Source organism: Acidobacterium sp. FHG110202_01, assembly GCF_059115305.1.
This window is the reverse complement of record NZ_JBZYWJ010000001.1, coordinates 1-57671: the sequence shown is the minus strand read 5'-3', so window position 1 is coordinate 57671 and position 57671 is coordinate 1. Positions and strand designations below refer to the sequence as shown.

The window sequence follows — 57671 nt, the reverse complement described above, 5'->3', positions numbered from 1 at the left end:
CAGGGGTATATCCACGATCCTCTTTTGATCGACGACCTGGGAAACCGACTGGTCTTCCGTCTGCACCATCGAGGCTCCCGCCTGTACCTGGATGGTCTGTGTGACGCCACCCGGTTGCAGAGTCATATCGATGCGCAGATTATTGCCAACCTGGATGACGATGCCTGACTGGCGATAGAGGCTGAAACCATCTCTACTTACGGACAGTTGATAAGGCCCGACCGGCAGACTCGGGAGGTTGTATCCACCTTGCGCATCACTGGTAACTACACGCCGGAAACCCGATTCTGTCTGAATCGCTTCGATCTTTGCGTCCGGCACAGCCAGACCAGTCGTGTCTGTGACAGTTCCCTGAATCTGTCCGCTGCCTATAGCCTGTGCATGCGCCAGAGACACAGTCAGATTGAAGAAAAGAGAAAGCGCCGCCATTCCAACTGCTGCTACAGATTTTGCGAGCCCGTTCCTGTTGCAGTCCCACAATGAAGACATTGTGAACCTCCAAATAATTCGGCGCGCGAATTATATAGGCACGGCGACAACGATTGTCAAACTGGAAGCCCAAAGCGGTCAATGTTGGAACGCAATTATTCGAAGACAATTTTCCGACGGCTATTCTCGCCGAAAAAAGCTCGCTGGTGTGTTTCGCCGGCAAGGAAGAAACTGAATAAAATTCGCGCTTCGAATCAATAAGACTGCCAGCGTGCGCTCAAACAGCGAGAAATTCGAGATGTGCGTTGCTCAACAGTGCAGTATGCGGAATGGATGCGCCGTGTTGAACGGTCCCGTTCAACTTTATCTGATTATAGAAATCTCCCGGCCTTTTTCTTGCAGTATCAATGCGAATGGTCCGCCCTTCAGGGAAACGAATCTCTACCGAATTGAAAAGAGGCGCTCCCAGTGTCCAGTCAGGCTTGCCGGGGCAGAGAGCAAATAAACCTAACGAGCTTAAGATGTACCACGCGCTTGTCGCTCCTGTGTCTTCATCACCTGCAAAGTTGTCGGGAGAATAAAGCTCATTGAGAACACGATGAACCCAATACTGTGTTCTGTCTCTCCGGCCTGCCGCAGTAAACATGTACAGCACATTGTGGACTGGCTGATTCGAATGGGCATATTGGCCAAAGTCGGCTGCTGCCATTTCTGACATTTCATGGATTTCAAAACCATAGGTGCCGACATGAAATACCGGAGCCTGCGTCAGCATCTCCTCGAGGTATTTCACAAAAGCATCCCGGCCACCCAAGGCTTCCATCAAGCCTTCGGGATCATGCAGCACGTTGAAGCGATATTGCCACGCGCCCCCTTCAACGTATGCTCCTCCCCAGGTATGCTGTTCGAACGGTTCCAGCCACGATCCATCCGCAAGTTTGCCGCGAATGAATTTTGTGCCGGGATCAAAGATATTTTTCCAATTCTGGGATCGTTTCTCAAACATCGCTGCATCTTCGTGCATTCCTACTGCGCGCGCTACCTGCGCGATGCAGAAATCACCGTAGGCGAAGTCGAGAGTCTGCGCTGCTCCACCACCTACCAGATCGCTCGGAACATAGCCCAGCTTCAGATAATGTTCGATGCCAACCCGGCCATAACCTTTTTCCGGGTTTCCCTTTTGTGTCGCATGCTTTTTCAAGCCCAGGTAAGCAGCGTGAACATCGAAGCCAGTAAGGCTCTTGGCTACGGCGTCGCCAAAGAGGGAGTCGATCAAACTGCCGGTCATAGCGCCGCGATAGCCGGGGCAAGGAAACTGCGGAAACCAACCGCCCTCTTTCAATGCGTTCACCCAGCCCTGAAGAATCTGGCTCAGCCGCTCCGGATAAAGCAGCAGCATCATGGGATACCAGGCATGGTAGTCATCCCAGTAACCATGGTCTGCAAATAAAAATCCGGGCTCCACATTTCCGTTGTAAGGGCTGCGATGCACGATGTTTCCAGAGTTATCCTTCTCATGCCACATGCGCGGAAACAACAGCGTCCGATACAGACATGAATAGAAGGTACGCAGCTGCGTATCGGTAGCGCCTTGAATCCGCACGCGGCCTAACGAGTCTTCCCATACCTTCGCCACTTCCTGTTCAAGCGCCTCAAAGGATTTCTGTCCTACTTCCTGTTCGAGATTGAACAGAGCCTGATCGGAAGAAATAAACGAAGTGCCAATGCGCAGGTTCACCGGCTTTGCCTGCGTCGATGCAAAATGCGCTACGGCAACACGCCGGCCTTTGACCTCTTTTATTTCAAATTTTGCAATTGGCGTGTCTGACTTAAAGACATAGTAAGCAGCAAAACCAGGCTGCACGCCGCCTGCGTTCTGGCGAGTCAGAGCTTTTACAATGCTGCCGGAAGCATCGTACTGCACTTCGGCATCGTCTCCCGGCAGATCGATAAAGACGCCGTGAGAGCCATCGTCTTCAAAAGTAAACCGCATGAGCGCGCCGTGCTCTGTTGGAGTCAGCTCCAGCCAGCAGCGGTATCGCATAAGGCGCACCTTGAGGTAATGAGGCGAGATTTGCAGCTCCCTGGAACGATAGGATGACGCTCGTCCGGAAGGCTCCGGCGATGCATCTCCGCTGAACGGAAGTACAGTTGCAAAACCATAATCTGAAAGCCAGGGGCTGAGCTGATGAGTACAGCGAATGCCCTGCAAGCGCTCGTTGTGAGGCTCAAAAAACCAGCTGCCCTGATCGCTGGATTGTAATGCCCAGTGCGCCATGCCAAACGGCATGGCAACGATGGGCAATGTGTTCCCACGGGAAAAGAGCGGAGTCGAATCCGTTCCTTGCAGCGGATTGACGAAATCAACCAGGCGAGCCGGCGTCTTATGAGCAGCAGAGTTTCCCGGATGCGTCTGCTTCGGGTTATCCGATTCCTGACCTTTTGCATTCCCTATGCAAGAGGCCGCAGCGGCCGAGCTTCCTAATTTCAAAAAAGTGCGCCTGTCGAAGGCAAGCTTATCCACGGTTCCGCTTCTCCTCAAAAAAGGGAATATCTCTATGTATTTTTTAACAGGTGAGGCTAAGAAATTGGGACAAGCTCAAAATGATGAGGGACAGGATGCGCAACCTCACGCATTTTATCTGCGATCGCTTCGTCGAGAGTATCCAGAGAATCCATTGCCGGCTTTGCCTGTGTGACATGATATTCGTCGAGAGGAACCTGAATATTTCTCCACCGATCGAAATGAATCTCTTCGTGAGAAACCGCCAGCTGATACACCTTCATCGCTTGATCCGTGGCCGGTGTTTTTAGAAGCGCAAGGTTAATCCCTGAACTCAGCTGGTCATTATTAAATGCGCCGATGGAAGTCCCATCTATTTTCAAGGAATATGTTCCCCGCTTGAGACCGTTCACCTTCAGGGTCTGCTGGTTCAGGGCCTTTGTGGTCTCCGAGCTTCGTATGGATAAGCCAACTGGAGCTCCTCCGCCCCACATGTCCTGCCATTGCTGGAAAGGCAACGGCAGCGATTCGTCAAGCTGGGTCCATGCGATACCGGCATTGCCTGAAAGCTCGGTTACTTTTGCAAATTTTGCGCTTTCCACTCGTGGAGTAGATTTTGCGTCAAGCACAACAGCGGAAACCACCGGACGCACCTGCCAGGCCTTGAGAATTTCGGAGGCCATCACAAGATGTCCGCCAAAAGAAGGATGAACATGATCAGAAATGATTTGTTTGGCGGTTTCCGGATCAAGATGGTTTGCTTCGGCAAGCATTTTCACCATTGGAGTATTCAGATCAATGGTCTCTATTCCTGACTGGCCGGCATAATTCACAATCCATTTTCCGAAACTGCGCAGCACCTCGTTGTAATCGATATTGCCTGCTACAGGAAATGCAGGCGGCCTGGTTACCATGTCATATGGACTAGGCTCTAACGCTACAATCCGGCTTTGCGGCACCTGCTTCTTGATCGCGTCGACAATATAGCTGTATCCGGAAAAAAATTTCTTATCATTTTCCTCCGTTTCAGCGCGATAACTGCCATCGTTCATGCCGAGCATGATCGTGACAACGGTGGGTTGATAAGGAAACACATCCCGGGTCAAGCGGGTATCAATGGGTCCACCGCCTCCTCCATGCACCGAATCTCCTCCCCATCCGGAATTGACGAAGGTTACATGGAGATCCGGATAACGGGTCGCTACAAATGTTTCGATGAGGCTCGTATAAAGGCGCTGTTCAGTAATGCTGTCTCCATAGAACAGGACCTTGTCGCCATTTCGAAGATAGAACTGAGGGTTCTCTGCTGCCCATGCACATGTCGATACAGCCAACATCGCACACAACGCGGTCTTGAATAACTTCATTCATTGCTCCCATGCAGTAATGGAGTATCAGCGCGAACAGAGTGTTCTCCGTGCGCGGCCGGTCAGGTTAGTGTTGCAGGTTGTTTGCTTCAGCCATCATTATTTTTTCTGAAATGTGATCTTCACCAGTTGAAGCGCCTGCTGAAGAAATCCCGTGGTTTGCACATAGGTGACATATTCCGTCAGTCCGCCGTCCTCTTCGAATTCCGGATGCGCAAGCGCCGCGTAGTCGATTGTCCCGCTCTCGCCCTGATCGCCGACAAACAGAAGAGTTTCGTCTGACCACGGTCCCCAGGGATGATTCGCTGCGCGATAGTAAACGTTATTGCTGTAAATGCCGCTATAGATGGCTATGTATTGATGGAGAGCCTTATCGTAAAAAATTGAGTTTCCCGCAGCACCGCCCTGAAAGACAGTCACAGCCGCATTTGGATCTGAACTCCAGGTATTCCCGCCCGCATAGTAGCGCCATGATTGCTTGAAGAGCACCTCCAGGATGGGCACGCGGGCGACACGGCAGTTCTCGACGAGAAACCCTCCCTGACACCCAACAGCATAGAGAAATCCATTTTCTACCAGCCATCCACCTGCATACCCCACTTCGTCTCCCTGCCACATCAAGGTAGGCTCGGGCGTTCCAGGCGCCTCCACCGGACGAGTGAATTTACCTCCTACTTCCATCGCTATGCCTGTACCTATAACCTGGAACCCCTGAATATCTCCACCGCGGAATACTTTGCTGTAGAACTGGTACGCCGCTGATGTTCCCGGTATTGGAACGAGAGGGCCAGGCCATATGGCGTAATCTTCGCCGCAGGTGCTTGCAGGAGTTGCCGTGCAGTGATTGGGATCATGGGTGTAGTTGAACTGCTCCTCTACCGATGTGAATGGCATGTACTCGATCGGAACTCCGGTCTTATCCAGATAATCGTGGTTTAGATAAATCCCATTCGATGCGTTCAGAGAGTCAGTCCAAGCCAGAGTGTTGCTGATGAAGTTGTGGCCATCCACGTTATAGGCCCGCATCGACGTATCGTTGAATGCCCAGTAAGACTTTCCGTCAATGACCGCGCTATATGTTCCGTCGCGTCCATAAATCAGCGGATTCTGCCTCACGACTCCCATGGGGACAACCGCCTGTATGCTCGGGACCGTTGGAGCCGAAGAGCTTTGTCCAAACAGCAGCGATGCGAAACCAAAACAGGTTAAGAAGCAGGCTGCAAAGGATGGAACGCGGGAGATACTGCGTGCAGGAAGTTTCATCGGGGGATCTCCTCTCACATCGGATGTGGTACCGGTACCATTCAGCGGCACTACTGTATGGGGAATCCTCAGCTGCTGTCAACTTGCCCTATACCTTCGCTAATTTCCAGCTCTCGCTTCATTCGTGCAAATTATTTCTTGCTTGACAGCGATGCAATCCATGTATTCATATGAGTGCGCTTATGGTATCGATTCCATAAAAATGCTGTCAATTCATTTTTCGAGGAGGCAAGGCATGTTGAAGCAGAAGAACTTATATCCCCGGGAGACTCTCGACCTCGGCATGCAATCCAGAAACCGTTTGCTTCTGAAGGGTTGCTATTCTCTGTTGAGCTGTATTTTGCTCCTGGCTTGTTTCTGGACGCCGATGAAGGTCAGTGCGCAGCTGGATACCAGTACGATTCGTGGAATTGTTACCGATCGCAGTGGCGCTGTGGTTCCAGGAACCACGGTCGTGATCACCGACATGAATACCAACCGGTCATTCACGACCACTACGAACTCCACCGGCGAATATTCCGCGCCTTCCCTCTCGGTCAGCAGCTATCAGCTGAAGTTCACGAGAAACGGCTTCAAGACCACCACCATCGACAACGTGGTTCTGCATGCCAATCAGACGATTGCAGAAAACGTGCTGCTCGATGTGGGCACAGAAGAGCAGGTGGTCGAAGTACGGGCCAATGGCGTTGCCGTCGACACCAATACGAGCGCTCTGGGCACCACCATTACGGCTGACCAGGTAGCGAAGCTGCCGCTCAACGGACGCGATTTTACGGCATTGCTTGCTTTGACCCCAGGCGCTATTCAAAATACCGGCGACAGCGTCAATCGGGACTCGTTAGGCGGCTTTCCCAGCGGCCAAATGGGCGCGAACATGCTGGTAGACGGCACGGATGCGACGCGCGTTGATGGCAATACGACCTTCAGTACGTTTGGCCGTGGAAATGCCCGCATAACGCGGTCGAGCGTCGACAACATAGAAGAGATCAAGGTTCTCTCGTCTGATTATTCTGCCGAATATGGCCGTGCCATCGGCGACATTGTGAATGTCATTACCAAGTCCGGCACCAATGAGCTTCATGGCGAAGTATTCGAATTTTTCCGCAACGATGCTCTGGACGCAAAGAACTACTTTTTCAACGGCACACCGACGCCGCTGCGGCTCAATCAATTTGGCGGAAATCTAGGCGGCCCTGTGCGCCGGGATAAGCTTTTCTTCTTCGTGAATTATGAGGGCGTACGACAGCACGTCACAACGCCGGTCACTGGCAGCAGCCTGGTTCTGAATGCACGCATGCGTGCCATGGCGGATCCCTCCATGGCGCCTGTTCTCGCAAAGATTCCGTTAGGAAACGGCGGGCCTGCGCCAACACAAAACCACATCATCTACAGCTACTGGTTTGATGTGCTGAATGGAGCGACGTCGAGTGACATTCGAGAAGATACTGCAGCGATCAAGCTGGATTATGTTCTCTCGAAGAAGAACAACTTTGCGGTCCGCTATAACTACAATCTCAGCGACACATATGGCGTGTATGGTCTGGCCATCGGTCAAACAGCAGATGCACCGCAACTGGCGCAGCTCGGCAAAGCAACCTGGAACTACACAGGTTCGCAGACATTTCTAAATGAAGCAGGATTCGCGATCAACAGTCCCCATTCGCATCAGGACGCGGGAGAGCCAGGCTTTCCGATTTTCTCCTGTTACATCTGCAATGTGGGCTTCGGGACTGCTCCAAGCCCCCAGCTGTTTGCTTCGAAAGAGCCCTCCATCTCCTATCAAGCCATAGACACAGCGACGAAGATCAAGGGGCGCAGTCAGTTTCGGTTTGGCACCGATATACGCTGGAACAATGTAGGGCGCGAGCTGGATACTCAGGATACGCTCCTCTACAATGGCGGTCCCACTGTAGAAGCGGCGACCGACCTGCCTTGCAATGGCCAGCCGCAAGGAACAGGTGGATGTGTAGACCCATCCGGCGGACCAGAGGGATTCCTCGCGAATGACGGCGTTGGATGGACCCGGCTGGGATATCCGCTTACGCATATGAAGAATGTCATGATGAGCTTTTTCTTCAATGATGAGTGGAAGATTCGTCACAATCTGTCACTGAATCTCGGCATCCGCTGGGAGCACAACACGGTTCTGCATGATGCGGAAGGCGCAGTTCAGAACTTCGACATACCCACGCTCTCCCTGCTTCCGCCGAAGACGGCCTTCTACAAACCTTCCTATATAGACTGGGCGCCGCGTTTTGGATTCAATTGGGATCCCACCGGCAAAGGGCTGACATCCTTCAAAGGAGGCTTCGGCCTCTTCTTTCTCCCCATCGCCGCAGGAAGCCCGTTGAATCTTGCAGCGAATACAGAAGAGAATGTGTCCATCAACTTACTCCAGATTGCTTCTCAAAACCTGACCTGCAACCCGCCGCTTACGGTGATTCAGTATCCATTGCCGGCCCAGGCGCCCGATTGCAATCCGAAAGCTCCGGTGAGCGTCACTTCCTTCGATCCCCATCAGCGGGACTCCTATTCCGAGCAGTGGAGCCTTGCAGTCGAGCAGCAGTTCGCCAAGAATTCTGTTCTCAGCATCGCCTATCGAGGGAATCGCGGCCTGCGCCTTAGCGCCGGCGCCAATCTTAATCTGGAAAACCCTTTAACGGGCCACAACTATCTGAGTGATAATTTCGGCAGCATTAATCTGGCTGGTCAGTTTGCCACGTCGAAATATAACGCGCTGAACCTGAGCGTGCGGACAAACACGCATGGTCTCAGCCTGCAGGCGAATTACAACTGGACTCACGAGTTCGATAACTTTATGGGGCTGTTCGAGGCATATCAGAATCCATCCGATATCAATGCGGATTTCTCGCCAGGCGACATCGACGTTCGCAATTCCTTCTCGATCGGCATGGTTTACAGTGTTCCGGCTGCCACTCAATCCTTTAAAGCATTGACCTCAGGCTGGCAGGTTACTGCGATCGTGCAGGGCAGAGCTGGTTCGCCTGTTAACGTGGGCTGGTCTGAAAACAATCCATTCACTGGAAGCCTCAGGCCGGATTGCAACTTCACGATTTCAACTCGCGCATTGAACTATGACCTGCCCGGACCGCAATATAACACTGCTGCGTTCTCACAGCCGGCCGGCAATTTTGGAACCTGCCCACGTAACTTCGTGCGTGGTCCCGGATTTATCCAGCCGGACATTGGTTTAGTAAAGAACACAAAGCTGGGCGATCATCTTACCTGGGAGTTCAGGGGTGAATTTTTCAACATCGTCAATCATCCGAACTTCGCCAACCCCGGCAGCACGGTCAATGGCTTCGACTTCGGCACCAGTACTGCAACGGTGGGCAATCTTGTTGGATTGGGTACTTCACGTCAGGTGCAGTTATCGACCAAACTAGTCTTCTGATGCGAAGCTATTCATCATTTGACCTGTGTCATGCGGGCATTCCCGGTTATCGTCACAAGCCGCAAGTGATCCGGTGGCAACGCCTCGTTGTGTGCGTATTGTTTCTTCTACTTGGGCTCGCTTCTGCCAGAGCCAGCGAGCCGTCGTCTCCGGTGAAGGTCATCTATGTGATTCCGAGTTCGCATTGGGATCTCGGATTTATCCGTCCGCCGCAAGAGCAACTGGACGCGTTAAAGCCTCATCTGGATGCTGTCATTCGAGCTTGTGATGCCGATCCACAATTCCGCTGGACCATCGAGAGCGTGTGGCAATTGCAGGCGTGGCTTGACCGCACAAAGGACGATGCCCTGGTCGATCGACTGGCGAAGCTGCTGCGCAGCGGGCAGATCGAGCTGTCTGCTGCGGATGGAAGCATGCATACCGAATTTATGGGTTCGGAAGAACTGAACCGGCTTGTGTATGCGGCTAAGACCGCAGAACAGCGGTTTGGTATCCATGCAACCGTCGCGATGATGAACGACGTGCCCGGATTCTCTATGCGCCTGCCGCAGGTTCTGGCCCGGTCCGGAGTCCGTTACCTGATCACTGGCTCGAATACCGCATTCGGTGGAGGAACGAGCCTTGCGCCAGGAAAGATGCCCATCTATTGGCGCTCTCCCGATGGCAGCAAAGTGCTGATGTGGCAGACGCAGGGAAAAAACGGCGGCTACACAGAAGCGCTGGCCGACTATTACATCGATCCCGATGCAGGCGATCCATATCTGCATACCAGGTTCTATCCAAAAGAATGGAACGGCCTTTCGAACCTCGAAATCATGCATCGCGGCATGCGAAAGCTGCTGGACGAATATGCGGCTGCGGGATATCAGCATTCCATCGCCGCGCTGTTGTACATGCATGATGCCATCGGCCCTGAATATGAGCTGAAGGGGCTCATTCCGAATGTTCGCGCGTGGAATGCGGCGGGTAACTCGCCGCGGATCGTTATCGCTACTCCGTCCGAGTTCTTCGCTGCATTGGAGCGAGAGAGCAATTTCCCAACTTACACGGGCGATTGGAGCGGTCTATGGTCCGCGGTGAAATTGAATTCGCCCGCCATGAGTGCGGATGCGCGGTGGTTACAAGAGCAATTGCCGCGGGCGGAAACTCTCTGGTCCCTGGTGAATCACCTTGTTCCGGATTCGCCCTATCCAGCAGCGGCCATTTCCGACGACTACAGAAAACTTTTCTTGTACGACGAACATAATGGCTCCGGACAGGGAGGCTGGCCCAAGCTCTTGTCACGCGCAGAAGTGCTGGAACAAAACCAGCAGTATGCAGGCTTCCTGCAATCCGCACGAGCCTCAGTCACTGATCTATTGGCGAAAGGCACAGCACAGCTGGTGACGGGACCTCGCACTTCCTCTGGACAGCGCCTGGTGCTGGTCTATAACCCAACGAGCTGGGCGTTCTCCGGCCTTGCGCGCCTTCGGGAAGCAGGCGCTTATGCGATCCGCGACACGAGCAGTGGACAAGAGGTGAAGACTCAGCATGATGAGTCGGGCGAGACATACTTCGAAGTTCATGACGTGCCACCGCTGGGATATCGTACCTACGTTCTGCAGCCAATTCGGGCTGCGACAGAGCCACGGGCGAGTGCGGCGCCTGTTTTACAAAGCCCTTTTTTCGAAGTTCAGTTCGACCCCAAAAGCGGCGAGATAACGCAAGTCACAGACCGGCGCACGAATCGGATCATTCTTGATGCGCGTCGTAATGATTACGCTGGGCGATTGACGATTGGCCACGGCAATCAGCCCGAGTTGTTCACTGCAGCAACAGTGGAACTCCACCATGAACGTGGGCTGCTTTTCGATCGTCTGCGGATTGACAGGCCCGGATCGTACTGGCCTGAAACCATCATCAGCCTGGCTCTCGATCAGCCACGCATCGATATCAAAGAAACCCTCGATAGAAATCGAATGCCTTTTGTCGCCTACAATTCGCAGAGCGCCCGGTATTCTTTCGGATTTCATTTCTCCGGGGCCGACGGCTCGCAAAGATTTGTGAGCAACGGAGAAGGATTGTATCGCTTCCCCGAGGACCTGCTGCCGGGAGCAAAAAGCGACGCTGTTGTGCCAAGACACACTCTCGTGTGGAGTTTCGCGAAAGACAAACAGTCTTATCAGCTCATGCTGGCGCAGCAACAATCCTACTTTGATGAGCTGCCTTTAAAGGGATGCCAGGCTGACTCGACAACTTGTCCGGCAAGCCTTCGTGCTGTTGCCATGCTGAAGTCTGATCAGGCAGAGACACGCGATCAGGGCATCGTTCGCTTTGACTCCTACGAACCGGGATATCCGGCTACATATACATATGTCTTCAGCCTCACGGGCATGTCTGGAGATCCGGATCCCGTTGCTGCGCAACGATTCGATGCAGAGGATGCACTCGACTCAGCAGTGCTGCCTTCAAATCTTCAGCCCAGACAATGGGTGCAATCGTTGCTGTCTCTTAGTTCTCCCAATGTTGTGGTCGAGGTGCTCAAACCAAGTCGCGATGGTAAGCCTGGAGATCTGACGCTGCGTCTCCATGAGATATCAGGGAAAAACACGGTGGTCAGCTTGAAATGTGCCTTTCCTATAACCAGCATTGTAGAAACAACTATGACCGAGGACCGCGAGATTGCAAGAGGGATATCACAGCAGGCGATTCAACTGACCGCCTATCAGACTCTCACATTGCGACTCACAACTGGCTCTGCCGGGAATAGACGGGCGAAGAGCCGGGAGTGATTCATATGCACTGCCACATGAAAATTGTTTATCGAGCCAGGAGATTTTGAAACGTATGGGGCAAGTTCAACACCGGGTCATTCCATTTTTGATGTTTGTAGTTGCTTTGATCGTACCTAGAAGCGCTCTGGCACAGCAGCCGGACTGGGCGGAGCTGGCGTCTTTTCACTACAGCATAGCTGCAGATGTGACTTACGGATATGCAAACAATACTGCCCTGCATTTGGACGTTTGGCAGAATCAGGCGGCTAAAGGTCCTGTGCCAACGCTTATGTATATTCATGGCGGCGGATGGATGATTGGCAACAAAGAAGGCGCAGTACACTTCTTTCTTCCCTACCTTGAGCGCGGCTGGAATGTTGTGAATGTGGAGTATCGTCTCGGCGGGAACTCGCTGGCGCCGGCTGCGGTCGAAGACAGCCGTTGCGCCCTGCGATGGATCTATAACAACGCGGAACACTATCATTTCGATCTGAATCGCATCGTCGTTTCGGGCCATTCTTCGGGCGGTCATCTCGCTCTTATGGTTGGTATGCTGCCGGACGGAACAGCGCTCGACAGCGAATGCCCTGCAGATGCCGACGCTCCTCCTCTGAAGGTTGCGGCAATCGTAAACTGGTACGGCATTACTGACGTCAACGATCTGCTGGAAGGGCCGAACCGGAAGACGTATGCAGTCGCATGGATCGGCGCCAATCCAAACAAGCAGCAATTGGCGAATGAGGTTTCTCCGATCACTTATGTTCGTTCCGGACTTCCACCCATCATCACGATCCACGGCAATAGCGATCCGACAGTGCCCTATTCACAGGCTGTTCGTCTACAGCAGGCGCTCACCACAACGCGGGTAGCCAATGAATTAGTGACGATTCCAGGCGGAGTACACGGAAGCTATCCAGATGCTGAAACGCAGCGCGCATTCCAGGAAGTCTGGAAATTCCTCAGCGCCCACAACATTGAGTCACACTCCGACACAACTTCTGCTGGAAAAAACTAGGCTGTAGAGTTGGCTTGATAGAAGGAACAGCAACTACGCTCCATACGAACATGAACGAGAATCCGACATCTTCGCCGCGAAAAAAGAAGCGCCGTCCAACATTGCGCGATGTGGCTCGCATGGCTGGCGTTGGCACGACAACCGTTTCCCGGGTTATCAATGGCGGTCATTATGTCGACGCAGCAACCATGTCCAAAGTACAAAGCGTTATGGACCGGTTGGGCTATCAGCCAAGCCAGGCGGCGCGCGCGCTGAAAGGAGAAAAGACTCACAGCGTCGGGCTGATCGTTCCAACGCTTCGTGATCCATTTTTTGCGAATCTGGCGAGTGCAGTACAGCAGGTCACCAGACAAAAGAACTATGTACTGATCGTGCTCGCGTCAGAGGATGATCCTCAGCAGGAGACTGCCGAACTGGACAGGTTTCGCAGCTATCGCGTCGACGGAATGCTGGTGGTTCCGCCTCGAGTCCAGACACAGAAATTTCTCAATGCTGTCAAATCGCTCGCGATCCCTACGATCGCTCTTGACCGCCCTCTCGAAACGCGCTGCTCCTCGGTCATTTGCGATAATTTCGACGCTTCAAAGAATGCTGTTCAGCATCTCCTGGCGCATGGCCGTAAGCGGATCTTATGTCTAGGCGGCGATCCAGATCTCTACACTATTAAGGAGAGGATTCGCGGTTACAAAGAAGCAATGGCGACTGCCGGACTGAAACCGCATATTCTTTCGGGATTCGATGCCCAACAACTGTCAAGCGCGCTGAAAGAACGCTTCGTACATCCCCAGGAGCGCCCGGATGCTGTTTTTGCCGCGTATGGCGATGCGTCGGTGCTCGTCTATGAATTTCTTATCGACTATTCTTACAGAGTTCCTCAGGAGGTAGCGCTGATTGGGTTCGATGAGTTCCCTCTTGCCGGCACACTTCGTCCGACACTGTCGGTAATCCGGCAGCCAATCAATGAGATTGGCGTTACGGCGGCTCGCGTATTGTTCGAACAGATCGAAGGCGACCCGGGAACGCCACGGCAGATCACCATCGCCACAGAGCTGATCCCGCGTATGTCTTGCGGCTGTGTGTCCGTAGCCAATGCCTCGCATAACCTGATGTAGAGCCGTCGCTGCATCGCCTCATACCCAGAGCAACGGCTGGCGAATGGGATAATTGCGGATAATCTCTTTATCTGTGGGATCAGGATTCAGCTTCTTCCAGAGCGCGATGTACTCGGCGCGATGACATGCCAGGCCGGCAAAAAGCAATCCGGGAGACCTTACCGGCAACGCATCGAAATGCTCCACGTCCCGTCGGTATGGCCATTTATTTCTGTCGAGAAGATATGGATAAATAAATGCCGCAGACTTACAGAGACCACGGCCATCCGGCAGAGAGAAAGTTGTGAGGTCTACTCCGGAGCCTTTCAGAGATTGCGCCAGCCCGGCCATCACATCAAAGTTGAATATTGAGTAACTGTAAGGCTTTGTGCGCGTAAGTTCCTTTGGGAAAGAACCATTTACTGCCAACTGGTCTGACAGCAATGTATCTGTGAACCACTTTCGGATCTCATCACGTGTTTCTTCGTCACGGATCAACCGCGCGTATTCCGACGCTTGTAAGGCCCAGCATGTCGCATGATTATTGAGGGCTGCACGCTCCTGCCTTCCCTTCTGGCTGGTCTTCATCCAGTCCAGATACTCTCGAAACCAACTCTTCACTCCTTGCATATCGTTTATGGAAAACGCAGAGGAATCGAGGAGGCTGGCGCCCCGGGCTACTTCGACAAGGTGAAGAGTATCGATAATGCCGTAACTGCGCCCGGTAGAAACACCGCGGACTCCCTGCGCGAACTCCAGATTCGGATTCATTCGCGTGGATGGAGTTACGAACCAGGCGCGAAGATAATCGCTGGCACGTTTCGCATATCGAGAATCGTGCGTTAGTGCCCAGGCGGCCGTAAGTGCAGGCATCCTGATAGAGAGCTCCACCATTACCCTGCGGTGCTCGTTGAAATTCTGCGGATTGCTCTGGCCATCGCGGTTGATGTAAGGACCATTGGGGTTCTTCGGATCGGGCCAGAAGTAGTCGGCCTGAGAGTAGAAATCGTGGATATCTCCGGGACTATCGTGAGTCGGAAAGGTGGTAATTGTTTTGATTTCCAAGGGAAGATATTCACCTGCAGCCCGTAAAATCCTCGCCCGGTCTGTTTGCGCCACCATCCTGTAAGCTGCAGATCTCTCAACTGCTCCCGCTGCGTCTATCGCCTCTGCTATTACCGCAGCACCAATTCCGGCGCAGAACTCTCTTCGAGAAAGCCTCATCAACGACCCATGGTTACTTTCATATTTCTTCCCGCTTATCCTCATTTAACGGAAACATCAAGAATATAGATAAATATATAAGGTGCTGCCATCTTAGATGAGTTCCGGCTTGGGTGGCGTGATTGTGAAGTTGAGCTGTTGTGTGCCAAGTCGTGGATGTGTAGCACGGAGCATTACGGAGCCGGACTGCTCCAGAGCGCGGATCCAGACAGCGCCTGTGCCTCCAACCAGAGAGAAAGGGTTATCGCCAATGAGCTGAGCGGGGCCGGAAAGATGGAAGACGATGGCATCATTTGCAATGGGGCGAATGACGCCAAACTCATCTGTAACGCGCAGGACAACGCGGGTAGTATCGGCGCCATCAGCGCACAGTTCGAGATCATCAGCAGCGGCATGAAACTGGCGATTGACGCCGCGGCCTGAAAAAGTTTTAGAGATTACCTGCTTTCCCTGGATAAAGCCGTCTATGCGCAAGTTCCCCCAGTTGCGTATGGCTTGCTTCTCAAACAGGACAGAGAAAGGTGGATATGGCAGGTTCGGAAATTGCTGACGATCGGGGTCGGCCTCGGCGAACTGCTGAAAACCAGAACCGGCGTCTAGAAAAAACTTGAGGTGGTCACAGTTAGAACAGACCAGAGCGATGGTGAAACCGGTATTTTCGTCGTTGCGCGCCCAATGAAAGGCCGGTTCGAGAACAATCTCTTCCTTTGGATCGCACTGTGATTTGTAAAAGCCGGCAGCGAGTTTCGGCAGGCGAAAGATATCGGAAACTCCGTGATAGCAGATACGGTCTCCGCTACCGAAATTAGAGTGCGTGTTGTAGTCGAAGGCACACCAGCCAATACCACCGGAAAAGCCGGGAGCGGAAGCTATCTGATCATGAATGCGGGCATGCCGCAGCGTGTGCTCGCGCTGCCGTTCAGAGTTGTCCGTAGAGCGCGTAGGAAAGGTGTGGCCAACAAACTCTGTGTTCAGATATAGCGGCGCGACCGGAGCATGCAGCGGAAAGCCGAAATCATTATTGGTGTAAACGTCTTCGAGCAATTCCGAATTAAGGTTAGAGCGAATGCCGCCGGTCTGCCTCGTTCTGTCCAATTCGTGTGCGAGAGCATTGGTGCGGGTGTAGAAATCATGATCATCCCTGGACTCATTGATGCGAACACCCCAGAGAATGATCGAAGGATGATTCCAGTCCCGGCGAATCATACGGCTGACGTTATCGACCGCCAGGTCTTTCCATGCTGCATCCCCGATGTGTTGCCATCCGGTAATTTCTTCAAGCACCATAAGGCCCATTTCATCGCACGCATCAAGAAAGTGGCGCGATTGCGGATAGTGCGAGGTGCGGACAATGTTGCACCTCAGTTCATGGCGGAGGATGTATGCATCACGGCGTTGTACCCGCGCCGGCATGGCCTGGCCTACGAATGGGAAAGTCTGATGCCGGTCCAGGCCGCGCAGCTTCACAATACGGCCATTGAGCGAAAAGCCGGAGGGAGTGAAGCGGGCCTCACGAAATCCAACGCGTCGGCTATCCCGATCTTCAATGTGTCCGCTGCGATGAAGCATTACATGAACGGTATAGAGTTTAGGGTGCTGAATATCCCAGGTCTCGATGCCCGAAATATGGTCCAGGGTAAGAACCTGCGAAGCCCCTCCCGTTGAAACCGGCTTCAGTGCCAGCGCAGCAGACCGCGTAGCCAGGACTGAATTGCCATCGCGCAGTTCAACCTTCAGCTCCATACCTTCCTGCGCTTGTACAGCTGTCTCAAAGAAGCATTCAACTTCAAGCGATGGAGTGGACGAGAGCGGATCGATAGCACGAGCGGCAATATTTTCAATAAACAGCAACGGCACGATGCGAAGGTTGACCTCGCGATAGATACCTCCAAAGGTCATGTAGTCGACCTCGTAACCAAAAGGAGGAATATCTTTGCGTTCGGTTGAATCAAGATGGACGGCGATGACGTTATCGCCATCCCAATTCACGAACTGCGTAAGTTCGAAGGAGAACGGCGTGTAACCGCCTTTGTATTCGCCAAGCTGGTGCCCGTTCATCCAGACCGTGGAAGCGGTCATGGCACCTTCAAAGTCCACAAAGACGCGCTTTCCCCGAGCAGCGCGAGGAAGACGGAAATGACGACGGTATGTGGAAATGAATTCATACTCCGCGTCGTCAAAATTGTGCCACGGAAGCAGCTTGTTGGTATGAGGCAAAACAACACGAGTGAAGTTCTTATCGTCAAAGCCTGGCTCTGTGTCTCCTGCCGTAACACTGGGATGAAACAGCCAGCCGCGATTCATGGGGAGAATACGCGGGAAGCTTTTCTGCGGTGCAGCTGATTGGCCAGCCATCTCCTGTACCGCTGCGGGTATCAGAGAAGCACCTGCAACAAGACTGGTGGATTTAAGAAAAGATCTGCGGTTCAATGCTTCTCCTGGGTAAATGCAGGACGCTCTGCGCTGAATTCAAGCTCGTTCGACCAGTGGGTCTTCCAGTCGTCGTGAAACGTGAAGGAGTTTGTAGTAGAAACGCTGCGGCCAGTGGCTAGCTCGTGAGCAGGGCCTTTGTTGTCGCTTACGCGGCAGGTAAATTTTATGGACTCACCCCGCTGGATGCGGGCATGCACCTCGGGCATTTCGCTCCAGGGAATCGCGGCTTCCACAATTCTGGTTCCGCTTTCATAGCGAGTGATCAGTTTGCCATCAACGGGTCCGCCATCAACAGGAGAGTGCATCTGACGCGGGAAAAAGTGCTTACGCGGTATCCCTGGCGATTGAAGCCGCCATATCTCTGTACCTCCTCCAAAGGCAGAAGAAACAGTGTTCAATGCAAATTCGTAATCGGTGTCCCAATACGTGATGAAGTGCGGCATCACTCCAGGCGGATGCGGCAACAGGGGTTTGGCCGGCAAAACATTGAAGGCAATCTGCACGTTGTCATGCTCGCCGCTGCCAGAAGGCACATCGAAATGACGGCGGTAAGAGTAATGACGCACACCTGTGGGCCAGATCAGCTTTGTTCCATCCGGAGCCTGCACATCTGAGGGATAGAAATAAGAATCATCATCGCGCTTCGCGAATCGAACCATGCCCGCGTCTGGAGTGGTGTCAGCAATTTTTGCGGCAAAGTAGAAGAAGCGGTCATCGTAGGCAAGATAGGCGGTAGCGAGATTGCTTCCGGCTCCGAGAGTGAAGTCCTTGTAAGGGAGCCATGCCTCTTCGGTGAGATTAGCGCCTATTCCAGTGCCGGGAAGGATCTGTGGAAGCACGCCGGTCCAATCCTTCAAATCGCCATCAACAGTGATAGTGCGATAAGCAATGCGGTTGACATGAAGCTCTTCGTGATGCGTAGCCTTGCCTTCTGCGCCCGCATCTACAGAAGCATCCAGGGAATATATGTTCTGCGGTGAAGGTGAAGCTGGTGGAAGAGGAAAGACCACGTCTCGCGTCTCGTTCTCTTTAAGACGCACCTGCTGTGCTGTAAGCGAGAGCGGCAGGCCGGTAAAGTGAGCAGAGACTGTGGCATCTATCGGCCGATTCAGCACATTTGTGAGAGTCAAGCGCAATGAAGAGCCGGCCTGCAGCGGAGATGTCAGATCGTGCGCGACAATCTCTACTGGATCAATGCCATATATCTTCGCCGAGTGCATCGCTGACAGCAGAGCGACAAACGATCCTGTGCGGCCATCCCCGCGGAGGAAGTAGCCGCTGCCATTGAGAGGGATGGTGAGTGCGCCGCCTGAAGCAGGCAGTGCATTGCCGTTACTGTCGAAGGCATGCAGGCGGTGCTCCGGGTCGTGGAGAATTATGTGCGCATCAGGCGCGAGATGCACTGAGCGAAAAACAGTGCGATTGGGATCGTACAGCGCCTTGAGATCGCCAAGCACGACGAGAGTCCCATCTTCGTCCGGCTTTGCCGCACTGGGCAGGCCGTCGAAAGTGAAGACCCAGGGAAGGCCATTTGGAAACAATAGCTGGTGAAACTCGCGCTGCCCTATGAATTTTTGCGTCGCTGCAACAGCTGCTGCAGGAGCCCATACCTGCACAATGGATACGGGCTTTCCATCGATGGTAAGGTTGTGGCTGTCGTAAACATTTCCGCCGTAGATTCCAGCAGTGCGGCTTTGGCCTTGCGCACGCATGGAAGCAATCACGGCCGGAAAGCGATCTTCAGAGTTGGCGATCCAGCTTTCGGTATCCCATACACGAACAGGGCCGTAAGGTCCCTTGCGGTTTCTCCATGCAAGCTCTTCTGCCGCATCAGCAGCGAGTGGCTGATAGTGAACGCTGATAAAGTCCAGCCATTTAAGAAATTTGTCTGAGCCGTCAGCGAAGAGCTTGTCACGCGCATTGGAAGAGGAACATGTTCCTCCGATGAGAACCTGGACGCCAGCCTTTTTGCGGGCAGCCTCCACTCCCTGCGCCATGCTGGTGTATATCTCCTGGTAGCGTTGAATATCCGCTCCCCATCCAGAAATAGAGGTGCTTTCCCAAGGCTCATTCCAAAGCTCTACAGCATTCAGGTTGCCGCTGGGCCAACCGTAGCGAGTGACCAGGCGCTCCACCCACTTCTGAAAATCTGCGTCGTATTGTGGCAGCCATGCTTCATCAGACTTTGTCTTGAGCATTTTTCCGTCCGGAGTGAGCCACGGACGCGGGCGCCCCAGCGGCTGCGTTTCCATCGACCCGTTATCCAGCGTAAGCATGACCGACACGTCGTGCTGCCTGGCCCAGCCCATGTAGAGATCAAGATTGCTTTCGAGTTTCGCATGCTCCAGCGCTGACTCAGGGGCATAAGAGGCTGACAGGCGCATGGCTTTGACCCCAAGCCTCTCAAATAGTTCAAGCACCTTCTCATTCATGAATTGCGGCCATGTGGCATCAAGCGCATATGTTGGAAATTGCACACGACCCCGGTCCGGCACAGTGGAGCGGACCATAGCAGCTGCGAATTCCCTGCCCTCACCTTCTACATCAGCGACCAAAACATATCCGCCGAAGCGTTCCGGCACCTGAGGTTTGATGACAATGTCCTGCGTACTGGAAGGTGGAAGATCTAACCGGAATGGCGTTGCGTTCTCGTTCGCAATTCTTGAAACATGAGGCGCCCATATCTCTCCGGCCGGCACCTGTGTCCTATAGCTGATGAGCTGCATAACACCTGCAGCCTGTATCAGGCGTGTCGTTTTATTTTTGAAGCGGAAAGTGAGAGAAGCGGACTCGCCTGGCAAAAGGACGTTCACACCAGTTGATGGGCCTGCGGATACGGCTATCTCCTCTACGGAATAATCTCTGGCCTGCTGGCTGAGAGAGAGCCCGAAGGCTTCAGCATAACCCGGCATGCGCGCACCGGTGACCATCTGTGCTCGAATAGTTGGGCTTGAGATGAGTATGACAACAATGCAACCAAGGATGCGTGAAATACGCCAACTGCTACTTGCCATAGTCGGAGCCTGATTCTGTTTGATTTGGTTTCTCGCTCATTTGCAGTACAAGCGTGGAGCCGCTCACGATGTCACTGTGTTGAAACCCAGTTTGGCGCATCAGCTTTCCATTCAACATGACTGACTGCACATAGAGGCTCTTCTCAGAGTTACGATTAGCGAGAATCGTGAAAGTTCGTCCATTGTCCTGATGGATCTTCACACTGGTGAAGAGTGGAGAACCGATGGTATAGACAGGCGTTCCCGGACATTCCGGATAAAACCCCATCGCGCTCAACACATACCAGGCGGACATTTGGCCAGCATCATCATTACCGGGCAGACCGTCGGGTCCAGTGTGGAATTGCGAACGCATAATCTCGCGCACACGCTCCTGAGTTTTCCATGGAGCCCCTGCATAGTTGTACAGATATGCGATGCCATGGCTCGGCTCATTTCCCTGGTCGTAGAGATTCTTTGCAAAGAGGCCATCAAGCCTGGCGATAAATCTGGGAGGTTCGCCACTCGCCTGGATGAGGCCGGGAATATCCTGCGGCACAAAGAAGGTGTACTGCCAGGGAACTCCTTCCGTCACATACGAAGCAGGCTTTGATGGATCAAATGGCGTCACCCATTGACCATTCGCATGGCGTCCACGCGCAAAGCCAGTGGATGGGTCGAACACATTGCGCCAATTCGCAGACCGTTTGCGCAGCACTTCAGCATCATCGGTATGGCCAAGCGCCGCGGCAAATTGTGCACTCACATAATCGTCGTAGGCATACTCAAGCGTCCGTGACACCTGCTCGTGATGATGAAACGCATCGAGCACTTCATCTTCCAGAGGGATGAATCCATAGCGCGAATAAGAATCGAGTGCGCGTCTACCCTTGCCTTCTACATATTGATCGCGGGGTGGCGTTACAAATGCGTTCTGCCGTATGAGGCGCCAGGCGCTGGCGACATCGAAGTTGCGCAGTCCTTTGTTGTAAGCATCGACAATCACCGGTGCGGCGTGGTCGCCTATCATCTCGGAGGTGTAGCTGTTCCAGGTAGGGAAAATAGGTAGAAATCCGCCCTGCTCGCCTTTATCGATCAGGCTCTGCACCATCTGTTGATCCCGTTCAGGGTCAAGAATAGTAAGCAACGGGTGAAGTGAACGGAAAGTATCCCACAGAGAAAAATCGTCATAGTAGGCAGAGCCAGCAGGTGCATGATGGAGCCTGCCTTCTTGGGCGAATCCGTTGTATGTGCCATCGGCGTCGCTGACGATTCGCGGTGCAAGCGACGCGTGAAATAACGCCGTGTAGAAAGTGATCTGTTGCTCACGAGTGCCGCCTTCGATCTCAATCCGCTCCATCAGATGTCTCCAGGCTGCTTCGGCAGCGCGGTGCACCTGCTCGAAATCCCACCCGCTTTCTTCAGACTCAAGATTCTTTTCCGCCTCTTCAATACTGGTGAAAGAAGTACCGACCTTGACGAGAATCTGTACACGCGCTGTATCTGCAAACGTGATAAATGCACCTGGTTGAGAACAGGGCTTATTCACTCTACCGGAATGCTGCTCAATGTCTGAGCCGCACCATGTGCCAAAGCTGGCAACATCTTCCCGGAAGCGGACGGCAAAGTATCCACTGAAGCCCGCCGATTTGCCGGCACCTTGATAGATACGCACGACGGGGTTATAGCCAACGATCTCGTGCTGCTCAGGCCGAACTTCTACGAAGCCCTGCCCTGCTCTCACATTGGGCTGCACCAGGAGATGGCGTGGCCCCCGCGCAGGATAGGTGAGCCGCAACATTCCGGCCCGTATAGTTCCGGTCAATTCAACCTTTGTCTGGTAATCCTGTAGAAATACCGAATAGAATGCCGGCGACATGGTTTCAGAGCTATGCGAAAACCGCGAAGCACGTGCGGCTGGTGTAACTTTCAGATCGCCAACCACCGGCATAAGAGTGACACTGCCGTAATCCTGTGTACAGCTGCCGCTGAGCCAGTGACTGCCGCGAAACCCTGTGAGCTTGTCGTCCTTGAAGTAATAAGGCGACAGGCACTTATTCTCAGTAGGCTGTGTTTCTGGCGTCCAACCTGTCATGCCGAATGGCATGCCGACAACCGGATATGTCTGCCCATCATGCGCCGTTCCGATTCGAGGATCAACCAGTTGATAGGGAGCTGTCGCGCGCAGCGATGACTGAGAGAAGGCAATCCTACAGCAGAAAAGAAGCACCACCAGCGCAACATAGCCGACTCTTCCCTGCTGTCTATGCCTTCTTCTGAACAGCCGATACTGCACAATCTCTCCCATCTGTCCTTGTCGTTGTAAATGCTATAGGGAAGGCTGATCAACGGATCTTTAGCTACGTTGAACGTGTCTCACATTGTGAAATCAGAATGCAAGACATGAAAGATTTCGCCGGTTTCTTTCCATCGCGCAACATCGGCAACACAATGACTGCGACATACACGTCACAGTCATTGTGCTGCATTCAGGCTAGAAGGTAAATTCCGCACCTACGCGGACAATGCGCGACATACCCGCAGTCTGCGATTGATTGAACTGCCCGAAGTTTGCTGCCACAACCGGCGTGACTGTGCCGGTGACATTGGAAACAGTGTTGGAGCTGTTCAGCTGATGATTGCTTCCGTAATAAACGGGATGGTTGAAGACGTTGTTGAAGGTGGCATTCACATTCAGATGGTAGCGCTCTCCAAAAGCAACTCCTTTGCTGAACTGCATGTCGAAGAGAGCTTCACGCGGGCTGCGGGCGCCGGCAAGCAGCCGCGGTGCATTGCCAAGGGCAGGATGATCGAGCGATCCCGGAACCGCAAATGCGGCAGGATTGAGATATGACGTGAAGTCGGAGTTCAACGCGTTCTTTTTCCAATTCTTGTTGATAAGAGGAACGCCGGGAACAATATCAGGGCGAAGAGTGTAGCCCGAAGGCAGCGCGTTCGCGGTGCAATACTTGGCGGAACCACTGGCAGTGCAGCCGTTGGTGCCGGATGGCGTGACGGAAACGAAGTAACCGGTTGTTCCAAGCGTGATCGCGCTGGGCAATCCGTCCGTATAGGTAGCGATGCCTGCGGTAGAAATGTTACCGATCAACTGGTTCAGGAAACCGTTGTGCGTATCCAGCCACTGTCCCTTCCCTATTGGGAGGTCAAAGGTATAGCCAATCTTGAGAGCGCTGGCCTGATCAAAGCTGGACACAGACCACTCCGCCCTCGAGTCATAAGGATTCTGCGGAGGCGCAGAGCCGAACCCACCCGAGTTGGCTCCGGTATTGGTGTCTGGAACGTTATCCATCGTCTTGGACCACGTATAGTTGGCCAGCACAGAGAGGCCATAGCCAAAGCGCTGGTTCACGCTTAAATAAAGGCCGTTGTATTCCATGGTGCCGCCGCGCGGGTAAATCTCGGGAAGATTCTGATTGAAGAAATTCTGATAAGGATTCAACCTTTGCAGATTGGTTTCCGAGACCAGAGCGCCGTTCTGCGTAATGCCGTATTCGTTGGGCGAAGATGCGCCAAGGTTCTGGTGAGTCTCTACCGCGTTGATGATTGTGCCCAGGCTCGGCGTGTTGAGCGCGTTCGTAAAAGGTCCAATCAGATGCGTGCCTTTGGTTCCGTTATAGCTTGCCTGTAGAACGGTATACGCCGCAGGCTGGTATTGCACTGTGAGCGACCAGCTTTGCGTATACGGCACAGAGTTGCTCTGTGAAATGAAGACCGGCGCCAGGCCTGTAGAGTACAAGATAGGACCACGATTGCCTGCCAGCGCCGTATAGGCAGAAGTGAGAGGGCCAACAGGATTGGTAATGTAGTTGACCGTCGAGTTCGGAGTCACACCACCGCTTTGATTTCCGACAGTCTGAGAAGCCACATTGAAGTTGGGATCGGGAATGTTTTCATAACCAGTAAGCGGCAGCCGCTGCAATGTGTATGCAGCCCGCACCGTCGTGCGAGGAGTAGGCGAGTAAGCAAAACCAAGGCGAGGCTCAAAGCCTTTGTAGTTGATTGGCCAGAGCGAGCGTGGATTGCCGCATGCATTCGAAAAACAAAATGCCGTCGTGGTAGGAAGCACGCCATTGAGATTTCCCGGCTCATTGAGACGGATGAACGCCTGGTTATCGTACTTTTCCATGCGAGGCGTTTCCAGCTCGTAACGCAGTCCAGCATTGATCGTCAGCTTTGGAGTAATACGCCAGTCATCCTGGAAGTAGCCGGCATAATAGCGCCAGCGATAGTAGCCGGGAACCTCGACAGGCGTATTGCTGAAAGCAGAGATGGTTCCAAGTATGAGAGTAGCGAGTGGCGCTCCGCCTGCAGCGCCATTGTTAGTTTGCGCGGCGAGGAAGTTGTACTTACCTCCAGTGGCTCCACTGAGGTCATACTGGCTCGATTGAATCCAGCGAACATCTGCGCCGAACTGGAACAGGTGATTTCCATGTGTCCAGGTAACATCATCACCGACGATAAAGTTCTGGTCGACCTGGATTGCGGCGTTGGAAAGTCCCATTTGCATGGTATAAGCAACGCCGTTCTGGTTCAGGTTTCCAAGGCTGGGAAAACCATACCCGGAAGATGAGGGCGTAAGCCCGTAAGCGCCGGCAAAGTCTTTGGTCTGCGTAATAGGCGGCGGCAGGCGCTCCTGATTCACCCGCATGAACGAGTAGTGGAAGCTGTTCACAATGCTGTTTGAAAAGAGATGCGTATACCCAAGAGCTATGTCATGGGTATGAGCAGCGTCTGTCGGCACAATCGTCAAGGGATTGGATGCATCCACGGCAAAGAACCTGTTTGCAATAACAGGAACAACGGTGTAGCGAACAAAAAGCTGGTCTGTATTGTTGAAATGCTGATCGATCCGAATGGAGTAACGATTGTCTACATTGTTGACGCCGCGTTGATACGTAGCATTTGTGCCATCATTCTGAGAAGTAGCCTGGGCGTTGTCAAACCTCACATACGGTCCGGGATTGCTCGGCGTCGGGAACAAGGACAGAACATACTGTGCGAAAGGATTTTTCGCCAGCTGTGCTGACACATCGTCATTTGGAATTGCCCGAATCTGCGAGGCATCGTATGGGCCATTGGGAAATCCATCTGCATTTACCGTCGATTGATAGTTAATCGCACCAATGCGTGGCGCTGCCAGCGCTGCGGCATAGCCTGACGATTTCAGGATGCTCTGGTTCAACAACGTGAGTGAATTGTGAAGATGACCTGCAAGCTCATCCGGAGTGGGAAAGGTGCCACGAAAACCAAATGAGCTGTTCATGCGCGCCGGTTCAACACCGACAAAAAAGAAAGTGCGGTCGCGGTGCGGATAGATTTTGGGTATCCAGACAGGACCACCAACATAGAACCCGTAATAATTCTCGTGCAACGCATTGGGCGAGGTATTCCCGTCAGGAAATGCATTAAAGAAGGGATCTGTGTGCCGATAAGTAACCGCGCCGTGATAGTCCCTGGTCCCGGCTGCACTGCTCTGCACAATGACTCCTCCCCCGGTACGGCCGTACTTGGCAGATAATCCGGTAACGATTGCAGTTGTCTCCTGAACCTCCTGTCCTGACAAATTGACCCCAGTACGCGCGTAGCTCGCCTGAGTTACATCGGAACCGTCGACAACAACCGAGCTGGTGCCCGGAGGCGCGCCGCCCACGACGAGGCTGGCTCCCGGTACCACGTAACTCGTGTAAGCATTCGGATTTTCAGTTGAGATTCCGCCGGGCTGCAATGTGTCGCCCTTTACGCCCGGAGCAAGCAGCGTTGCTTCAAGAGAACTCCGCTCCGGATACGGGAGGTTTTCGACGATCTTGTGATCGATCGTAGTGGTCACATCCGATTCGTTCTTGTTCAGCAGATCGACACTTGCATTGACGGTGACCACAGCATTGGCCCTGCCGATGCTCAGCGAGATGTCAAGGGTAGTCACACCAACACCGGCTACCGTGACAGATTTTGTCGTCTTCTGCTCGAAACCATCCGCCGAGACATTTACTGTGTACTGACCGGGATTCAGCGATGGCACCTGGAAAGCGCCCTCATCATTCGTCACGGTGCTCTGGAGAACGCCGGTTGTGTCACTGACTACTTCAACCCTGGCATGGGGTATCACAGAGCCACGAGTGTCGTGGACCGTGCCTCCGATGGAGCCCTGCCCAGTTTGCGCTACGAGCGCTGCTGGCAACAGCAGAATGCCAGCCAGGGCCGCAACAATGAAATTGTGGGAACCGAACCAAAGTGCTGCTATGCGGCAACGCAACAACCTGACGCAGCCACTCTCTTCAGTGGTCTTCTTGTTTTTACTTCCAACGTACATACTGCCTCCTGGTCTCTACAGCGCGACCGGAATCCTGCGCGAACGTCCGCGTTATGCTTCCGTGAATACATCGCACGTTACGATTACAACGGGCTTTGTAGGTTCTGCCTTTGTGCCCTGTCAACGGAGAAAATAAAAATTCACAGACGTATTGATTCGTTTCACTCTGCGCAACGCATCCTCAATAAGCACACTTCTACTTTGAAAAGAGAAAGACACAGAAGCCCTCGTAATCTAAGAATTCGTCTGGGATTTTAGATCACCGATCAAACACATATTGATCGCCTTTGGTGAGTGCATCAGTGTTTCACTGAATAAAACAATTTTCCTTACGCTAGCGAACAGCTACGACACGATCTGGCACCCTCTTCATCCAGGTGTCATTGGGATAGATCTTGTTGACATTGTCGGGTGTGATGATTTCATGCTCAACGAAAACAGCAGGGGCCACAGGTTTATGCCTGAGGATATCGAGCGCCAGCTGAATAATTCGCGTACCGTAGGTTTCAGGAAAATACGCTACGGAACAGACCAGACGGGATGATGGCCGGCGCATCTCCTCCCGAGCAGCCAGGCTTCCGTCCTGACCTGCGACTGCACAGGCACTTTCGAGACCAGCTTCGCGGAACGCATGCAATGCTGCCAACGCCGTAGAATCGTTCACCGCACCTACCAATGCACGCTCAGGCCGCTTGCGGCGCAGGTGTTTTCGCACGATATCCAGTGTGGCCTCGAACTGCCCGCCCTTTGTGTCGTAATGGTGTGTGGGGATGGTGCGGCCATTCGGCAGGAGTTCACCAATGCCATCTACGATCCCTGTGAGACGCGCATTGAGCAGCGGGCCAGCTGCATCGACACCGAGCAGGATCAGCTGTTCTGGATTTGCTTTCCAGTGGCGCGTTGCCCATTTGGCCAGATGCCGTCCAGCCATGCGGCCGGCCTTGTAGTTGTCGGCTCCGAAATAAACAGCACCCGGGTGAGGAATATCGAGAGCAATGAATGGAATGCGCGCGTCAGAGAATTTGGCCGCAATCTGCGCCGCGACAGCAACGTTGATCTGCGAATCGACAACCAGATCGACTTTCTCGGCAATGAACTTGTCGGCATTCTGGAGCGCGACCCTTGGACTGAATTCGTTGTTTGCGATAAGCAAATCGATGTTGGCCGCCGCAGCCGCGACAACCAAGCCATCTGTAACCGTTGCGGTAAAAGGAAGCAGGTTGCTCTGCGACGCGTAGCCAATGCGGAAACGCCGCGAGCGTGAAATCTGAACCGAAGAGCGATATCCATGCTTGCCGGCACGTTCAAGCACCCGCGTCTCCACCAATGTTTCGAGAAGCCGAAAAGCAGTGGCCTTGTGCAGGCCGGCGCGAGCGGCAATCACACGGAGATCCAGAATTTCAGAAGTTGACGTGAAAGTATTCAAAATCTCCACCGCACGCACAACGGACTGGATCGTGTATGAGCGCTTGCGAGCAGGATTATTCGCTGCTGCGGTGGTAATGTCATGTTTCTTCATATAAGACCTTGTATCGGATTGTTGCCGCTCGGAAACGAAGCGCTTTGACGGACTCATGGGCCAGTGAATTGACTCTTCTCTGCATACAAATAACGAAACTGCATTTCACATCATAAAACGATTCTTTCGAACACGGATTCCTGCTCTCAATTGCGCCCCGCCCCGACTAAGATGATGAAGCTGGTTTTAACCGTCCGAGCCGCGCTCGAATGAGCATCGCAAAATTACCGGAAACAAACGTATTCTCGCAACGACTGCAACTTTCCAAAGAACATGCGTTGCCGGAATTCTGATATGAGGTTTGAAGTATGGAGCAGACCTGGCGCTGGTTTGGACCAAGTGATCGAGTCACACTGCGAGACGCTCGAGAGGCCGGTGCGGAAGGCATCGTCACCGCATTGCACGAAATTCCTGCGGGTCAAGTCTGGCCGGTCGAGACGATCGGGCAGCGGCAGGCTGAGATCGAGGCAGCAGGATTGCAGTGGAGCGTTGTTGAGAGTCTCGACATTACCGAGACGGTGAAAATGCGCGCGCCCGGATGGCAGGGTCATGTAGAAAATTTCAAGCAGTCCCTGAGAAATCTGGCGAAGTGCGGCATTCGCACCGTGGCTTACAACTGGATGCCTCTTTTCAGCTGGATGCGGACACATCTTCACGCGCCGGCTCCGGGCGGCGGCTTTACCACACGATTCGACACAACTGCATTCGCCATGTTCGACCTCTACCTGCTAAAGCGCAAAGGCGCTGAGGAAGAGTGGGGCGAAGCACTGAGCCGTGAGGCACATGTCTACTTGCAGTCACTTTCGGAAAAGGAACGAGATGAACTGCAGGGAACCATTCTGCACGGACTACCGGGAGGCAATGGCAGCTATACCCTGCAGGAGGTGCGGAACCTGCTGGCAGGATATGCGGACTTCGACAGCATTGCCTTCCGTGAAAATGCAGGTGAGTTTTTGCGATCGGTTTGCCCTGTGGCCGCAGAGCTGGGAGTGAAGTTGTGCATCCACCCGGATGACCCACCGCGGCCATTGCTGGGCCTGCCGCGCATCGTGAGTACGACAGCCGACCTGGATTGGCTGATGGCACAGTCCGATGTAGAGGCAAACGGAATTACCTTCTGCACCGGGGCTCTGGGCGTCAGGGCAGATAATGATCTGACCGCGATGGTTCGCCGCTTTGCCCCCCGAATCGCCTTCTTTCATCTGAGATCTACACAACGGGAAGGCATACTGAAAAACGCAAACAATCAACCCATGGAGAGTTTCTTTGAAGCCGCGCATCTCGAAGGAGATGCTGACCTCATCCAGATCGTTATAGAAATTGTGAGGGAAGAGCGCAGGCGAATCGCTGACGGAGACAACGCTCCAATCCCCTTTCGAGCCGACCATGGTCAGGAGCTCCTGAATGACAGAGAGCGGGCAGCAGCGCCAGCCTATCCAGCGGTGGGACGTCTTCGTGGACTGGCGGAGCTTCGAGGTGCAATGCGCATGGCAGAACGTCTGATGGCGGAAGAGAGATGACGGTGGAATCTTATAAGGGAAAAAATGCGATCATCTTCGGAGGATCATCAGGGATCGGCCTTGCCACGGCACAGCTTCTTCACAGCCGAGGCGCAAGAGTCACCATCGCTGACCTCCACGCTCCTCCCGGCAATGGAATCGATCCGACATCATGGGTCTGCTGCGATGTGATGAAACAGCCGCAAGTTGATGCTGCAGTTGCGGCCGCTGCAGGCCGCGAGGACCTGCACTGGCTCGTGTACAGTGCCGGAATTCAACGTTATGGAACGGTCCTTACAACACCGGTGGAAGAGTATGACCTTGTGCAGGCAGTGAATGCTCGTGGAGCGTTTCTCGCAGCAAGGTCTGCGATTCCGCAGATGAAGCAAGGCGGCTCTATTGTAGTGGTATCGTCGGTGCAGGCCCAGGCCTGCCAGAACGGCGTAGCCGCCTATGCCGCGAGCAAGGGCACGCTCGAAGCCCTGACGCGGGCGATGGCCGTGGATCATGCAAAAGATAACGTACGCGTAAACTCAGTGATGCCGGGCACTGTCGATACACCGATGGTGCGTGCCTCGGCCGATTCATTCCGGGGCAGTGCATCACAACAGGATGTATTGCAGGAGTGGGGCAGCTTTCATCCAGTTCAGAGAATCGCACAACCGGAAGAAATAGCACAGGTCATTGCTTTCCTTTTGAGTGATGAGGCCTCGTTCCTGACCGGATCTTCGTATCGCATAGATGGAGGCCTGCTCGCCCAGCTGCCGGTGCGGTTATAACTGAAACCGGTACGACGGCAAACCAGCTACTTCCACCTGCATACTGAAGAGAGCGCCGCTATATTCTCCTTCGTCGACGTCGGATGCAGTTGCAGAGGTGATATAGAGCGTCTTCAGATCTGGTCCGCCAAAAGCACAGGTCGTTGGGTTCTTCACAGGGGTTTCGATAATTTCCACCATTGATCCATCCGGAGCAAAGCGCACAATACAACTGCCACCATATCGGCAGTTCCAGAGATAGCCTTGCTCGTCCATTGAAGAGCCGTCGGGCAGTCCTCGTTGAAAGCCTTCGGTAAAGATTTCTGGATGATCAATCGCGCTCATATCGTGGTCGAAAGCAGCAGAGTAAATGCAGTTACGCTGCGTATCACCAAAAAACAGGCGCTGCCCTGCAGGCGACCAAGCCACAGTATTTGTAATTCCGATATTGGCATGCCAGATCCGTGTTCTACCGCTTCTATCAAGGCAGAGCAGTTCACCGAGATTTTCGGTGACTGGCGTACTTCCTCCATCACTGCGAACATTGTTTTGCATTGTGCCCAGCCAAAGCGCGCCGTCCGGCCCCACACGCGCATCGTTACATCGCACCGCAGGCCATGAAGGAAGTTGAAATAGGGTCGCGGTTTGACTGCAGCTTCTGGTGCTCCACAGAATGACACCGCCTCCCAGAACGACAAGTAACTGTTCTGGATCGCAGGTAAGAGTCACTGCCGTGACAGGTTGGTCAAATTGCCAGGAATCAATCGTCGAATTGCTGGCTGTATATCGATGAAGCAGCCGCCTGTTGATGTCGGCCCAATAGACGGCACCTTCTTCCGGATGCCACGCTACGCCCTCACCACAAATATCGTGTGCCGCGGCAATACAAGAGAGTTCACGTTTACTACTAAAATCAGGCCTTATAGACATGCTTCGATAACTTTAAAACTATGCGGCTGCCATCGCACCGATTATTCTCCGGCCCGCATGGATGACCGATCCTGGCTTTTGAGCGCAGGGATGTGTTGAAGGGTTCTGAATCCTTTTCGGCAATCACCGCCAGATGATAATGACCTCGCGTTTCAATGGATTGAATCGCTTCTGTCGTCATCATGGTCCGAATCGGTGGCGTCGATCAAGGGGCGGAAGCGATGGACCGGAGGCGGCATGGGTGAGTCGGCTCCTTTAACCGACTTCCAGATAATCTCATTGGCCAGCCGCATAGGGATGCGGTCTACGTCCGAAAAGTCCATCCTGGAGCTCTCTTTTGCTCCATAGCCTTTCTCCGGGTTTCGCGCGTTCACGTCTACTTGAGGTGGAATCGCTGTGTAGGGCGTCATCACGGGGGTCATGCCAAACGATGCATACACCGGCATGGCCGCAGCGTCGTACTGGCTCATCGGAGGCAAGCCTAGCAACAGTTCGATGGACCGCACCATCGAGCTTGTCGAATACAGCGTGCTGTCCACGATGCCCCGTTTTACATAGGGGCTGATGACCAGGCCCACTGTACGACGAGCATCCACATGATCGGAACCATCCTGTCCGTCGTCTTCCATGATGAAGATAGCCGTTTCCGGCCAGTAGCGGCTGTGGGTGATAGCTTCCACCAGTTGGCCTTCAGCATAATCGGCGTTCGCGATAAAGGCTGTCGGCGTATATGCGCCGGGCTTGGCCACTTCCGTGTGATCCTCCGGCAGGGCCATGACGATGAAGTTCGGCAGACGCTTTTCCGGGTCTGGGCTATCGTAGTTGGCCTCATATTCCTTGAACTCACGCAGGAAGTCTGCAACGCGGGTAGTATCACGCACATTCAGGCCGCGTCCAAACTCAAGCGCCATGTGCCCTGCCAGTCCACGCGCATTCGGCGCCATTCTGCCCGTGGTAGCCGTGCTGGCGCGTTCCGCATCTTCGCCGTAGGAGCGATAGGTGAGTCCTTTGCGCCGGGCCACGTCCCACAGATAGCCGCTCGCAGGTAGATTCGCTTCGGGATAGGTAACGTTCCATGTGCTCCACCCGCCATAGAGGGCAGGCCATTGCTTCTCATTGAAGTCCGTGGCGTATGCTGCATCCATCCACGAGTGGCCGTCAACGGAGACTTCTCCGTCACAGTAGAGGTTATCCAGCGTTACGTACTCTTTGGCCAGCGCATGCTGGTTGGGTGTAACCTTTTCCCCGAAGATGGCAAGAGCAGGGTCGCCGTTTGCTTTTGGCAAATCGCCAAAGATCTGGTCGTAGGTGCGGTTCTCCTTAATGACATAGATGACGTGCTTGATGGGGCTACCTGCGCCTACCTGCTGTGGAATGATGCTCGGCTCAAGTGGCCTATGCGCTTCTGACAGCAACGAATCGTTGTATGGAGTATTCTCGATGACCTGGTGAGTCCAGTGAGGCAGCTTTGCCTTCAAGTCCGCAACGGAGACTACTTCAAGGCTTCCCGGCTGCGCATGGACATTCCAGTCTCCGTTATAGAAATTCTTTTTCGCAAAGGGGCTATAAGGACCGTTGCGGTCAGAGTATGACTGTTCGCCCTTCGATGTGCCGATAAAAAGCTCGGTGCCGCTGTTAGCGAGGGCCAGAGCAGAAGGATACCATCCCGTGGGAATGAAGCCAATCACGTTGCTGTGATCGCGATTAGAGATATTGGCCACAGCAACCGAGTTGTTGTCGGCGTTGGCGATGTAGAGAAGCTTGCGGGTATCGTCGATGGCCAGTGCGTTCGGCGTCGAACCTTCAGGAGCCAGCGGCGTCAGTGACGTGATGATGCGCTCGACTACTTGCAGTTTGCGGGTATCGATTACGAAGATTGAGTTGTCGTTCGAGCAGGCAACGAAAAGACGGCCATCCGAAGAGAGCTTCATATCGTTCGGATTCAGGCCGACATGCAGTGTGCGGATGACTTTATTGCTGGCCGTATCGATGACACTGACCGATTGGCTCGACCAGTTGGAAACGAATAAGTATTTATTGTCGCGGGAAAGAAGCGTTTCATAGGGATTGACTTCAACAGGGATGCGTGTGACGATCTGCCGCGTTTTGGAGTCAAAGACCGCTACATAGCTTGGCTCCGAATCGGTGCTGCGATTAGCCACATAGAGCAAATTCCCGCCAGGAAGAAAGGCCACGCCTCCCCACCAGACTTTATGTGAGTCGACGGTATCGTACAGCTTGGCTACCGGCTTATCACTGAACTTACCGTTTTCATAAGAAAACTCATAAATGGAAGACGGCTCTCCGCGCCATCTACTCTGCAGCGCATCGCCGGATGCGTTGCCACCCGAGACGTAGAATGCGCGGCCGTCTGCTGACCACGCGAGACCCAGCCACGATGCAGGTAATGGAAGATGCTGCGTCTGCTTTTGCGTCTTTGTGTCGTAGACATCAATGCCGTTCGGAAACCAGCCGCCGTGCGTTGCTATAACACGCTGTCCGTCAGGCGAAACGATGAGATTCAATACCAGGTCGCCCATCTTGTCGATCTCATAGCCCTCATTGCCACCATTCCGGTAACCAGGCAGAAAACCGATCGTGTGAAGTACTTTTCCAGCAGGAGTGATGCGCCACCCGTTGGGAAGATCAGCGCCTTCTGTAAGCTTCCTCGGAAGCCTCGTTTTTGCTTCTCCTAAAACTTCCGTATCGGCAGTGTTTGGCTTTGCAGCAGTTGCGGAAGAATCTGACTGAGCCATGACAACGGCGAAACTTCCCGCAAATACAGACATCGCCACCGGCAGCAAAAGCGTGCGCCTGAAAAGCATCAAGTCATCCCCTTTTTTAAAATCTGTACAGACCTGCATCACGCATTTCTCGGATGTCTGATCCCTACTTGCTCCCTGCGCGCGGATGCGCAGTCAGGTGGCTCTCCCTGGCCAGTTCTTCGGAGTCGTCGCAGTCGAGCATGCGCGCACGCTCGGCGGCATTCTTCGGTTTCGCAGTGCGCGAATGTTCAGGATTGAAGATTCGCTTGTCTTCCGGTACAGCTGTGTATGGCGCCAGATCCGGCATAGTGGTGAACATCTCACTCAGGTCCGACGAGAGCGCATCCTCCAACTGCAGCGGGCCTACATGCAGCAGTTCGTAGATTGTCTTGTGTATGCTCGTCATGCTCGTATGCAGATGCGAAACGTAACCTTGTTTCACATATGGGCTGATGACCAGCAATGGACTGCGATGCAGATCCACATGATCCGCTGCAGTTTGCGAATCATCCTCGTAGACAAAAATCGCAGAATCCTTCCAGATACTGCTGTGAGAGATCGTTTCGACGATGCGCCCCAGCGCCAGGTCGTTATCGGCAACGAAAGAGACGCGATAGGGATAGCCATCCGCAGGGCGAGGCCGGTCGGTGTGGTCGTTCGGCAGACGAATGACAGTGAGTGCCGCTTTATAGCCGCTTTTGCTGCGCCGAGTAAAGTCGCGCAGAAACTCGTCATAACGCACCTGGTCTGGAATGCCCATATTAAAACCGGGAAACTTGCGATCTGCAGAGAGAAAGACCGGCTCCGGCAGCGGCGCATTCAGAGCCAGACGCGCTCCTTCAGGTTCAAAGCCCGGACTTTCGTCCGTGCCCTCAACCTCGAGACCCTCTCCGTAATCAACGATGGGCAATTTCGCTCCGGCAATATGCTCCCACATGGAGCCGAACTCGGGCTCGTCTTCTGGCATCGGTGCATCCAGACCGCCGCCAAAGGCGCGGCGTCCGGCTGCCGGGCTCAATGCGTTTTCCTTGCGACGGCCTGAGTAGGCCGTGCTCCAGACCAGGTTCAGCCACGGCGCAGGCGGCGCTTCAACGGACCATCGATGTCCATCAACAGAGACCTCGCTGTTGACGTAGAAGTTGTCGCTTGCCGTAAAACGATCCGCGAGCGCGTGCGCGTTGGGGGTGATGGGAACATCGCGCATCAGCACTTCTTCGCCCTTGACATACTCACCGTCCCAGCCGCGCACAACCCAGCCGTGCATACTGTAGCGAGCCAGACTCGGGTCACCGTTTGCATTTTTCAGGTCGCCGAAGATTTCATCGAAAGAGCGATTCTCGCGAATGATGAGGAAGATATGATGCAGTGGAGGCAGTGACGTTGCTGCAGTGAGCGCTGCCTCATTGTTTTCTACCGTAGCGGCAGTCATGGACGCATTCTCTGCTTCGGTAATTGGCAGCGACAGCGTCGTCAGGCTACCCAACTCCAGCTCGCCAACGTGGTGGTTGTAGTTATTTGGCCCTGTTCCCTGCCCCTTGTTGTTTACGACATAGAGGCGGCTCTTGTCTGGCGCGATGGCAAGCGCTGCCGGATACTGTCCCACCGGCACATGCGTCAGAACGCGATCGCTCTCTGTATTAATTACCGCTATAGAGTTGATGCCGGACTCTGCCACATAGAGGCGAGCATCGGAGAGGGCGAGCCCAAACGGCATTACGCCACGCAGCGGACGTCCCTGCCTGTCCTTGTATGCTGCGCCAGTAAACGGAGTAAGCGGAATCTCACGCTCAAGCTGCGCGCCATCAGCAGAGATAACGGCAACCGAGTCCTGGTGCGTAAGCGAGACATAGACATGCTGCGCGTTTGCTACGACACCCGAAGGAGATGCACCACCGACTACCGTATTACGTCCTGCAGAGATGCGCGCGCCGAGCCGCAGCTTAGCGACGACATGCGCGGACTGCGCCTGCGCGACATCGTAGGTCCACAACGAGCTGCCGCGCGGGTCATTGTTATCACCAAGACCGGGTACATCATGGCCATCAACCTTTCCACCTTTGCTTGCCTCCTTCGATGGATAGCCAAACGGCGCAAACTTCAGAGCGGTGTTCCGCTTGTCGTCAAAATCAACGCCAGAGATCAGCTTGTATTCGAAGAGCCCTGTGTTAGTGACATAAAGCCGCCCTCCATCGGGCGAAAGCGCCATTGCCAGCGGATTGACGCCTGTCGGCTCACTCGCCACGATTTTCTGCGAAGCTGCATCGATCACCACGACGCGCCAGTTTCCCTGATCAAGCGCGTAGAGCGTATTTCCGTCCTGCGAAAGCAGCACGACGGCGCAGAAGCTCTCCTTGTAATTCGTACCGTCAAAAATGCCATCAAGCGGGATGCGGCCAACGTGATGCCATTCATCGCTGGTGTAAATATCTACTGCGCCTGAGTCGCCAGTCGGATCGTAGAGCAGCTTGCCATCGCGCGAATACGCAATGCCCATATGTACCTGCACGTTCGGATCGCTTTTCGACGAGATGCGCTTATGCAGATCCTTCTGGTCAATCGTGCCCTCCTCGATGTTTGATCTTGGAGGAATGCGATGCACGCTGGGCGCAGCGTCCGCCGGGTTGTCAATAATATTCAACGCATAAGGCCAGCCAATAGAAGGCGCGACAATCTGCTTGCCATCGGGGCGCACGGCAAGCGCAAAGGGAAAGGGTGAGAGGGTAATCCAGTCCCCAACCGGATTGATCTTGCGTCCGTTCGGCAGCGTAACATTCTTTGGTGCATTGCCGACAGGCGTTTGCGCATATCCATTGGCCGGAAGGAAAGACGTGTAAAGAACTGCAAAAGCATAGACAAGATAGCGCATTGTTTTTCCTCTGTTCAACAGACTGATGCAATCACGATTCCTGCAAGACGAATTTTTTTCAACAACAGACAGATTGAAGCGGCCTGCACGATCTTTTAAACAGAAAATTCTCAGAAAGATGCTTCATGCGCATCGTAAAATTCCTCTGATCTTAGCTAATGGTTCAGAACGAAATGGTATAGTCGCCGGTTCCGGCCTTCCGGTAAGAGATAGAGATCAGTCCCATGCAGCGCCATTCCTTCATCCGTAAATGGATCGCCTTCGTCTGTCCTTCCTGCCTGAATGCGACGCACAGGTTTCATGGACGGCCAGGCATACCAATCGATCGAGCCGACAGGTGTAGTAAGTCCCGACCCGACAAGGTAGCCATCGGCAAATTTCATGTCCTGATATCTGGTCTTCAACGGGTTATCTATCACGCGAAGCTGTCTGCCCTGCATGTCGAATATATAAAGCTGTTCGCTGTCCCAGTTCCCGGCAACAAGGTTTTCTCCGGTTACGGCCAGGCAGCCGAGATGGTCAGGCACCGGAATTTTTCGTTTTACTGTCAGTGTGTTCTTATCCAGTTCCACCAAGACGGCAGTGCTGTGAGGTTTGTTGTCGGCAACAGGAATCCAGATGGAGTCTTTATAGATCGAAAAGCCGCCGGGATGAATGCGAGGTCCGTCCGTAAGATCCACTTCGCGTTCAAACTTACCGGTCGCTCGATTGAACTGATGCAGATATGCCTTGCGGCCGGGTGTATCGATTGAGGTAATCCAGATGTGGTCCCGGTCGAGTTCAACTCCCTGCAGGTGATAGATCTTCCCATCCAGAGTGGTAACGTCGGCGAGCCTGGCGTTTTCAACGCCTGAAGATGGTTGTGCAGCAACGGGAGGAGCAGCTTGCCGGGCAGCCATAGGCAGCACGATGCCGATGCTGCTGATCCATACAAAGATTGTTTTTCTAAGGGTCATGCCTTCTATCATCTGGCTCAAATTCTTTTTCTTTGAAATATCGTAGGTAACCGGAAGGGGCGGGATTGCCGCCCTTTTTCCGATTTCATGTTGCTGAAATGCCTTAGAAGCGGAGGTGTCCCTCCAGTTGCAGGGTACGGCCGCCGCCGCGGGAGGTAATCGCACCGGCATGGTTCGCTTCATTCAAGGCAGGCGTTGCATAAATCGCGCTGCTCGGCGGATTCCACACGTGATGGTTCGGCAGGTTGCTCGCATCACACTTGAGCTCGAAGCTCCCGCTATCGCCCAGGAACGGCAGATGAAACGCCTTGCTGAGCCCCATGTCGACATCGCTGTAACGCGGACCACTTACAACGTTACGCCCCGTGTTGCCGAGGGTATTGTTGGCCGGCACTGTGAAATCGTTGATATTGAAGAACTGGGAGGTTGTAGGATGACGCAGCTTACCGCTGCCGATCCGGTTGGCGTACCAGCTCTGGCCTGAGTAGAGTCCGCTGTTAGCAAACGGCAGTCCGCCAACCGTCGGAGTGAGCGGAGCGCCGCTATGCCACTGCCAGGTCATAGCAAGCTGCCAGCCACCGAATATCTCGTCGAGCAGGATGTTGTGATTGAGGAACATCCGGCCATGTCCGAACGGCAACTGGTAGGTTGCGCCGCCGTTGAACATATGCCGCATATCGTTCATCGATCGGCCGTAGTTGCCGTCCGGATTATATGCATTCTGATAGTAGTCCTCTCCGTTCGCGCTCTGCAGGCCTGCGGTGCTGCCGGTATCCAGCATCTTGGAATACGTGTAATTTGCCTGGTATGTCAATCCATACGAGAAGTTCTTCTTGGACTGTATCTGGAGGGCGTTGTAGTTACCCCACCCATCCCTGGTCATGTACGTTACATGGGGATACTGGACGTACGGGTGATTGGCAGATCCGAGCTGGCCTACCGGGTTTTGCGTATGGTCGGTTTGCCACATCTTGTTGTTCAGCAGCGTGCCAACATATGAAACATCGAACAGATACCCGGCGATAACATGCTGAACGCCAAACGAATATTGATCGTCAAACTGCGTCGGAATATTTTTCGGAAGATAGGTCACACTCTGACCATTTAACAACTGCGGTGTCAGATCGGCAGCGGTTGGCGTATAGAGGTCGGGTGAAGGGTCCTGGAACCGCATCACGGGCTCGAAGTTATTCGCCGGCTGACTCAACGAACCAAACGACTGATACCCGGTGCCCACGCCGTTAGCATAGGAGATCGCGGACCACGGAATCGTATACAGGCCGAAGCCTCCGCGAATTACCCAGTCCGGCTTTGGGCTCCAGGAGAAACCCAGGCGAGGCTGGAAGAACCAACGGCTGTCTTCCATCGCATGGCCAAGGGTCAAGGAACCATAGCCCATCGCTCCGGGAGTGTTGGTTGCAGGATTCATGAGGTCAGGCTGGAAATTCGAATAGCGGCCCTTCACCTCATTCAGACCGGTCTGATAAACCGCCCGCAGACCCAGGTTCAGCGTCAGATTCGGCCGCAGCTTGTATGAGTCTTGCGCATAAAAGTGAAGTGTCCAATCCGTGAGTTCAAGTCCAGGCGCTGCAACAGTGTTATTCCAGCCATCCACCGCGCCAAGCAGGAAGTCAGCCCACCCCGAACCGCCTGCGGGATTGGCAACTCCGGTGGCCGTATTGAGATTCGGATTGAGAGTCGAATTGCCATTGAAGCTCCAGTTGCCGGAAACCGGCGCCAGCAGGTACGCGCTCTTGCCCCAGTTCCACTCTCCGCCAAACTTGAGCGAGTGCTTGTCCTTCTGCCAGGAAAAGCTGTCCGAGACGACATCGTTGTAGTCTGTGTTCCCACCAGGTCCGCAACCGTTTAAGTTATACGGAATACGGGAACCGCCCGTGATAGAGATTTTCGGAAAAATATCAAAGGGCACATTCTTCAGCCCAAGCTGCTCTACGATGTTGGTGTTCTGGCAGTAATAGTCTCTGTCGACCTTGAAATGAGAAACCCGCAATTCATTCAGCATGGTTGAGGTCGGCGACCATGCATCCGTGGCCTGGTACGTTTGAAATCCGTACGGCCCGCCTCCGCTTCCCCAGTAGTGAGCGGGATTTGCCCCGTTAGGAACAATTCCCGGCGACTGATCCCAGTAAGGCAGACTCTCAATCGAGCCTGTTGTCGAAATGCGGTTTGTTTTCGTTATGTCGAAATCGACGCGGTAAATCCAGTTCTTGTCATTCTCCACACTTGGAGGCCCAACCCACAAATAGTTCGTCCCGTCGTATGCCTTATTGGCCTGCGGATAATAGCTCATTACAGCGGCGGAGACCGGATCGATGCGGCTATGCGGAATCGTATTGTTCGGAAACGGCTGCCGCGTCGTTACTCCGTTTACCGTCTGCTCTGTAGCCGGGTCGTAGATGGTGCCATAGACGGCGGGATCGAAGACCGCATCGCCATTCGGCGTATTGATTCCGCGAACCGCATCCTCCGGTACGGTATAGAATCCGCTCGACAGGTTGCTATAGGGGTTCCACTGCTGCGACTGGAAGAAGAACAGCCGGTTCTTGAGGGCCGGACCACCGATTGAATAACCAAACTTGTTCCAGTGTGTAATGGGCTGTGTCGTATTCACGCCCCATGGTTTCGTGTTGAAGATGGTATTCTGCGCAATTTCCCATGCCGACCCGTGGAACTGGTTCGTTCCGCTCTTGATGTTGATATTGATGATGGCGGTGCCGTTGCCGCTCTCGGCGCCGAAATCTCCGGTAACAATGCTCACCTCGGAGATGGCGTCAAGCTGCTGATTCTGCCACTGAGCATCGTGCGCCCAGAGAGTGGAAGCCTCGGCGCCGTTGGTCAGAACGTTGATCTCGTTCGCCTCGCTTCCATTCCAGCCGACGTAAGCGCCGCTGTTCCCAGGGCCGCCAGCCTCGCCAGAGGTGCCGTTTCCATTGATGCGCACAGCCTGAATGCCCGGCGTGATCGACGTGAGATTGGACCACTTATCGCTAAGGTTCGGCAGTGTTCCAAGCATCTCCCGCGAGAGGGTCGTGCCCAGCTCGGAAGTTTCGGTCTGCAGGAGAGAGGCACTTGAGGCGTCCACAGTGACCTGATCCGCGGTACTACCAACGCGCAACTCAGCGTCCACCGTAACGACATCAACGGAGAGAACAAGATTTGCCTTCGTTACCTGCTCGTATCCCTCCTTTACAAATTTGATCTCATACGATCCCGGCGGAACGTAGGGGAAATCATAAATACCCGATGCGTTTGTCTTGCCCTGGACCAGCTGGCCGGTCGCGATGTTTCTTGCGGTGACAGAAACATCCGGAACTACGCCGCCGCTCGTATCGTGTACCGCTCCCCTGATCTCGGCAGCGTTCCGGTTTTGCGCATTCGCAGAAATGATAAATATGCCTGCCAAAATCACTATCCCTATAACCAACATCGTTCTGCGCAAAGACACGGAAACTTGCCGTCCGCATTCAAGTCCCAGAATCCTGTGTGTCATCCTTACCTCCTCTGAACTCCATCAGTTTTTGGCTTGGCGCTATATGCATAGACATAGATAAGTCAGGGTTCTTCCAGCGGTTAGAGCTGAAACCATGAGCGCCTTGATAGTTCCGTATATCCGTGTAGAGTGGAGTTTTTTTTTACGAGAGCAGGGTCAGACCGTGCGCGGGGGGATTTTTATCAAGTATTCATAAGCAGAACATTACCCATGCTCGGATTCCAAATCGCATGGATCAGGCAATAAGTTACAGGAACCGAAAACGAGAAGGCAGCATGCTGCGTAGCCGGGATAAGACATCAGAGTAAATCTCGAATCTGCTGGAGGCGGGCATCCAGAACAGCCTGGCCCGGGGCCGCTGCGCGGAATAGAAGCTCTGCTAAAGCTGTATCCAGTTGCTGTGCCTGAGCAGGAGTAAGGAGCTTAGAAGGAGAATGATTGGGCGAACCAATCAAAGGCTCGATGCTGGAAGAGAGTTCTGCCTGCATACTAAGCACATTCAACTCTTCCTTCGCTAGAAGCGTGGATAGATCTTTTGCACACGAACAATGACGCAGCGCTTTTTGTCTTTCCTGGAGCCTGGAAACGAAAAACGCGTGTCCAAGGATCTGGCGCGAGAGACGCAAAGTCTTGTTGCGGTATGTCTCCCTGATATTTTTATCCGGAAATTGCTGTTCTAACCATTCCACGGCAAGAGCTGGTCCATCGCCATCGGGTCGAATTCTCTCAGGCCAGATATCTTCCTGGTTGACTGGATCTGTCGGCGAATGTATTCCCAGTTCTATTTCGCGATTCGACGCGAATGCCTTTAAAAATTGTTGTTTTCTATTGTCGCTGTCTACGACGGCTTCGACCTGCACGTGCGAACCATTTCTGACCACAGCGGCATCCCATCCGGAGTCAGCGTTCAACTGGTGCAGCAATATCCATGACTGTACTTCCAGCAGATCCGCGGGATCATCAATATGAACGGGCCTTGGCTCAGGCAGTGGCTTAGCAGTTGCAATATCAGCGGATGGCGCCGGCGGTAATGGCTGCAAGGCTTCCGCGATACTCACTTCCTCACTGTCCTCAAAGTCAAGCGTCAGCTTTGTCGGGTGGTAATCGGAGGCGCGCATCTCGAGACTCGCAGCATGCACTGAACCTTCTTCCGTAGTCGTATAAATATCCCAGGACGCTTGTTCTTTGGTTACACGATCCTTGTGGCGATGTAGACCACCACGCCAGGCAGCATATGTTCTGACAGAGAGCGGATTCCCGTGGCCCCACTGTGTTAGTTTTACGTCCTGCAAGGCTCGATTGCAGTGAAGCGAGCTTTCGAAGGAAACTACTTCCTCGCTATGCTTTCCTCCGGCGCAGGTCTTCCCGCCCGCCTCTAACTGAAATGCAATTTCATCTGCACCCTGTTGATCCTGGCGTTGCATCGCAGTTGCCAGCAGTTCGGTTGCATTTGCCTGTGGAACTGCCGAAGGATAAAACAGCACAGCCAGCACACACACACAGCCAAATACAATTGCAGCTACTGGGCCCCAGGGGAAAACGAATCCTCCCGATACGGGCGATACGGACGCCGGGCGCGCAACAGGAGAGGGCGAGAGAACAGGCTCTCCCAAGACTTCCGGTAATCCCACTTCAGCCAGACGTTCAAAAACGGAATGCGCAAACCGCAGGTTGTCGTAGTGCTTCCGGCAGTACTCGCACTCTTTCAAGTGCTGTGCAACTTCAAGTTGAGCCTCTGCGGACAGACGTTTCCCTGCAGCTTCCAACAGCGCTTCGTCGGTAAGGTGTCGGGCTTTAGTCACTTGCGCGATCGAGTCACCCGGACTTGAAATTCTTTGAGCGCCTTCAGTGTAGCGCGACGCGCTGTCCAGCGGGAGACGCCAACGACTGTACCGATCTGGAGAAAGTCATATCCGCGGAAGTACATCAGGATGCACTCGCGGTCACGCTCAGAAAACTCGCACATGACCTCCGCACTGAGGCGCAATAAGCCATCATCGATGACCCGTTTTTCTGGCGAAGGCGCGGGATCCACCAATTCCAAGTGGACACAGTTTTCGGCATAGTCCGTCGCATCAAGGGAAAGATGGAGGTCGGGGCGGCTTTTGTGATAACACCTATATGCCAGATGCCTGGTCACGGTGCGCATCCAGGAGTGGATCCGTTCCACCGACCGGCCCGCCCGCTGCTCTCTGAATAACACTACAAATGCTTCCTGGGTCAGATCCTCGGCGTCCGCCCGGTTCCGCACGATAGAGTACGCGTATTGAAAAGCTTTCCTCCAAAGATCGCTTTCCGCTGCGTAGGCGGATTCTTCCGACGGAACATTCCGATCCAGCGAAAGATCGACGTCCATCCTTACACTCCATGAAAATTGTTACAGTGCAGTCAATATTTCATCGGCCTGGAAACCTAAGATGACGGGTCTTGCCGTTCAATCAGAGTGCCGATTGGCTAAAAACCGATTGCGCCATGCCAGGCGACTGGATCAGGAAGAAAGCCGCCAGAAGGCTGATGCGCATCAGGGCCTCACTACTGTATGGAAATGCAACTAAATATTGATGCATGGATCTCTCCTAAAATACTGCTGCATGGGGAAACAACCTCTCACTGCCAAATGAACCGAAGCCGGGGTTGTGCAGAAATGATCGTGCACTGATTTGTGCGCCTCGAAAACAGAAACCGCTCTGTGGCGAAAAAGAAGCACAGTGTCATTGTGATCGGGTGAGCAGGAGAAAGCCACGTTCTGAACAGTTCAGTAATTTTTCAGAGAACAGATTCTAAGTGGCTTAACGAAGAGAATTCACCACATATTCATCATTTCGCACGGTAGCCGGAAATCTTGAACATTAATTAGCAAGCGCTTCAGGTTGAGCATCGTCGATGGTTTCGTCTTCACTATACGAAGAGGAAACCAAGCTTTGGCCGCCCCTGTATTGCTTGGGAGAACAGTTCATGATTTTCCTGAAGGCAGTCCTGAAAGCGCTTTCCGATTCATAACCGAGCGAGAGAGCGATGACAGAGATGGACTCGCCGGAACTCGTCAGTCTGTGACCTGCCAACAGCATCCGCCAGCGCGTCAAATATTCCATAGGAGAAGTCCCAACGGCCGACTTGAACTTCAGGGCGAAGATGGATCGCGACATGCCCGAGCGCTCGGCCAGTTCCTGCAGTGTCCAGCGATGGCCAGGATCTTCGTGCATCGCGGTAATCGCCGCTCTCATCTGCCTATCCGACAGTGCAAAGAGCCACCCAGCCCTACTGCTCAACCCCTCCGCAAGATGCAGCCGCAGAGCCTGGACCAGCATCGTGGTTGCCAGCTGCTGTGCGACCAATGAGCCTCCGGGCTGTTGCTCACGCAGTTCCTGTCTCATCCGCTCCAGACACCAACGCAGTTCTGCCTTATCCGATTCCGACTGGATATGCACAATGGGCGGTAATTCATCTAACAGCATGCGGGCATGGCTGCCCGTAAACGCAAAGTACCCGCCGACAATGAAATATTCCCCGCCTCCATTCCACGTCCTGATGCCGCCATTCACCGGAGTTGCATGCAACATGCAGGCGTCAATAGCGGGAATATTGAGATCACTGGCAAGGCGGAAAGGCAGCCCGCGAGGCAGCAAAACACAGTCGCCTGCCTCCAGACGCACTGGGTCGGAAATGTCATCGATGACCAGCCAGCAGTGGCCGGAGACGAGGGCGTAGCATTTGATGCCCTCGTATCGGCTGAATTGGACTGCCCACTCTCCAGCCCGGTCGAAACCACCAGCCATATAGCTGTGCAGTTTTAGTAGTGACAATACTTCAGAGAGTGGATCCATTACCCGTCCGGACGATTCAGTCGTTATTACGGACTTACAGCATCGATCGTATCGCCCTTCTGCTTCATCTGACAAACACAGGGCCGAGGGCGCCCAAGTTCACGAAATAAAGGAAATCCTATGCGTGTTTTTCTCACTGGCGCTACCGGTTTCATCGGTTCTGCCATTGTCCCGGAACTCATCAATGCTGGACATCAGGTGCTCGGACTGACGCGGTCAGATGAGGGAGCCAAGTCTCTTCTCGCCGCCGGCGCTGAAGTACACCAAGGAAGTCTTGAAGACCTTGAAAGTCTGCGCAGCGGAGCTACCGTGTCGGATGCTGTCATTCATTGTGCGTTTATCCATGACTTCTCGAAATTCCAAGAAAACTGTGAGATCGACATGCGTGCCATTGAGGCGCTCGGAGATGCGCTTGCCGGCTCTGACCGTTCCTTGATTGTCAGCTCCGGGATTGGTCCCTGGGCGCCGGGCCGCCTCACAGCTGAACACGATAATCCTCCGGCTCAGTCCCCATTGCCCCGGGTCTCCGAACAGACAGGCATGTCGCAGATTGCGAAAGGCGTAAAGGCGGGAGTAATGCGCCTCCCTCAAGTCCACGACACAGTGAAGCAAGGCCTCGTCACCCCCTTAATCGCAATAGCCCGTGAGAAAGGCGTCTCCGCGTATGTTGGGGAGGGACTCAACCGCTGGCCGGCGGCTCATGTGCTCGACGTTGCGCAGCTGTACAGACTCGCTTTGGAAAAGCACGAGGCAGGCGCCCGGTATCACGCAGTTGGAGAGGAAGGCGTGCGATCGAAAGACATCGCAGAAGCCGTCGGGCGGGGCCTGAACGTACCCGTAATCTCCATCCCTTCAGAAGAGGCAGGTGCTCACTTTGGCTTTTTCGGGATTTTTGCCGGTCTTGACCTGGCAGCTTCAAGCGCGATAACACAGCAACAACTCGGATGGCATCCGACTGGTCCCGGACTGATCGAGGATCTCAATAATATGCGTTATTTTGAAGCCTGAACCGACAGCGCATCAGCGGCGTCTTGATGCTGCTGATGCGCTGTACCCTGAGATAGGCAGGAAGATCATCAAACATGTATTTTGGCGGTGATGATCTCGCTCATAGAATTTTATCCTCCCTAGCTAAACGTTGAGTGAAACATCGAGACTGAATCAGATAGCTAAAACACCAGCTTGAGAACGAGCAGACCTAACCCGCCCACAATAATCTGGTGGGGTCTCGTCCGAACGATAACCCATGTCCCTGGCTGTGTAGTAGCCTGCATGGTCGAAGTTCGGCAAATCTGTATGCTGCGGCACATCTTGCAAGCAAGCCTTCCCAGCAATGCGCTGCCCCTCCACCAAAATCTACCCGAACCGGAAACAGGAACAGTTTGACAACAGGTCATGGTTTGAGCCAGCCGTCGAAGAGGCCGAGATTCTCCGCATAACCTGGCACGGTCTGCGTCACACATTCTGTTCATGGTTGGCGATGGCAGGAGCATCCATGCGGGAAATCATGGAAGCTGCCGGTCACAAAACCATGTCCCAGGCAGCCCGCTATTCCCACCTTTCACCCCAGCATACTCAGTCGGTCGTGGACCGGATCGCCGGAACAAGCACCGAGAAAACCAACATGCACCAAAACATGCACCAGGCAAAATAATTGTAACCGTGGAAGATCTAAATTAAATGGATAAGTCTTTTAAAATCATGGTGCCCGGAGGGGGACTTGAACCCCCACGGCCTTGCGGCCTGCGGATTTTAAGTCCGCTGCGTCTGCCGATTTCGCCATCCGGGCGGGAAGACTCTCTCTTTCATCCTAAATGAAAGTGCGCTTCTTCCAATTTCGCGAGAGAGGTCGACGATCTCTCTCGCGAAAATCAGCATTCAGCAATACAGTCTTCCGCCTTAGAACTTCACAGCAGGCGCCTGCTTCGACGATTCGCTTGCCTGGAAGTAATCGTTGTCCGGCTGGAAGCCTGCCATGCCCGCCCAGATGCTGTTCGGAAACTGCCGGATGAAGGTGTTGTAGTCCTGCACCGTCTGGTTGTAGCGCCTGCGCTCGACAGCGATGCGGTTCTCCGTGCCCTCAAGCTGGTCCTGCAGCGCAAGAAAGTTCTGGTCTGCCTTCAGGTTAGGATAGTTCTCCGACAACGCCAGCAGTCGTCCCAACGCGGAATCAAGCTGGCCATTGGCAGCGATCGCTCCCTTCGTATCATTCGCACTGTGCGCGCTCAACAACGCTGAGCGTGCGTTGGCGATATCGGAAAACACCTTCTCTTCGTGGGTCGCGTAACCTTTCACCGTGGCCACCAGGTTAGGAATCAGATCGGCGCGCCGCTGCAGCACCACATCTACCTGAGACCACTGCGCGTGGATCGCTTCCTGCTTGGCGACCATCTGGTTCTTGGCGCTCACATAGCTGCCGAACACCAGCAGCACGGCCAGAAAAATCACAACTACAAACGCAATCCCAATCCACAACCCACGTCTCATCACGGGCAATTTCTCCTTACGTCAAAACCGTTGCTTCCATCCAGAGACTACACGACACTACCAGTCGCCGCCAGCGCCACCGCCGCCGGTACTGCCGCCTCCCCAGCCGCCAAAGCCGCCGCCGTCTCCACCACCACCTCCGCCAAAACCGCCGCCGCCTCCCCAGCGTCCACGTCCGCCGCCGCCCAGGAACATCCCCAGCAGAAAACCCAGCAGGCCCGATCCGCCGGCGCGCGCCAGAAAAATGATGACCAGAAAAATGACGACCCCGAACACAATCAGCTGTCCGATGCTCAGCCGGACAGCCTGCTGCTGCGGAGCAACGCGCCGCTGCCGGAGCCCACCGAGCTGCACGCCGGCATCCGCAGCAATCACCCGAGCAATCTGGTTCACAGCCAGCGTCATGGCGTCGTCATAATCACCGGCGCGCAGGTAAGGAACCATCTGCCGCCCGATCTCCCCCACGCGCGAGTCCGGCAGAATGCCCTCAAGACCATATCCGGTGCTGATCCAGCGCTTCCGGTCCTGCACCGCGACCAGGACCAGCACACCCCTGTCCTTCTGCCCGATTTTCCACTTATCCCATAACTGGACGGCGTAGTCCTGGACTGCTTCACCCTCAAGCGACTTCACCGTCACTACTGCGATCTGCGCATGCGCCTGGTGATCCACCTGCGCACACAAGGCATTCAGCTCCTGCCGGGTCTCAGGAGAAAGCACACTGGCATAATCGCTGACGTAATTGGTCCCTACCGGAAGGTCTTTCACCGCCTGCGCCTGCACTGCAAGCGAACAGAGCAGCACGGCAAGCCACGGCAGTCTACGTACTAAGAGGCGTAGCATCGCACCTTATTCTACCTGCCTGGATGCAAATCTCTGCTCATGCATCTAAACTGAGTGGCATATAAGGAGTGTGTCTCATGCTCCGGCAATGGCTGCTTCTATCACTCATCTTTCTTCCCTCTTTCGCAACCCATGCATGGGCGCAGTCGCACAAAGACCCGCTCAACGACGACGAAGTCGAGCAGGTGCGCGAGTTCGCAGACCGCCCGAACGACCGCCTCAAGCTCTACCAGAAATTTATCGACCAGCGCATCGACGCCATCACCAAGCTCTCTACCGATAAGAAGGTCGCAAACCGCACCGCCCAGTTGCGCGCCAGGCTCGAGGAATTCACTACTCTCGTCGATGAGTTGCAGGACAACCTCGACGCCTATGACAAGGACCACGCCGACATCCGCAAAGTCCTCAAGCTCCTCGGCCCATCAAGCGACAAATGGGGACCGGCCCTGCATCTGCCCGAAGCCAATCCCGGCTACGACTTCGCCCGCACGACCGCCATCGAGGCCTCAAAAACTGCAGTCGATCAGATTAAAGAGCTCCAGACAGACCAGGAAAAGTATTTCGCCGAACACAAGGACCAGGCCGGCAAAAACGGTACAGGTCCGCAAGCCCCACAGTCCCCGCAATAAGGCTCAGCACAAACTGCGACTTAACGATTGAATTCGATTGGCATCGGTCAGTCATTCGCCCGAACGATATAGCTTTTCCTCGAAATATCCCTTCCAGCTCTCGGGTAATGCTTCTACCTTAAGCGCCCGCTTCACCTGCCGAACTTCCTCCTGCCCGTACGTCTTCGTCGCATACAAATGAAAAATCATCGACACAGGAACAGATTCCGGATCATGGCTCAGCGGGATAAGTTCATCCCCGACTCCAACCTCACCCTCGCGAATGACTGCCAGATAGAAACCGGATCGCCTGCTATTGAGAAACCGCTTAACCATATCGTCCGACCCGAACTTGATGCCAAGCTTGTAGCACGGAAGCCGAGGCTGCGTGACAGCCACTTCCGCCGAACCAACCGAGAATCGATCACCGATATGTACTGAGTCTTCGGCCAGGCCAGTAATCGTGAAGTTCTCTCCAAACGCGCCCATCAACAGCGCATGGCCTGCCAGCTCCGTTTTCCAGTAGTCATAGTGCTCAACCGGGTAGCAATAAACTGCCTTGTCCCTGCCACCGTGCACGCTCAGGTCCGCCTGCCGGTCTCCATCCAGATTGAGTGTCCGTAAAGGGACTCGGCCCGCAACCGGCTCTTTATAGATCGATGTGGTGACACTTCTTCCATGCCAGACGACTTCCCGGGGCAAGCCGCAATTTACAGAAATGAGCTTCATATCAATTTCCCACCTTGGTCACAGACCTCATGCGAGGGCTGAGACAGCATCTTCAATAACACGGGCACCAGTTGACGCTGAAACTCCACGCGGTGGTGCTTCCATCGTCCCGGATATGGGACCTCCAGATCCATACCAGACCATCCGGCCATCATTTGAGCCCGCTTCACACTGGTGCGAATCGACCGCACGACAGTAACGATCGCGAGCGGTCGGAGAATGCGAATCGTTCGCGCCAGACGAGCCTCGCCGGCACAACAAATGCTTGTCCGCAGGTTGTGAGGCATGTGATCCACTGGCTCGCCGCACAGGTCGACCAGATAGCAGCCCAAAGCGCGAAATGACTCCAGGAATCTGTCTCTCGGTAATGAAGGAAATGCTGCAAAGAATGTATCTCGAATAGCGCGATACAACCCTGAGTCTTCCTGGTAGAAGAATCGTCCCGATGCCGGAGGAGCTTCTCCTATAAATAGAATTCGTGTTCGCTCGGGTCGATATTGTCTTCGCAGGTTTTCCCGTTTACGCCGCGCTGCGCCGCTCGTAAGTGCTTCCGCAACACGGTCAGAATTGCGCCGCTCTCGTTTCGATTCAACTTCAGAATGCATATGCACTTATCCGCTCAATCCACTGTAATCAGTCTCTTGCACACCAACGCTTATGGGCCAGTCAATGCAGCCGATCACACGACTAACTGATCGTAGAACCAGTGAATACCACAACCGCAGGTTTGTGCTACGCTCACCTCAGTGCATCCCGAACTCGTGCAGTTGTTTCAAGAGGAGTACCGCGCTCTCCGCCCGCGGGCTCCCATTCCCCCGATTTACATCCGCTTCTACCACTTCACCAGCCTGAACACGACGATTCGCCTGCGGGAGGGCGAGCTTAAAATCCATCTCTCCGATCTGCTTGAAGGAGCGCCTGAACCGGTCCTGCGCGCCATTGCCCACATCCTGCTGGCCAAGCTCTACCGCAAGCCACTCAGCGCGACACACACTGCTCGCTACCGGCGCTTCGCCTCAAGCGACGCCGTCATGCGGCAGACTGAGCTTATCCGCCAGATGCGCGGACGCAAGCGTATCTCCACCGCGAAGGGCGAGCACTACGACCTCGACGAAGTCTTCGAATCGCTCAACCAACGTTTCTTTCACGGACTCATGGGCCGCCCGCAGCTCACCTGGAGCGAGCACAAAGCGCGCCGCCTGCTCGGCCATTATGACGCCGCGCACAACACCATCATGATCAGCCGCGTCTTCGACCGCAGAAACACGCCGCGCTACGCCATCGAATACCTGATGTACCACGAGATGCTCCACCTCAAGCATCCGGTCAAGGTACGCGGAGGTCGCCGCTGCATCCACTCCCGCGAATTCCAAGCCGAAGAAAACCTCTTCCCTCACCTCGAACAAGCCAAAGCTTATCTGAAACAGTTGTAAGGAACTGCGCTCTTCAGCGCGTACATTTTTACAAACCATTTATTTAACTTGAGCTGGCAGTTTCACAGGCTAAAGCTTGCTGACGCCAAAAAGAATCAGAAAGGAAAACGATAGGAATTGTGCCGAAATGCGCATCTGCCTGGACGACTAGTCCTCCTATTCAAACCATCTTTGGCTTGAATGGGGTAGTTCACTATGCTGGATGAGGATGAAACCTGCTCCTCACAGGGACGATGTCTTTAAGAAAGTGACTGCCATCTGCCTCCGCCTGCCCGAAGCTACACGAGAGATCACCGGCCATCACGCAGCCTTCAATGTCCGCAAGAAGACCTTCGCCTACTATCTAGACAATCACCACGGAGATGGCATCGTGGGCATCGTCTGCAAAGTGTTGCCGGGAGACAACACCGCCCTCATCGCTTCTAATCCGAAAAAGTTCTACATGCCCGCCTATGTAGGCCCAAGAGGGTGGGTCGGCCTTCGTCTCGATACCAGCAAAACCGACTGGAAGGAAGTCGAAGAGCTGGTCACCCATAGCTACCAGCTGGTAGCTCCGAAGCGTCTGGCCACTGCCATCAACATCGGCGACGAGTAAGAAATAACGATGGCAACGCCGAGCGCACACTTAACCAATCACCACCGCATCGTAAAAGAAAGAAAAAAGACGCAGGCAAGAATGGCGCGCGAAGAGCGCGTGTCGCTGGACGCGCAGTCCCTAGCGGGCTACCCGGACGGGCTTCTTCTGCCGCGGACGGACTGACTTCACCTCAATCTTCGGAACGCCGCCCGACTGCTGGTCCATCCAGTCATCGAGCCGCGACTTCTTGAACCGCCAGCGGTTCCCCAGCTTGAAAGCCGGAATAAAGCTCTCCGAGGCGTACTTATATAAGGTGTCGGGACTGATGCCCAAGTAATCCGCCGCCTGCCGAATGTCCATGACTTCCCGAATCTCGCTGCGCGCCGCCGCCGTCTTCATATAATCCGCCCCTCATTGAATTCAGTTAAATGCCGGAGCCAGAGAAAACCCGGCCCTGTGCTTATACCGTGTTTTCGAGGGTTAATTCAAGAGCTTTCCGCAAATTATTGGTTTATTTCTGGTTTCTACCCGGTCTTTTACCGCATTTTCATCCGGGAGTATCAAACTTGGTTCCATTAGGCGATCCGCTTAATGAAACACATTCATAATATAGCCATAAATAAAAGAAAAAGCTGGAGATGAATCTCCAGCTTTTCTACTTTCTGAGATCTGAGCCCTGGGACCTGGGACCTAAATCTTAGGCTCCAGCCCGGTAAGAATCTCGAGGAAGTTATCATCCACTGTCCGGTTCTTCGAGATTGCCTCTTCGAGCGGAATGTCCTTGATCTCCGTCCCACGCAGAACCACCAGCCGTCCGAAATTTCCTGCATGCACCAGGTCAATCGCCGCCAGCCCGTACCGGGTCGAAAGCATCCGGTCATATGCCGTCGGCGTACCGCCACGCTGCGTATGTCCCAGGTTGACTGAGCGCGTCTCATAGCCTGTCTTCTCCTCGATCAGTTCCGCCAACGCCTGCCCGACTCCGCTCAGCCGCGCATGGCCGAAGGAGTCCACCTTCGTCCCCTGGATCGACTGTCCGCCACTCGGAAGCTTCGCTCCCTCTGCCACCACCACAATGCCGTATTTCTTGCCATGGTCGTGGTTGTATTTCAGCAGCTTGGTGACATGGTCAATATCAATCGGCTTTTCCGGAACCAGCACCACATGCGCGCCCCCGGCCACACCTGCCGTCAGAGCAATCCAGCCCGCGTCGCGCCCCATCACCTCGCAGACGATCACGCGGTTATGCGCCTCGGCCGTTGTATGCAGACGGTCAATCGCCTCGGTCGCAATCGAAACCGCCGTGTCAAACCCGAAGCAGACATCCGTTCCATACAGATCGTTGTCGATCGTCTTGGGAACGCCCACACCAGGAACACCCGCCTTCACCAGCGCGTTGGTCACTGATTGCGTATCGTCGCCGCCGATCGCAATCAGCGCGTCAATCTTGTTGGCCTTGAGCGTGGCCATGCACTTCTCTACTCCGCCTTCGATCTTGCGGACATTGGTGCGTGAGGTGCGAAGAATCGTGCCGCCCTTGTCCAGAATGCCATCCACCGACTCAATCGTCAGCGATACCGTGGTGTTGTCCAGCACGCCGCGCCAGCCTTCGAGAAAGCCCACAAACTCATCGCCATAGTGGAAAATTCCCTTCTTCACCACCGCATGAATCACAGCATTCAGCCCGGGACAATCCCCGCCCCCAGTAAGCAGCCCAACTCGCATTTCCTGTTTTCTCCTTTGAATAGGTACGAATCGCTTCGAAAAGTTCCCCAGCCATCATAGCCGCGGGAAAGATTGCATACAAATTCGCCGCACAAAGCCGGGTGCCCCGGGTTCGCTGAGCCATGGGCGAAGCTAACGTGGGTCTTTCAGTCTCGCGCGCAGCGCGCACCTGGTCTTTCAAAACTAACCCGAAGCTGGTACAGGACCTCGATCAAGAACGGGAAAATCCAACACTTCAATTCCTCACTGCCGAATTTGCTCGCCCATACGACCGCGTCTGATGTATTTCTTTAACTACAAACAACAAAATTTATGGCACGTCTTTTATTGGTTCGTTTTTCCCTTCTGCTCCTTGGTTCCTGCACGTTGCTTCCCTCTGGCATCAGCCAGGCCAAAGACTACGACTACTCGCGCGAAAGCGTCATTTTTGACAAGATCGACTCCGTCTACGACTACAACGCCGACGGAACCTGTGAAAAAACGCTGACTTTCGCCGCCCGGATTCAATCCGATGCCGCCGTGCGTCAACTTGGCGTCCTCACGTTTCCCTACGCTGCACAAAATGAGCGCCCCGAGATCGTCTATGTCCGCGTCCGTAAAAAAGACGGCACAGTCATCCAGACGCCGCCCGAAGACGCGCAGGACATGCCCTCCGCCGTCTCCCGCATCGCTCCCTTTTACAGCGACCTCAAAGAGAAACAGGTTCCTGTCAAATCGCTGAGCGTTGGAGACACGCTCGAATACCAGGTGCGCTCCCACATGGAAAAGCCGCTGGCTCCGGGCCAGTTCTGGGGAACGGAAAATTTCGCCACCAATGCCGTTGTCCTCGAACAATCAGTCGAATTACGCAGCCCCAAGGACAAATACCTCCAGGTCGTCAGCCCGAAATCTGCCCCAAAGACCACCGAAGAAAACGGAAAGAAAATCTACCGCTGGACCACATCACATCCTGAACCGACTCCAGCGAAGAAAACTCCGCAGCCCTCCGAGCCCGACACGCAACCAACTATCGCCTGGACGACTTTCAAAAGCTGGCAGGAGCTGGGCGACTGGTTCGGCGCGCTCGCAAAAGAACGCAGCGAACCCTCATCTGAAGTCAAGGCCAAAGCCGCCGAGCTCATCAAGGACAAAACCACCGACGACCAGAAGATCGAAGCCATCTACGATTACGTCTCCACCCAGGTGCGCTACATCGGCATTGCCTTCGGTATCGGCCGCTACCAGCCACACGCTGCCGAAACCGTCATGGACAACCAGTACGGCGACTGCAAGGACAAGCACACACTTCTCGCCGCTCTGCTCAAAGCCGCCGGATACGACGCGTGGCCCGCGCTCATCAGTAACTTCGCCAAGCCCAATCCCGATCTGCCCTCGCCAGCGCAGTTCAACCACGTCATCACCGTCGTTCCGCGGAAAGGAAATGACACCCTGCTTTGGCTCGACTCCACCCCAGAAATCGGTCCGTACGGCATGCTGCTCTATGGGCTGCGCGACAAGCAGGCGCTCGTCATCGCCTCCTCAGGCAAGGCAGAGCTCATGCGCACACCCGCGAATCCTCCCTTCGCCGCGCGCGACTCATTTGACGCTACAGGTAAGCTCGACAACGAAGGCACCTTCACCGGGCACATCACCTTAAGCACGCGTGGCGACAACGAGATCATCTATCGAGAAGCCTTCCACCAGACCGCGCGCGCCCAGTGGAATGATCTTGTGCAGAGCATCTCGCAAAACCTCGGCTTTGCCGGCGCCGTCTCTGGTCTCGACGTATCTGTTCCCGAGAAGACCGCCGAGCCCTTCCACTATTCCTACGACTACATCCGCAAGGAATACTCCGACTGGGCCAATCGCCGCATTCTTCCCGCCCTCATGCCCGTCACCTTCCCCAGCGCAGAAGACGACGACAAGCCCTCCGACGCCGTCCTCCTCGGCGCACCGCACATCGAAACCAGCCACTCCATCATCGAGCTGCCCTCAAACTACACAGCGGTGCTCCCCAAGTCCGCGCAATACTCCACCAGCTTCGCAACCTACCAGAGCGATTACCATCTGGACGGCAACAAGCTCATCGCTGATCGCCGTATCGAAGTCCTCTCCGGCAAGGTGCCTATAGCAAAGTGGGAGGAGTACCAGAAGTTCGTCAAAAATGTGCAGGACAGCCAGAACCAGTACATTCAGTTGACCGCTCCAGGAGCTACAGTCGCCGCCGAAGTGGAAGTCAGCAATCCCGACGCAGAGCGGCTCGTCCGTGAAGCCTATGTTGACATGCAGAGCCGCAATTTTGACGGCGCCAGATCGGCCCTCGACGAAGCGGAAAAACTGAATCCCCGTCAGCTTGGGTTATGGGCCGCCTACGGCGCCATACAGATGCAGAACAATAATATGGACGACGCCATCGCCAACCTGAAGAAAGAAGTCTCGTTGCATCCCGGCAATCCATATGGATATCGCGTTCTTGTGAGCGCGCAGCTCACCTACAAGCAGTTCGACAATGCCGAGTCCACCCTGCATTCGCTGCTCAAAATCCTCCCCAACGACGTGCCCACGGAAATACAGCTCGGTTCTCTCCTCCTGCAGCAGAAAAAATATCAGGAAGCATCAACCCTGCTCACTGTCGCCGAGAAGTCCTCACCGGGCAACAAGAACCTCGCCATTCAGGCCGGCCGCGCCCAGCTCTTCGCCGGCCAGAGCGCTGAAGGTGAAGCCACGCTGCGCGCATCGCTCGACGGCGCCACGGAGCCCGAAATCCTCAACGACGCAGCCTATGAACTGGCCGATCACGGACTCGACCTCGATCTCGCCGAATCCAGCTGCAAAAAGGCGACCGAGAAACTGGAAGCGCAGTCTGCGCAACTGTCTCTCACCAACCTCCGCAACAGCGATCTCGGCCAGCTGCAATTGCTCGCCGCCACCTGGGACACCATGGGCTGGATCTATTTCCGCAAGGGCGACCTCCCTCTGGCGGAAAGCTACGTCCATGCCTCCTGGTTTGAAGGCCAGCATCGCGAGGTCGGCGACCATCTCGGCCAGATCTACGAGAAGGAAAACAAGAAGCAGGAAGCAGCCAACATCTACGCCCTCGCCAAGGCCTCCAGCCGCATATCGCCCGACCCCGAAGGCCGCCAGGACATGGAGCAGCGCGCCGCCGCCCTTTCCGCAAAAGGCATCCACGCATCCTACTCCGACCCCGGACGCCAGCTCGGCGAAGAGCGCTCCATCTACATTCCCAAACTCACGAAGAAATACGCCTCAGCCGAGTTCTTCGTTGAGTTCTCCCCCGGCAAAGTCGAAGACGTCCAGTTCATCCGCGGAGACGACGCCCTGCGCAGCGCAACCGATGCACTGAGCAAAGCGGACTTCAACACTCTTTTCCCTAAAGGCTCACAGGCAAAGCTCATCCGCCGCGGCATCCTCGCCTGCACAGAAGCCATGGAGAAGTGCCAGTTCACCCTGCTCCTACCGCAATCCACCACCGTCCAATAAACGCGAAAAAAATCCAGGCGATATTTACATATCTGTAAACAAAATTGGCCCTTCCACCAAGCACCGTTACTGGACGAAGTTAGCATGCAGGCAGTAGGCTAAGAAACTACGCGGGAAGGCTGGGCTTCAGTATCCATGCCTCACAACATTGTTCTATTTGCTCGCAAGGAGGCTGCCCTTGCCCGGTGCTGCGTACATCCATGTCCAGGTTGGCGGGGAAGACATCGACCTCGCTCTGCTGGCCGTCGTCGAAGTCCATCAGAAGCTCAACGACCACTGGCGCGCGCGCGTCATCTTCCGCTCCGTACCCGACACTCAGCCCGACGTGGCTTCCATGTTCGGCC

The 57671-nt window shown here is 54.3% G+C and carries 37 protein-coding genes and 1 tRNA gene (1 of these 38 running past the window's edge); 13 read left to right on the top strand and 25 right to left on the bottom strand.

Annotation, left to right across the window (positions count from 1 at the left end):
- The 4 genes from AC5S16_RS00190 to AC5S16_RS00175 all read right to left on the bottom strand — a co-directional run.
- On the bottom strand, positions 1 to 489 hold the 5' portion of the coding sequence (locus AC5S16_RS00190) for a TonB-dependent receptor (RefSeq protein ID WP_493927982.1). It extends 2883 nt beyond the left edge of the window; only the first 489 of its 3372 coding nucleotides appear in the window; its start codon is at positions 487 to 489; its stop codon lies off the left edge, out of view.
- Positions 490 to 706: 217 nt separating this feature from the next.
- The gene (locus tag AC5S16_RS00185; RefSeq protein ID WP_493927981.1) at positions 707 to 2953 is read right to left on the bottom strand and encodes a GH92 family glycosyl hydrolase; all 2247 of its coding nucleotides are present in this window, start codon (positions 2951 to 2953) and stop codon (positions 707 to 709) included.
- Between the two features lie 56 nt (positions 2954 to 3009).
- The gene (locus tag AC5S16_RS00180) at positions 3010 to 4299 is read right to left on the bottom strand and encodes an SGNH/GDSL hydrolase family protein (protein ID WP_493927980.1); all 1290 of its coding nucleotides are present in this window, start codon (positions 4297 to 4299) and stop codon (positions 3010 to 3012) included.
- 99 nt (positions 4300 to 4398) lie between these two features.
- On the bottom strand, positions 4399 to 5562 hold the full coding sequence (locus AC5S16_RS00175; protein ID WP_493927979.1) for a DUF5005 domain-containing protein: 1164 nt from the start codon (positions 5560 to 5562) through the stop codon (positions 4399 to 4401).
- A 235-nt stretch (positions 5563 to 5797) separates the two neighbouring features.
- Here AC5S16_RS00175 and AC5S16_RS00170 point away from each other — a divergent pair, with 235 nt between their 5' ends.
- Genes AC5S16_RS00170 through AC5S16_RS00155 form a run of 4 tightly spaced genes read left to right on the top strand, consistent with a single transcriptional unit; the run spans position 5798 to position 13857 of the window.
- Complete coding sequence (locus tag AC5S16_RS00170; protein WP_493927978.1) at positions 5798 to 8977, top strand: TonB-dependent receptor; 3180 nt, start codon at positions 5798 to 5800, stop codon at positions 8975 to 8977.
- Complete coding sequence (locus tag AC5S16_RS00165; protein WP_493927977.1) at positions 8977 to 11748, top strand: glycoside hydrolase family 38 N-terminal domain-containing protein; 2772 nt, start codon at positions 8977 to 8979, stop codon at positions 11746 to 11748. Before AC5S16_RS00170 ends, AC5S16_RS00165 begins: the two co-directional genes overlap by 1 nt.
- Positions 11749 to 11803: 55 nt before the next feature.
- Positions 11804 to 12745 (top strand): alpha/beta fold hydrolase, encoded by a 942-nt coding sequence (locus tag AC5S16_RS00160; RefSeq protein WP_493927976.1) that lies wholly within the window; start codon positions 11804 to 11806, stop codon positions 12743 to 12745.
- A 14-nt stretch (positions 12746 to 12759) separates the two neighbouring features.
- On the top strand, positions 12760 to 13857 hold the full coding sequence (locus tag AC5S16_RS00155) for a LacI family DNA-binding transcriptional regulator (protein ID WP_493927975.1): 1098 nt from the start codon (positions 12760 to 12762) through the stop codon (positions 13855 to 13857).
- Positions 13858 to 13875: 18 nt separating this feature from the next.
- Here AC5S16_RS00155 and AC5S16_RS00150 read toward each other — a convergent pair whose 3' ends face one another.
- From AC5S16_RS00150 to AC5S16_RS00125, 6 genes are all read right to left on the bottom strand, one after another.
- A complete protein-coding gene (locus AC5S16_RS00150; RefSeq protein ID WP_493927974.1) occupies positions 13876 to 14901 on the bottom strand; it encodes an alginate lyase family protein in 1026 nt (341 codons plus the stop codon).
- 252 nt (positions 14902 to 15153) lie between these two features.
- Entirely contained in the window at positions 15154 to 17490 is a 2337-nt protein-coding gene (locus tag AC5S16_RS00145; RefSeq protein WP_493927973.1) for a glycoside hydrolase family 2 protein, read from the bottom strand.
- The gene (locus AC5S16_RS00140) at positions 17487 to 20507 is read right to left on the bottom strand and encodes a hypothetical protein (RefSeq protein ID WP_493927972.1); all 3021 of its coding nucleotides are present in this window, start codon (positions 20505 to 20507) and stop codon (positions 17487 to 17489) included. Before AC5S16_RS00140 ends, AC5S16_RS00145 begins: the two co-directional genes overlap by 4 nt.
- The gene (locus tag AC5S16_RS00135) at positions 20497 to 22782 is read right to left on the bottom strand and encodes a GH92 family glycosyl hydrolase (RefSeq protein ID WP_493927971.1); all 2286 of its coding nucleotides are present in this window, start codon (positions 22780 to 22782) and stop codon (positions 20497 to 20499) included. The genes AC5S16_RS00140 and AC5S16_RS00135 overlap by 11 nt, the downstream gene beginning before the upstream one ends.
- Before the next feature lie 198 nt (positions 22783 to 22980).
- The gene (locus tag AC5S16_RS00130) at positions 22981 to 26817 is read right to left on the bottom strand and encodes an outer membrane beta-barrel protein (RefSeq protein ID WP_493927970.1); all 3837 of its coding nucleotides are present in this window, start codon (positions 26815 to 26817) and stop codon (positions 22981 to 22983) included.
- Positions 26818 to 27151: 334 nt separating this feature from the next.
- Positions 27152 to 28336 (bottom strand): sugar ABC transporter substrate-binding protein, encoded by a 1185-nt coding sequence (locus AC5S16_RS00125; RefSeq protein WP_493927969.1) that lies wholly within the window; start codon positions 28334 to 28336, stop codon positions 27152 to 27154.
- A 308-nt stretch (positions 28337 to 28644) separates the two neighbouring features.
- Here AC5S16_RS00125 and uxuA point away from each other — a divergent pair, with 308 nt between their 5' ends.
- Together uxuA and AC5S16_RS00115 are read left to right on the top strand one after the other, a co-directional pair.
- Positions 28645 to 29856: a mannonate dehydratase gene (uxuA, locus tag AC5S16_RS00120; RefSeq protein ID WP_493927968.1), complete on the top strand. Its 1212-nt coding sequence runs from the start codon at positions 28645 to 28647 to the stop codon at positions 29854 to 29856.
- 2 nt (positions 29857 to 29858) lie between these two features.
- Complete coding sequence (locus tag AC5S16_RS00115; RefSeq protein WP_493927967.1) at positions 29859 to 30614, top strand: SDR family NAD(P)-dependent oxidoreductase; 756 nt, start codon at positions 29859 to 29861, stop codon at positions 30612 to 30614.
- On the opposite strand, the gene AC5S16_RS00110 is transcribed toward AC5S16_RS00115, so the two are convergent.
- The 9 genes from AC5S16_RS00110 to AC5S16_RS00070 form a co-directional block, all read right to left on the bottom strand.
- Entirely contained in the window at positions 30609 to 31523 is a 915-nt protein-coding gene (locus AC5S16_RS00110) for an SMP-30/gluconolactonase/LRE family protein (protein WP_493927966.1), read from the bottom strand. The genes AC5S16_RS00115 and AC5S16_RS00110 overlap by 6 nt on opposite strands.
- Before the next feature lie 152 nt (positions 31524 to 31675).
- Positions 31676 to 34348: an alkaline phosphatase family protein gene (locus tag AC5S16_RS00105; protein WP_493927965.1), complete on the bottom strand. Its 2673-nt coding sequence runs from the start codon at positions 34346 to 34348 to the stop codon at positions 31676 to 31678.
- Positions 34349 to 34412: 64 nt separating this feature from the next.
- On the bottom strand, positions 34413 to 37154 hold the full coding sequence (locus AC5S16_RS00100; RefSeq protein ID WP_493927964.1) for a bifunctional YncE family protein/alkaline phosphatase family protein: 2742 nt from the start codon (positions 37152 to 37154) through the stop codon (positions 34413 to 34415).
- Positions 37155 to 37309: 155 nt separating this feature from the next.
- Positions 37310 to 38110 carry a DUF6454 family protein gene (locus AC5S16_RS00095; RefSeq protein WP_493927963.1) on the bottom strand — a complete coding sequence of 267 codons (801 nt, stop codon included), beginning with the start codon at positions 38108 to 38110 and terminating at the stop codon, positions 37310 to 37312.
- Between the two features lie 103 nt (positions 38111 to 38213).
- A complete protein-coding gene (locus tag AC5S16_RS00090) occupies positions 38214 to 41534 on the bottom strand; it encodes a TonB-dependent receptor (protein ID WP_493927962.1) in 3321 nt (1106 codons plus the stop codon).
- Between the two features lie 386 nt (positions 41535 to 41920).
- A complete protein-coding gene (locus AC5S16_RS00085) occupies positions 41921 to 43423 on the bottom strand; it encodes a hypothetical protein (protein ID WP_493927961.1) in 1503 nt (500 codons plus the stop codon).
- Positions 43420 to 43977, bottom strand: a complete 558-nt coding sequence (locus AC5S16_RS00080) for an RNA polymerase sigma factor (RefSeq protein ID WP_493927960.1) — start codon at positions 43975 to 43977, stop codon at positions 43420 to 43422. Before AC5S16_RS00080 ends, AC5S16_RS00085 begins: the two co-directional genes overlap by 4 nt.
- A gap of 82 nt (positions 43978 to 44059) precedes the next feature.
- Entirely contained in the window at positions 44060 to 44188 is a 129-nt protein-coding gene (locus tag AC5S16_RS00075; protein ID WP_493927959.1) for a hypothetical protein, read from the bottom strand.
- A gap of 282 nt (positions 44189 to 44470) precedes the next feature.
- The gene (locus tag AC5S16_RS00070) at positions 44471 to 45445 is read right to left on the bottom strand and encodes an AraC family transcriptional regulator (protein WP_493927958.1); all 975 of its coding nucleotides are present in this window, start codon (positions 45443 to 45445) and stop codon (positions 44471 to 44473) included.
- Positions 45446 to 45565: 120 nt separating this feature from the next.
- Here AC5S16_RS00070 and AC5S16_RS00065 point away from each other — a divergent pair, with 120 nt between their 5' ends.
- Positions 45566 to 46453, top strand: a complete 888-nt coding sequence (locus AC5S16_RS00065) for an SDR family oxidoreductase (protein ID WP_493927957.1) — start codon at positions 45566 to 45568, stop codon at positions 46451 to 46453.
- Positions 46454 to 46778: 325 nt separating this feature from the next.
- Entirely contained in the window at positions 46779 to 47099 is a 321-nt protein-coding gene (locus AC5S16_RS00060) for a tyrosine-type recombinase/integrase (protein ID WP_493927956.1), read from the top strand.
- A gap of 48 nt (positions 47100 to 47147) precedes the next feature.
- On the opposite strand, the gene AC5S16_RS00055 is transcribed toward AC5S16_RS00060, so the two are convergent.
- The 3 genes from AC5S16_RS00055 to AC5S16_RS00045 form a co-directional block, all read right to left on the bottom strand.
- Positions 47148 to 47234: transfer RNA gene (locus AC5S16_RS00055), tRNA-Leu, on the bottom strand.
- A gap of 110 nt (positions 47235 to 47344) precedes the next feature.
- Positions 47345 to 47932 carry a LemA family protein gene (locus tag AC5S16_RS00050; protein WP_493928630.1) on the bottom strand — a complete coding sequence of 196 codons (588 nt, stop codon included), beginning with the start codon at positions 47930 to 47932 and terminating at the stop codon, positions 47345 to 47347.
- 57 nt (positions 47933 to 47989) lie between these two features.
- A complete protein-coding gene (locus tag AC5S16_RS00045) occupies positions 47990 to 48775 on the bottom strand; it encodes a TPM domain-containing protein (protein ID WP_493927955.1) in 786 nt (261 codons plus the stop codon).
- A gap of 77 nt (positions 48776 to 48852) precedes the next feature.
- Between AC5S16_RS00045 and AC5S16_RS00040 the strand changes: the two genes are divergently transcribed.
- On the top strand, positions 48853 to 49404 hold the full coding sequence (locus AC5S16_RS00040) for a hypothetical protein (RefSeq protein ID WP_493927954.1): 552 nt from the start codon (positions 48853 to 48855) through the stop codon (positions 49402 to 49404).
- A gap of 51 nt (positions 49405 to 49455) precedes the next feature.
- Here AC5S16_RS00040 and AC5S16_RS00035 read toward each other — a convergent pair whose 3' ends face one another.
- Positions 49456 to 50112 (bottom strand): MOSC domain-containing protein, encoded by a 657-nt coding sequence (locus AC5S16_RS00035; protein WP_493927953.1) that lies wholly within the window; start codon positions 50110 to 50112, stop codon positions 49456 to 49458.
- Positions 50113 to 50183: 71 nt separating this feature from the next.
- On the opposite strand from AC5S16_RS00035, the gene AC5S16_RS00030 reads away from it, so the two are divergent.
- From AC5S16_RS00030 to AC5S16_RS00020, 3 genes are all read left to right on the top strand, one after another.
- Complete coding sequence (locus AC5S16_RS00030; protein WP_493927952.1) at positions 50184 to 50456, top strand: hypothetical protein; 273 nt, start codon at positions 50184 to 50186, stop codon at positions 50454 to 50456.
- Between the two features lie 402 nt (positions 50457 to 50858).
- Positions 50859 to 51545 (top strand): M48 family metalloprotease, encoded by a 687-nt coding sequence (locus tag AC5S16_RS00025; protein WP_493927951.1) that lies wholly within the window; start codon positions 50859 to 50861, stop codon positions 51543 to 51545.
- Between the two features lie 208 nt (positions 51546 to 51753).
- Positions 51754 to 52140: an MmcQ/YjbR family DNA-binding protein gene (locus tag AC5S16_RS00020; RefSeq protein WP_493927950.1), complete on the top strand. Its 387-nt coding sequence runs from the start codon at positions 51754 to 51756 to the stop codon at positions 52138 to 52140.
- A gap of 120 nt (positions 52141 to 52260) precedes the next feature.
- Here the strand turns inward: AC5S16_RS00020 and AC5S16_RS00015 are convergent, their stop codons facing one another.
- Positions 52261 to 52521, bottom strand: coding sequence for a helix-turn-helix domain-containing protein (locus tag AC5S16_RS00015; RefSeq protein ID WP_493927949.1), 261 nt, complete (start codon positions 52519 to 52521; stop codon positions 52261 to 52263).
- Positions 52522 to 52812: 291 nt separating this feature from the next.
- On the bottom strand, positions 52813 to 53847 hold the full coding sequence (locus tag AC5S16_RS00010) for a 6-phosphofructokinase (RefSeq protein ID WP_493927948.1): 1035 nt from the start codon (positions 53845 to 53847) through the stop codon (positions 52813 to 52815).
- A gap of 312 nt (positions 53848 to 54159) precedes the next feature.
- Here AC5S16_RS00010 and AC5S16_RS00005 point away from each other — a divergent pair, with 312 nt between their 5' ends.
- Positions 54160 to 57327, top strand: coding sequence for a DUF3857 domain-containing protein (locus AC5S16_RS00005; RefSeq protein ID WP_493927947.1), 3168 nt, complete (start codon positions 54160 to 54162; stop codon positions 57325 to 57327).
- Positions 57328 to 57671 lie beyond the last annotated feature (344 nt).

Coding starts and splice junctions, on each gene's coding strand:
- AC5S16_RS00035 (WP_493927953.1), bottom strand. CDS start 50,112: ATGAAGCTCATTTCTGTAAATTGCGGCTTGCCCCGGGAAGTCGTCTGG.
- AC5S16_RS00130 (WP_493927970.1), bottom strand. CDS start 26,817: ATGTACGTTGGAAGTAAAAACAAGAAGACCACTGAAGAGAGTGGCTGC.
- AC5S16_RS00170 (WP_493927978.1), top strand. CDS start 5,798: ATGTTGAAGCAGAAGAACTTATATCCCCGGGAGACTCTCGACCTCGGC.
- AC5S16_RS00015 (WP_493927949.1), bottom strand. CDS start 52,521: ATGAAGACGGCGGCGGCGCGCAGCGAGATTCGGGAAGTCATGGACATT.
- AC5S16_RS00045 (WP_493927955.1), bottom strand. CDS start 48,775: ATGCTACGCCTCTTAGTACGTAGACTGCCGTGGCTTGCCGTGCTGCTC.
- AC5S16_RS00125 (WP_493927969.1), bottom strand. CDS start 28,336: ATGAAGAAACATGACATTACCACCGCAGCAGCGAATAATCCTGCTCGC.
- AC5S16_RS00110 (WP_493927966.1), bottom strand. CDS start 31,523: ATGTCTATAAGGCCTGATTTTAGTAGTAAACGTGAACTCTCTTGTATT.
- AC5S16_RS00180 (WP_493927980.1), bottom strand. CDS start 4,299: ATGAAGTTATTCAAGACCGCGTTGTGTGCGATGTTGGCTGTATCGACA.
- uxuA (WP_493927968.1), top strand. CDS start 28,645: ATGGAGCAGACCTGGCGCTGGTTTGGACCAAGTGATCGAGTCACACTG.
- AC5S16_RS00160 (WP_493927976.1), top strand. CDS start 11,804: ATGGGGCAAGTTCAACACCGGGTCATTCCATTTTTGATGTTTGTAGTT.
- AC5S16_RS00080 (WP_493927960.1), bottom strand. CDS start 43,977: ATGGACGTCGATCTTTCGCTGGATCGGAATGTTCCGTCGGAAGAATCC.
- AC5S16_RS00060 (WP_493927956.1), top strand. CDS start 46,779: ATGCGCTGCCCCTCCACCAAAATCTACCCGAACCGGAAACAGGAACAG.
- AC5S16_RS00175 (WP_493927979.1), bottom strand. CDS start 5,562: ATGAAACTTCCTGCACGCAGTATCTCCCGCGTTCCATCCTTTGCAGCC.
- AC5S16_RS00095 (WP_493927963.1), bottom strand. CDS start 38,110: ATGACCCTTAGAAAAACAATCTTTGTATGGATCAGCAGCATCGGCATC.
- AC5S16_RS00020 (WP_493927950.1), top strand. CDS start 51,754: ATGAAACCTGCTCCTCACAGGGACGATGTCTTTAAGAAAGTGACTGCC.
- AC5S16_RS00140 (WP_493927972.1), bottom strand. CDS start 20,507: ATGGCAAGTAGCAGTTGGCGTATTTCACGCATCCTTGGTTGCATTGTT.
- AC5S16_RS00165 (WP_493927977.1), top strand. CDS start 8,977: ATGCGAAGCTATTCATCATTTGACCTGTGTCATGCGGGCATTCCCGGT.
- AC5S16_RS00065 (WP_493927957.1), top strand. CDS start 45,566: ATGCGTGTTTTTCTCACTGGCGCTACCGGTTTCATCGGTTCTGCCATT.
- AC5S16_RS00070 (WP_493927958.1), bottom strand. CDS start 45,445: ATGGATCCACTCTCTGAAGTATTGTCACTACTAAAACTGCACAGCTAT.
- AC5S16_RS00075 (WP_493927959.1), bottom strand. CDS start 44,188: ATGCATCAATATTTAGTTGCATTTCCATACAGTAGTGAGGCCCTGATG.
- AC5S16_RS00040 (WP_493927954.1), top strand. CDS start 48,853: ATGCTCCGGCAATGGCTGCTTCTATCACTCATCTTTCTTCCCTCTTTC.
- AC5S16_RS00050 (WP_493928630.1), bottom strand. CDS start 47,932: ATGAGACGTGGGTTGTGGATTGGGATTGCGTTTGTAGTTGTGATTTTT.
- AC5S16_RS00105 (WP_493927965.1), bottom strand. CDS start 34,348: ATGCTTTTCAGGCGCACGCTTTTGCTGCCGGTGGCGATGTCTGTATTT.
- AC5S16_RS00005 (WP_493927947.1), top strand. CDS start 54,160: ATGGCACGTCTTTTATTGGTTCGTTTTTCCCTTCTGCTCCTTGGTTCC.
- AC5S16_RS00010 (WP_493927948.1), bottom strand. CDS start 53,847: ATGCGAGTTGGGCTGCTTACTGGGGGCGGGGATTGTCCCGGGCTGAAT.
- AC5S16_RS00100 (WP_493927964.1), bottom strand. CDS start 37,154: ATGCGCTATCTTGTCTATGCTTTTGCAGTTCTTTACACGTCTTTCCTT.